A 57,671-nucleotide genomic window follows, 5' to 3' on the forward strand; every position below is an offset into this window, starting at 1 on the left:
ATTACCCAAGAAAGCCTATACCTTGCAATTAAAATGGTAAAACCAGGCGTACGCTTAGGTGATATCGGTGCTGCAATTCAAAAATACGCTGAAGGCTTTAACTACTCAATCGTTCGCGAATACTGTGGTCACGGCATTGGCGCTGAATTCCACGAAGAGCCGCAAGTGATGCACTATGGCAAAGCAGGTACTGGCGAAGTATTAAAAGCAGGCATGTGTTTAACAATCGAGCCTATGGTTAATGCCGGTAAACGCCAATGTAAGCTACTAAAAGATAACTGGACTGTAGTAACAAAAGACCGTTCATTGTCTGCACAGTGGGAACATACACTGTTAGTGACTGAAAATGGTGTTGAAATTTTAACGCTCCGATCAGATGATACTATCGACAGGATCATCGAACACTAGGAGCCAGCCCCTGTGGCATTACCCAATAAAGTAAAAAAGTTGCTCAGCCAAGCTGAGCAACTTAGCGATTATCGCGACTGTTCTAGTTATTTTTATAAATGGCTACAGAACGAATTCTCAAAACAACCCGTTAGCAACTTAATTAATGCCCGTGCTGAGTTTATCGACCGCTTATTAATTAAACTGTTTCACGATTACAACCTTGCTCACGAAAGTGACCTAGCCCTCATTGCTGTGGGAGGTTATGGTCGAGGCGAACTGCACCCCTACTCCGATATCGACTTTATGCTGCTAGTTAGCGAGCAACCAAGTGAAGCTGTGTGTGAAAAAATTGGTCAGTTCGTTACCATGCTATGGGACCTTAATTTAGAGATTGGTCATAGTGTTCGTACGATAGAACAAGCATTAGAACAAAAACGCGAAGATGTGACATTTGCCACCAGCTTACTCGAAAGCCGATTAATCTTCGGTAATCATATCGAATTCGAAAAACTAAAAAAACACCTGCTTGATACGCCTATTTGGCGCTCAGACGAATTCTTTTTGGCAAAAGTTCAAGAGCAAAGTTTACGCCATAAAAAATGCCATGGTACGGCTTATAACCTTGAACCCAATATCAAAGAAAACCCAGGTGGCCTGCGCGACCTACAGACCATTATTTGGGTTGCTAAAAAGCACTTTAGAGCCGAAACATTACAAGAACTTATAAATCACGGCTATCTTACTCACGAAGAATACCAAGAGCTGTCTGAATGTTTAGAAAACCTTTGGAACATTCGTTTTGCGCTGCACATCGCTGCGGGTCGCTCTGAAAACCGTTTGTTGTTCGATCATCAACCTCATGCCGCAGAAATTCTCGGCTTTGGTAGTGATGGTAAAGCCTCGGTCGAGCGCATGATGAAACGCTTATTTAGGATCATGAGCCGCGTACGTGAGCTTAACCAAATGCTGCTTTCATACTTTGAGCAAAGCATTTTACCGGGTGCAGGTGAGTTACCTGTGATTGAACTTGACCGTAACTTTGAGCGCATTGGCCATCAAATTCGTGTTAAAAATCCATCGGTATTCTTCCGCCGTGATCAGCTATTTGTGTTGTTCGAACACATTGCTGATAACCCAGAGATCACCCATATTTACCCAAGTACCATACGCACAATGCGTCAAGTTCGCCGTCGTTTACTAGGTGATTTACAAGATTACGCCGCTTGTCGTGAGGCATTTTTACGCCTAATAAAGCATCCTAACGGTATGGGTCGTGCATTTACCCTAATGCATAAACACGGCATTATTGCCGCCTACTTACCGCAGTGGCGTAATATCTTCGGGCAAATGCAATTTGATTTATTTCATGCCTACACAGTGGATGAGCACACCCATAAACTAATCAACAATATTTATAAGTATTTTGATAAATCAAAAGTCAGCGAATTTCCGTTATGCAGTGAAATTGTCACTCGTATGGATAAGCCTGAGTTACTTTATTTAGCTGGTATTTTCCATGATATTGCGAAAGGTCGTGGTGGCGACCACTCAGAACTGGGCTCGGTTGATGCAATCGCATTTGCTAAGCTACACCGCTTCCCAGCATCAGATGGCAAGCTAATTTCGTGGTTAGTGGCTAATCACTTACTTATGTCGGTTACAGCGCAACGTAAAGACATAAATGACCCAGATGTGATCAAAGACTTTGCGAGTAAAGTAAAAAATGAGCGCCAGCTTGATTACTTATATTGCTTAACTTTAGCTGATATTCGCGCAACCAATGATAATTTGTGGAACGATTGGAAAAACACCCTACTTCGTGAGCTTTATTTACACACCCAGCGCGCGCTTCGTTTAGGGCTTGAAAACCCGATGGACCAACGTGACCAGATACGTGATAAAAAGCAGCAAGCCAAACAGCGCTTATTGAATCATGGCTGTAACGAAGATCAAATCGACTTAATCTGGAGCCGCTTTAAAGCTAACTACTTTACAGCCTTTAGTGAACAGCAAATTTCATGGCATACAGAGCACTTATTGAGCTGTGATGATTTAAGCCAACCAAGCGTTGCAGTTTCAAACACTGCAATGCATGGCGGTACGCAAGTCTTTGCCTACAGCCCTTACTCAGGCGGTTTATTCTCTCGTTTAGTCAGTGTAATTGGTTCGAAAAAAGCGCAAATTCAACATGCACAAGTTTTGACTACGAAAGACGGCTACGTGCTATTTAGCTTTGTTATTTTAGAGGTCAATGGTGACCCTATTGCGAGTAATCGAGCACAAGGTATTAAACGTGCATTAGATCTTGCTATTAGCGACCCGAAAAAGAAAATTCGCTTTAAGAAGAATCGCTCACAGCGCTTCAAAGACTTTAATATCAAACCAAAAATTGTGCTTAGACCACATGCTCGTAAAGATCGCAGTTTAATTGAAATTCAAGCGGTGGATATTCCGGGTCTGTTGACGAAAATAGCTGAAGTTTTTCAAGCACACTTATTACATATTCATGCCGCACGGATCACCACTGTTGGTGAGCGTGCAGAAGATTTCTTCGTGGTATCAAATAACGAATACCAAGCATTAACAGACGAAGAACAAGCTAAAATTCATCAAGCATTGCGTAAAAAACTCAACGCAGAAACCGAATAAGAGGATCTTATGTCAGATTTAAAAACCATGATCGAAAACGCCTGGGACAACCGCGATAGCATCAGCCCGAGTACGGTATCAAGTGAAGTAAAACAAGCTATTATCGATGCGCTTGAATTACTTGATAGCGGCGCTGCTCGTGTTGCTGAAAAAATCAGCGGTGAGTGGGTTGTACACCAATGGTTGAAAAAAGCAGTGCTACTGTCTTTCCGTATTCGTGACAACCAGCCAATGAACGATGGTGTTAATCAGTTTTACGACAAAGTACCACTTAAATTTAGCGACTATACACCAGAACAATTTCAACAAGGCGGTATGCGTGTTGTGCCTAATGCTGTTGCACGTAAAGGCAGTTTTGTAGGTAAAAACGTGGTGCTTATGCCGTCTTATGTCAATATTGGTGCCTACGTTGATGAAGGCACAATGGTTGATACATGGGCAACGGTTGGCTCATGTGCTCAAATTGGTAAAAATGTTCACTTATCGGGCGGTGTAGGTATTGGTGGCGTACTTGAGCCACTTCAAGCAAACCCAACTATCATCGAAGACAACTGCTTTATTGGCGCGCGTTCTGAGATTGTTGAAGGCGTTGTAGTTGAAGAAGGCGCGGTTATCTCAATGGGTGTTTACATCAGCCAAAGCACACGTATCTATGACCGTGAAACTGGCGAAATCCATTACGGCCGAGTACCAGCCGGTGCGGTTGTTGTTCCAGGTTCTTTGCCATCAAAAGATGGTTCACACAGCCTATACGCTGCCATCATAGTGAAAAAAGTTGATCAACAAACTCGTGAAAAAGTAGGTATTAATGCCCTACTTCGCTCGATTGATGAATAACAAGACTGAGCTTTAAATTTTAGAGATAAGAAGCGCGATACTAACTAGTTTCGCGCTTTTTTATTATCTGTAATGCAGTGATTTTTAGCTAGTTTATTGAGATACGCTCAAAAATATGTTTTAGTATAAAAAACAAACAAAATAATAGTGAAAATGTTTAAGTCTTTTCGCAGTTTTACCCACACAGAGTTATTTTATTACACAGGATTATTCTATCTTGTGGCAATCTTGCTGTTTGTATCACGTAGCTACCTATACGAGTTGTTTGTAACAGATACAAATTCACATCGCGTTGAGGTCAAAAAACTTGAAGTTGCTTTAACATCACACGTTCACAAAGAATATGTTTTTGATGCATTACAAACAACCCTAGATAGCCTTGCAACCCCAGATCGAGTTGCTGTTAAAATCCAGTGTTATACAACTTTCTGCGATGTTAGTTTCACTAATCCCTTTATCACCATTAATGACCACAATCACTACAGTGCAGAAGTAAAACGTGTGTTTGAGCAAAACGTTACCAACCTGCTTCGAGAAGATACTGCCGACTAGTTTCAGGCTTTTTAGTTAAAGCTTAGGGCTTAAAACTTAAAGCTCCCCTTGTTAAATTGTTACATCTTATTTCAAATACACATTTTATCGCGTAATTAAGGCCATTCAGCGTTACTTCTGACATACATTTCCTTTACCTCACTGGCACTTTTTTTACATCGCACTACAATGCACACAAACTGATTTTGGAACACACACAATGAATCTGACACGTAGTTCGCTGAAAAACCCTGCGAGTGTTATTGTCATCTTGGTGTTGATTATGTTGTTTGGCATGTTGAGCATTTTTAAGCTGCCAATTCAGCTCACACCAGATATTGAGCAACCGCAGATCACTATTTTTTCTGGCTGGCGCCAAGCTGCGCCTGAAGAGATTGAATCGGTGATCATTGAGCCGCTCGAGAACGCAGTAAAAAACACCCCGGGTGCGCTAGAGGTTAATACTTACATTAACCGTGGTAATGGCTCTATCACGTTGACTTTTGCTGTTGGGCAAAACATGCAGCAGGCAATGCTTGATGTGTTAACTAGCCTTAACCAAGCGCCGCCCCTGCCATTAGATGCATTTGATCCTGTGGTATTTGCTGGCGGTAATAATGGTGAAGCCGCAGCAACGTTACTGGTCACCCCGAAAGACTTTAATAGCGACAGCCTTGATTTAGACATGGCGCAGTTCCAAAAACAAATCGATGAATTTGTTGAGCCCCGTTTGGCACGTATACCTGGAGTTGCCCGTGTTGATTTAGCCAGTGAACGACCAAAAGAATTACGTATTACCTTTGACCCTCACAAAGCCGCCGCACTGGGCGTCAGCCTTGACCAAATCAGTAATGTATTAGCCAGCTCACGCGATACTTCCGGTGGCCTAGCTAATGTTGGCCGTCGTCAATATACAGTACGCTTTACGGGGCAATATGATTTATCGAGCATGGCACAAATGCGCGTTGGCTATTCAGGCGACAGACCCATTTACCTTGGCGATATAGCAAGTGTAGAACGCACTTTTTCTGACCGTTTAGGAATGAGTGGCCGAAACGGTAAACCTGCGTATTACATTCGTATTTCGCGCGCTAACGAAGCCAATACCGTTGCCCTACTTGACGACATTAACCTTGCCATTAAAGAGCTCAACGAAGGGCCGCTGGCCGAAAATGGCTTATCGATTGAATTAAGTTTTGATGCCTCTGTGCATATTCGTAATGCCTTGTCGTTGGTTAAAAGTAACTTAGGCCTAGGTGTTTTGCTGTCGTGTTTAATCTTGTGGCTGTTCTTTAGAGGCTTAAAAGCCACGTTTGTGATTGCAGCGACAATTCCTGTCTCTTTGTTAGTTGCGTTTTTAACGTTGAATATTTTTGATCGCAGCTTAAATGTTATTTCACTGGCGGGCCTTGCCTTTGCTGTAGGCTTAGTACTTGATGCCGCCATCATAGTGCAAGAAAACATCGCAAGACTCAGAAGCGAAGGCTTTGATAGTAAAAAAGCCGCGCTAAAAGGCGCTGCTCAAGTAACAGGCGCTTTATTTGCTTCAACCACCACCAGCGTTGCTATTTTCTTGCCTATTTTATTTATGGCAGGTATTGAAGGGCAGTTATTCTCTGACTTAGCGCTCACTTTATCCATTGCTGTAATTGCCTCTATGATTTGCGCAATTACACTTATTCCGTTGGCTAACCACTTTTGGCCAGACAAAGAGCTCAAAGCAGATCCTTATCGTGAATATTGGCACAAGCTAACTAACTTCATCATGGCGCTTACCAATACCCGCGTGAAACAAATAGTATGGATTGTTTCGTTATTAGGTGGCTCACTCGTCGCGACCATGACCATGCTCCCGAAAACTGATTTTATGCCGCGTGCACCAACCGATGGCTTTTTCTTTAACTTGAATACCCCGCCTGGCGGCAATGTGCAGTTTATGGAAGAAGAGCTACTGATGCGTATCAAAAAGCGCTTAATGCCTTATTACACAGGCGAAAAAGAGCCGGGTATTAAAGACTTTAACTTTTATGCGTTTGGTTCTAATGCTGGCGGCTTTATTTATTCTGCCGATCCACAACGCGTTGAAGAATTAATGAAAGTAGCCCGAGAAGAAATCTTCATTGATTTACCCGACACCCAAGTATTCTTCTTTAGAGGGTCGATGATCCAAGTGGCCAATGGCGGTGATGGTCGTAATATCAATATAGATTTAACAGGCCCTAATATGGATGAGCTCATTGCAGGTGCTAATGTGGCGCTACAAGCTGTCACCGAAGCTATGCCGAACGCCACAGCCAGGCCACAACCACGACTCGATATGGCTGAACCTGAGCTTAGACTCACACCAAATGACCGTCGTATAACTCAAGCTGGGCTAACTCGTCGTGATGTATCTCAAGCAGTGCAAGCCTATACAGGCGGGTTATTTGTTAATGAATACTTTGATGGCAACGAACGCATGAATGTAATTTTGCGCGGTATTCCATGGCAAACACCTGAGGAGCTTAAAGCACTTCCTATTGTGACCCCGCGTTCAGGTATTCAAACCTTAGGCGAGCTTGCCAATATTGAACGCACCGTGGGACCAACCCAACTTAGACGTGTTAATGGCCGCCGTACCGTGAGTATTGTTGTCACACCACCAGCAGATATGAGTTTGCAGCAAGCACAAACCATTCTTTCTGAGCAAGTTATGCCAAAAGTACGTGCAAGTTTGCCCGACAGCTCCGGCGCGATTTTGGCAGGTAATGCACAAAAGATGAATTCAGCCATGCAAGAGATGACAATCAACTTTATCTTGGCTCTGTTTATTTTATTCTTGCTAATGACCGCATTGTTTAAGTCAGCCAAAGATAGCGCGTTAGTTTTACTGGTCATGCCATTGGCAATTGCAGGCGGTGTACTGGCTCTATTTGTGCTTAACTTATTTACCTTCCAATCGCTCGACTTACTGACCATGATTGGCTTTATTATCTTGCTCGGTCTGGTGGTAAATAATGCCATTTTGTTGGTTGACCAAACCCGTGTCGCGATGGCTGCAGGACTCAGCCGAGAAGACGCTGTTCGCCAAGCTGTGCTACTGCGCGCACGACCCGTTTACTTAAGTACCTTAACCAGCTTATTTGGCATGCTGCCACTGATGCTAATGCCGGGGGTAGGATCAGAAATTTACCGTGGCCTTGCCACTGTGATTGTCGGTGGCATGGCCATTAGTGCCCTATTCACCTTGATATTAATGCCAAGTTTATTGCAACTTGGCAGACAACTGCCGCCCGTTAATAACAAACAGCAACCAGAAAAAACGCCTTTAAGCTTGGTATCGAATCAATGAGTATTAAAACAATGAACACACCTTTTCGTAAATTAACCGCTCGCTTTTGTGCGCTAATAAGCCTTATCGCATTTAATGCCTTTGCAGTCGTGCCGGTTACTGTAGAAACTGTCACACAAGCTCCACTGACAAGCGAAATTGAAGTCAGTGGCACTTTGTATGGCAAAGATGATGTAACCCTAACAGCAGGCGTTAGCGGTCGTTTATTATATGTTGTTGAGCCAGGTACTCTGGTTAAAAGTGGCGACACCCTAGTTCGTATGGACACCTTACCGCTTGAACTTGAAAAAGCACGCCAGCAAGAAATGCTCAATCGCGCCAAAATAAACCTACGCTTATATCAACAAGAGCTCGCTCGTTTACAAAAACTCGCCAAAGCCAGCAGTGCTGCAGCAAGCCAAGTCGATGATATGCAAAATAAGCATGACCTTGCGTTATCTGATATCGCACTGGCTAAGGTTGAATTAAAAGTAATAGACGATCAGCTTTCCCGTGCAACCGTTCGCGCCCCATTTGATGGCGTGATCAGCGAGCGTTTTAAACGCGCTGGCCGCGAAATAAATCGTGCTGATGAACTGGTCACCCTTCTCGATATTAATAACTTAGAAGTGCGTTTGTACGTGCCTGTTAAATACTTAAAGTTTTTACACAAAGGCATAGAGTTACCAATTCAAGCCGGCGACTTATCAGCCCCTGATATGACAACAGCTACCGTAACAGCGGTGATCCCATCAACCGATCCGCGTTCACAAACTGTAGAAGTACGCGCCCTACTACCAAGAGACGCCGAGCAAACATGGGCGATTGGCCAACTGGTTGATGTAGCCGTGCCACTAAAAAGCAAAGGGGATGTACTACTGGTGAATCGCGATGCGCTTATCTTACGCAAAAAAGGCACCCATATCGTCAAAATCGACAACGACAACAAAGCCCTGCAAGTTCCCGTAAAAGTAGGTAATGGTAAAGATAAACTTGTTGAAGTCACCCCGACTTCTAACATCGCTTTAAATGCGGGCGATAAAGTTGCAGTGCGCGGCGCTGAGCAACTACAAACCGGGCAAGAAGTCGAAGTTCAGGTAAAACAATAGCAAGTAAGCTATGTAAGAAATAGACTGCCAGCTTTATAGGATATTTTCAGAGCTGGCAGTTTCGACAATATAAATCCCAATACTGTTTTCTTTGAAAAAATACAGCTCATAACGCCAAACACCTTCCCGCTTTATTGCAAACAGCCATACCCTTTTAATGAAATTTCTTGAGTATTCGCGCCGCTTTGGTTTTTATGTTGAATGATCAAACGTGAATCTTGGCTAGTAAAAGTAAAGGTTCCGAGCCAAGGTAGCTGGGCAATTGGTTGCATATGGTAAAAACCATTGGCATCAAAGCATATAAATGAAAACTCATGATGTACCGGGGCAAATACGCCATAATCAGCGGTAAATACAGCAATGTTATCTTGCAGCATAAAGTGTTTCGCTTGCGTGCCCGCTACTAAATACCAAAAGCATATTGCAGTCATTATCACAACTTGTAAGCCGCCGAGTAAAAAGACTGAAAATTTAAGCATACGGGTCGATTTACTGGCTTCCATATAAAGGCGCTTTGCTTTTAATAATAACCAAAGCCCGATGGCAACCATAGTGAGCTTTACAATCATCAGCGCTACGCCTACTTGATACATCAGCTTAGGGCTATGCCATTGAATGCCAAATGTTTGCGGGATGAACAAACTATCAATTAAGGGCAGTAAAATGAGTAGGAATGGCAGAATAAGCGCTTTGTTTTTCATTATTTACTTTTCTAGTGTTCTCGCAAAGATAAGAGCCTAATGTTAATTCTTGGGCTCTAAAAAAGCAAAAAGGCGCAACCTGAGGTTACGCCTTTTATCGTTCTGGGCAGAACTTAAAATTTACAGTGCAGCGAATACATCGTCTGTTTTAGCAGCACAGATAAAATCATTTTTGTGTAACCCTTTGATAGAGTGGCTCCACCAAGTAACGGTTACTTTACCCCACTCGGTTAACAGACCTGGGTGGTGGCCTTCTTCTTCAGCCATATCGCCCACTTTATTAGTGAACTCAAGTGCTTGCTTGAAGTTTTTAAACTTGTAAACACGCTCTAATTGCATAATGCCGTCGCGCACTTCTGGAACCCAGTCTGGGATCATTTTGATCAATTCTGCTAATTCAGCATCAGATACTTTAGGCGCATCCGCACGACACGCTTCACACTTTTGTGTGCTTAATGAAGACATTATAAATCCTTAACTTGCTAATTTTTCTTTAGGAGGAAACTTTGGCTCATGTAGCCCTAATTCTTTTGCTTTACTCACCAGCGACATAATATCCATTTGTGAAATATCAAATAAGTCATTGATTGAGTTAATGGTGTAGTACACAGGCTGCATAATATCAATACGATAAGGTGTACGTAATACATCAAGCACGTTCATCGCATTGATTTCTGGCTTATCTGAGTACACATATTGTGTTTCACCTGGACTTGATAAAATACCACCACCATAAATACGCAGACCTTGTTCGGTTTGCATCAAACCAAACTCAACAGTAAACCAGTAAAGGCGTGCTAAATAAACACGATCTTTCTTTTCAGCGGCATAACCTAACTGACCATATTTGTGCGTAAACTCAGCAAATGCTGGGTTGGTAAGCATGGCACAATGACCAAAAATCTCGTGGAAGATATCTGGCTCTTGTAAGTAGTCAAACTCTTCACGGCTGCGAATAAAAGTCGCTACTGGGAACTGCTTGTTTGCTAATAATCGAAAGAACTCATCAAAATCGATCAGTGCCGGAACAGGCGCAACTTGCCAGCCCGTTGTTTCGAGTAGCACTTCGTTGAGTTCACTAAGTTGTGGAATACGATCTGTTGGTAAATTAATTTTCTTAAGACCTGCTAAATATTCATCACAGGCTTTACCTTCAATGCAAGCGAGTTGGCGAGCAACTAGCTCTGACCATATTTTATTTTCTTCTTCGCTCCAATGGATAACCCCATTTTCATCAGGTTGCTTGGAGGTGTAATTACTTGCTTTAGCCATAATAACCTTCTTCGTTAAATCTTGATCAGCATTGATCAGAATCTCATTAACTTGTTAAGTCGATACTATGTAAAAGTAAGCGAAATTTTAATAGTTAAGGCTGTTTCCGAGGTTTGCAGAAACAGCCTTAACGTAAACATTAAATTACAGCAAAGGATCCAAAAGTTTACACACCCCATATTCAAAGGGATTAAAGAAGGTATTGTCGTAAACTTATAATTACAACCTATCCGATGAATGTAAATGCAGTTTTAAGATCGTTAATAATATCGTTAACATCTTCTAGACCAACAGATAATCGAATTAGGCCATCACTGATCCCAGCAGCCGCTCTTTCTTCAGGTGTATAAGGCGAATGTGTCATCGATGCCGGGTGTTGAATAAGGGTTTCAGCATCCCCTAAACTAACCGCAAGCGTGCAAAGCTGGGTGTTATTTATAAATGTTTCGCCATCTTCGAGGCTGCCCTTAATTTCAAAGGCTATAACACCACCAGCAGCTTTCATCTGTGAGCCAATAAATTTGTGACCCGGGTGTGATTTAAGCCCCGGGTAATAAACTTGGCTTACTAGCGGGTGTTGCTCTAAATATTCAGCCACAACTTGAGCACTCGCGCAGTGGCGCTCCATGCGCACAGCTAGGGTTTTTAAACCACGATTAATTAACCATGCATCATGCGGGCTAATCGTTGCACCAATATCTTTTAGCACCGTCATTTTTATCAAATTGATATGCTCTTCTGTACCGCAAACTAGCCCTGCCACCACATCACCGTGGCCATTTAGGTATTTAGTTGCGCTATGTACCACAATATCAATGCCAAACGAGGTCGGTTGCTGTAGCAATGGAGTTAGGAATGTATTGTCGATAACGCTTATCAGTTGATGCTGCTTGGCAACATCGGCAATTAAACTTAGATCAAGCACCGCCATGGTCGGATTAATTGGTGTTTCTGCAAAAATCATTTTTGAGTTTGCTTTTACCGCCCCGCGAAGTTCAGCTTCGTTGGTCATATCAACAAAAGTGACTTCAATACCAAAGCGCGGCAGCATGTGAGCAAAAAATGCAAAGGTACAGCCGTATAACGCGCTTGATGCCACTAAGTGGTCACCTTGTTGTAAAAAGCTAAGTACAGACGCAGACACTGCTCCCATACCTGTAGCCGTTGCAGCAGCCGCTTCACAGTTTTCTAACTGAGCCACTTTCTGTTCTAGCTCTTGGGTTGTCGGATTACCTAAACGGGTATAAATAAAGCCCTGCTCTTCACCAGCAAATCGGGCTGCACCTTGGGCGGCATTAGCAAAAGAGAAGGTAGAGGTTTGGTAAAGTGGCGCACTCAGTGCGCCATGTGGGTCATTTGGTTTTTCTGGACCATGAATACATTGTGTATGTAAGTGATGCTTAGTCATTGTGTGTTCTCGTTTTTATTATCAGTACTTCATACTCATAAATAAAACGTAGATACCCAAGATGCACAAGCATGCCGGATGCTCAGATGGCTAAATATCACTCAGCAGTTTTTATTAACTGTACACAAAAGTTGTCATTTTGTATTTTCGGTCTCTTTATCGCTCGTGCGTGAGGCAATTTTACGGGCAATACTATTGGCAGTTTCTTTTAGCAAGCTACGCTTATGCTCTAAGCGAGGTAACGGGCGGCTAAGCTCCATTGCTTTATAACCTATACGCGCGGTAAAAATACCTGCACTTAGCCCTTGTGCTGCACGCCCCGACAATTTTCCCAATAATTCAGCGCTCAGTGCCGTTGCCGCTAAATCTGAGACTAACTCTGCACTACCAACAAACAGCACTTGTTTCACTAATAAACGATACAACTTAATACGGCTTGCGTAACCAAAACCAATACCGTAGATCCGGCCAATTTGTTCAATTAACTTAGTGCCTCGCCATAAAACTGCCATCATATCGACTAAAGCCAGCGGGCTTAGCGCAACCAATAAACCGGACTCAGTAGCAAAACGGTTAATCAGTTTTTTCGCTTGTTGATCTTGGCTCACCAATAAACTATCAGCGTATAATGTCATGATTTCTTTATCTGTATGATGACTTGCTATTTGCTGCTTAAACTCTTCAAACCCAGTCATTTCCTGATGTTTATTAAGCTTTTCAAGCCATGGTAGTGCTTCACCTACTTGCTCACTGTTAAGTAAGCGGTCAGCCTCGGTTCGATGCAATTGGTTGCGCTTTAAACTTCTCAACATGCGGTACTCGCGCCAAATAACACGGGCAATCAGTAGCACACCACTGAGAACAGCTGTTAAATAGACGGAACCTAAAATAATCGATTGTTGGAACGTCACAAATAATGACATTGCAAACTCAAGTAACACTAAAGCTAAAAAGCTAACAACAAACACCCCTTTTAAGGTTTGCCACTTTGACTTTTTATACACAGGCTCAAGTTCGATGCTATCTTGCAGTTCGTCCTCTGTGTCGATAAATTCTGCGTTTTCTATGACTTTTGCAACGGTTAACTCCTTTGTAGGAGCCTCATTGCTTGCTGAGCTTGAAATACGACGACCAGCCTGAAAATTCATCTCCTTAGGTTGCTCACTCATGTTAGTTTATCTCCTATCAGGTACTGCATGACATGATCTAAACGAATATGCTTTAACCGTTTATCAGGGCATGGCAGTGGCGAAAACGATAAGAACTCAAAGCCCTGTTTTGGCCACTCTTGTTTGTTGAGAAGGCGTGACGGTGGCTGCGGCGGTAAATATGTTAGCCATTCTTGCTCGCCTAAAGGCTTGCCATAAATACAAGCTAACTGCTGGCCTTTTTCAGCCACTTGGCGCGGCTCTGTTGCGCAGATAGATGACATTGCCATGGTTTCGATTTGCACACCTTCGAACTTTAAGTGATTCGTTTGGTCATGCACGATTGAATCAAGCAACAGTGCTAAATCTTTGTGATACTGAGCACTAATATGATCTGACTTATTGGCCGCAAACAGTAGCTTGTCGATGTTTGGTTTAAACAAACGTTTAAAGAAGCTTGCTTCACCATAATTAAAGTGCGCCAGTAATTGGTTAATAACACGGCTTTGCTCATGCAGCGTTTCGCTACCTTCATTCAAGGCACTGAGCACATCCACCAGCACAATTTGTCGGTCAAAATGACGAAAATGCTGCTCGTAAAAAGGTTTTACAACCTCTTTTACATAGGCTTTATAGCGCTTTTTAAGATGCGCTAAATTTGACCCCTCGGTTATATCGTCAGGCACACTCGCAACCGGGAAGAACTGCAGTAACGGTGCTCCTTTTAGCTCACCGGGCATTAGCATGCGCCCAGGTTGTAGCATAGCAAGTTTGGTATCTTGTTTAAGGCTGACCAATAACTGCTGGTAAAGCGCAGCGACATCAGCAAGCTTGCTCTCATCAACGCTGGCTGATAAATCAAGTTCAGCGAGGGCTGCTAAAAATGGCTTAGCCTTTTCGTTACGCGCTGTTTGCTGCAACAGTGAATATTGTAATTCACACCAATCAGCAAAGGATTGCTCTAGCATTGGCAAATCAAGTAACCACTCACCTGGATAATCAATAATATCTAAATAAAGTGTTGATTGCGGAGCAAAGTGACCACGCAGCCCCGAGTTACTTTGGTATTTAATTGCCAAACGTAAAGTATTTATACGCTCAGTGGATGCAGGCCATGCAGGCTCACCTTCAGCAGGTAATAACGCTGACAATGCATTGGTATATTCAAATGTAGGAATTGTCAGTGCTTGCTGCGGCACTATTTTTGTAGCGATATGGCGTTTTTCACGCATCACATTAAAAAAAGGTAAGTTTTTATCGTCAGCTTGGCTGGTTAAGTGTTTAACCAAGGCGGTAATAAACGCGGTTTTACCGCTGCCACTTAACCCTGTGACGGCTAACTTCACGTGTTGATCTAAACTACGATGAAGGGCTTTTTCCGCTTTATTTTTTAACGAATTAAAGGTGTTTTTTGCAAATGATTGGCTCATAAAGTGTCTAGCACCTTATTTGCGCTTGGTATCAGGATGCAAACAAGGTGCGTATATGTCCTTTAAAGTTTGTTGATTTCACGGCTAACCGTAAATTCTGTTGATGTGACATAGCGTTCCATCTCTTGTAAACGGCCATCAACTCGAGCAAGACGATCTTTTAAGTCTTGCAATGCACGGCGAGGTGGTTCCCCTTTTTGCCATACTTTAAACTTTACTTCAAGCGGGTCTTGATGGATGCTGTCTGTGCTTTTCTCTGTTTTTTCTACTGGTTTTTTATCTAAAATAAACCAAGCAGCAATGTAAGCAACAACAATAAATGGACCACCTGATAATAGCACTGCTGTCACGACTAAAATACGTACCAGCCAAAGCTCCATGTTAAAGTAGTCGCTGATACCTGCGCACACGCCAGCTATTTTACCGCGCTCTGCGTCTCTAAATAATTCGCGTTTGGTACTCATACTTTACGTCTCCACTGCGGAGCCTCTTGATCTAGTAAGGCTTCTAATGTTTCAACACGCTCTGCCATTTTATCTGCTTTTTGTGCAAGCTCTAACAGCTGGCGATGTTCGTGTTCACTTAAACCTTGGCTCACTTGCTTTTTACTACGGTAATGTAAAATTAGCCAAAGTGGGGCAACAACCACCATAAAAACAATAATGGGTGCCATCAAAACTTCTGCGTCGAACATGGTACTCTCCTGTCAATCCGTTATGTGTTTAAGCATTGGGGGACATGCCCCCATTTATTATTTTTTATCTGCTAGTTTTTTCTTAAGCTCAGCTAGCTCATCATCAATCTTTTCGTCTTGCTGAAGACCAGCAATTTCGTCAGCTAATGATTTTTTACCAAGATCATAAGACTCTATTTGTGATTCTAGACCATCGATCTTAGTTTCGTAACGTTCGAAGCGGTTTAAAGCGTCTTCAACTTTAGAACTGTCGAGTGCTTTTTTAACTTCAAGACGCGATTCAGCAGAACGCTGACGTAAGATGATTGCTTTTTGACGCGCTTTTGCATCAGCTAGCTTCTCTTGTAGCGTGCTTACTTCTTGCTGTAGCTTCTCGATATGAGATTCTACATGTTCAAGCTCAGTTTCAACTGCAGCTACTGCGTCTGCTGACTTTTGCTTTTCAATCAGTGCTGCGCGTGCTAAATCATCACGGTCTTTACTTAGTGCTAATTCAGCTTTTTCTTGCCAGTCTGCAACTTGAACTTTCAAAGTTTCAACGCGACGTACTAGCTCTTTTTTCTCAGCAAGTGTTTTTGCTGATGTAGAGCGAACTTCTACTAATGTATCTTCCATCTCTTGGATGATCAGGCGAACCATTTTTTCTGGATCTTCTGCTTTATCTAAGATGGCATTGATATTAGAATTAACGATGTCTGCAAAACGTGAAAAAATTCCCATAACATTTACCTCTTTGGTGTTTTAACTTAATCAGTTGGTATATCTAGTATCAATATGCTTGCCAACTTTTATAAAGCTAGAATAACCCAATATATTCAAACAGTTAAACTAAATTTATAAATTTCTTTAGTTCTCGAAGATAATGAAATACACTAGATCTTAGTAAAAATGACTAAGAGTTAGGGAATATGAGCCAATTTCGCCAACAGGATAATTTACTCGGCCAATCTGACAGTTTCTTAAGTGTACTTGATCAAGTGTCACAACTAGCAAGTTTGGAAAAGCCTGTACTGATTATTGGTGAGCGCGGTACGGGTAAAGAGCTCATTGCTGCGCGTTTGCACTTTTTATCTAAGCGTTGGGAACAAAACTATATAAAGCTTAACTGCGCAGCGCTTAATGAAAATCTACTTGAAAGTGAATTATTTGGCCATGAAAGTGGCGCGTTCACTGGTGCTAGCAAACGCCATGAAGGCCGCTTTGAGCGTGCTAACGGCGGTACTCTATTCCTTGACGAATTAGCCAATACCTCAGCCATGGTGCAAGAAAAGCTACTACGCGTTATTGAATACGGCGAATTTGAACGTGTCGGTGGTAAGCAAACCGTTAAAGTCGATACCCGCCTCGTTTGTGCAACCAATGAAGATTTACCGACGCTTGCTGAGCAAGGCGAATTTAGAAGCGACTTACTCGACCGTCTCGCCTTTGATGTTATTACCCTGCCCCCGCTGCGTGAACGCCAAGAAGATATCATGTTACTAGCAGAACAATTTGCAATTAACATGGCTCGCGATCTTGAGTGGGAGCTATTTAGTGGCTTTACGCGTAGCGCCATCGAAACCCTTCAGTCTTATGAATGGCCTGGTAATATCCGTGAATTAAAAAATGTGGTTGAACGTAGTTTATATCGCCATGGCAACGAACATATTCCCGTTCACCAGATTGTTTTAGACCCTTTTGCGAGTAAGTATAGACCTAAACAGCGCGTTAAAGCGGCAGTGAGCAGTGTCCCAGTTGCAAGTGTAGAAGCTGCGCCTATTACAACAACACAAAATCAAGAGGCGGTGACACTGAGTAAGCCTGAAATTCAATTTCCTTGCAATTTAAAGCAACTGTCTAATGACTTTGAAATTGATGTGATTAAAAAAGCGCTTGAACATAGTCAATTTAACCAAAAGAAAACTGCAGAACACTTAGAATTAACGTATCATCAATTACGTGGCTATTTGAAAAAATACAATTTATTAGATCAGCAGCAATAGTTAGAGGCTAATCAGGTGTTTAAACCGTTACTTGCTTTGTCTTTGGTGTGCTTAGTAGGCTGCCTAGATAGCGAAGAAAAAACCACAGAACAAAAAAACCAGGGCTTGGTCTATTGCGCTGAAGCAAACCCTGTGTCGTTTAATCCTCAAGTGACGACGACTGGTTCAACTATCGATATTATCGCTAACCAGCTTTATGACCGACTACTGAGTATTGATCCGGTGTCTGCTGAATTTCAGGCAGAATTAGCAACCGATTGGAAAATTAGCCCAGACGGCAAAGCAATCACCTTTACCCTACGTAAAGGAGTTAAATTTCATACCACTAAATACTTCACCCCAAGTCGTGATTTTAACGCAGATGATGTAATTTTTACCTTTAGCCGCTTATTCGACGTCTACAACCCCTATCACTTTGTTGGCGAAGCCAGCTACCCATATTTTCAAAGTGTTGGTATTGACCAGCTCATTCGTCGCATTGTTCGTGTTTCTGATTACCAAGTACGGTTTGAGCTTTATAATGCTGAAAGCAGCTTTTTAGCAAACCTTGCAACAGACTTTGCTGTGGTGTTATCTGAAGAATACGCCATGCAACTTAAAGCGCGAAATCAAGAAAACTTATTTGACCAATACCCTGTGGGTACTGGCCCTTATGTATATAAAGAGTATCGTCGCGATCGTTTAATTCGCTATTACCGTAACCCTGACTACTGGAAACACCCTGTAGTACTTGAGCAACTGGTGTATGACATTACGCCAAACGGGACAACCCGGGTTGCCAAGATGCTCACTAAAGAGTGTGATGTTACTGCGCACCCAAGCAGTGCGCAGCTTAGTATTTTATCGCAACGTGAAGACATTAAAGTTCAAAAAGAACAAAACTTAAACATTGGTTATTGGGCCTTTAACACTGAGCGCCCGCCTTTTGATGATGTACGTGTACGCCAAGCACTCGCAAGCGCCATTGATATCGATAAAATCATGCAAGCGGTATATTACGGTAACGGTATTAAGGCTCAGTCTTTACTTCCTCCAGCTTCTTGGGCTTTTGAAGCACAAAAGGCTATGCCTGAATTTAACCCTGCCCTTGCCAAAACATTGCTCGCTGAAGCTGGCTACAAAAATGGCTTTGATATGAACATTTGGGCCATGCCCGTAAGTCGTATTTATAACCCTAATGCCCGAAAAATGGCTGAGCTGATGCAAAGCGATTTACGCAAAATTGGTGTGAACGTTAATATCGTCGAATACGAGTGGAATACCTTTTTACAACGGGTTGGCGAGCATCGCCACGATAGCGTATTGTTAGGTTGGGCTGCCGATACGCCGGATCCTGATAACTTTATGAGTCCATTATTAAGCTGTACTGCTACCTTTAGTGGTAAAAATCCGTCTAATTGGTGTAACCCTGAATTTGATTTGTTACTCACACAAGCTCTCGACACAACCGATCTTGAAAAACGTAAAGAATATTATAATCAGGCACAGCGGATTATAGTACAAGAGCTCCCTATCTTACCTATTGCCCATGGCATGCGCTTTCAGGCAGCAAGTAGTGATGTAAAAGGCATCAGTTTGAGCCCTTTCGGTGGTATTTCATTAGCTAACGCGAGGAAAGAATAATGATCCTAGATTATATTCTTCGCCGCCTGGCGCTCTTAATGTTTATGATGTTAACTCTGAGCATCTTTACATTCTCATTAAGCTTTTTGTTTCCTGGTGATGCGCTTACTAACTTAAGCGGTATTACCAATAGTACCTTTTCGCAAACCAGTGCACTTGAAGAAAGATTTCATTTTACCGAAAACTACATAGTGCAATATTTTGCCTTTTTAGAGCGCATTATTCAGGGTGATTGGGGGGTCTCTTTTGCATCTGGCGAGAGTGTATTTCAGCATATTAAAGACTTGTTTCCTGCAACGCTCGAATTAAGCCTTTATGCGTTGTTTGTCTCTGTTGCTGTTGGCGTACCAGGGGGTATCTTAGCTTCAGCTTACTACAAACGTTGGCCAGACAAATTTATTAACTCAGGCACACTTATCGGCTACTCAATGCCGGTTTTTTGGCTAGCTCTTTTGTTAATTATGGTTTTTTCACTGCAACTAGGCTGGTTTCCTATGTCGGGTCGTATGGGCCTACTTTACGAGATTGAGCCTGTTACTGGCTTTATTTTAATTGATATAATGCTAGGTAACTTTCCATATGATGGTATGGCGTTTTTAGATGCTTTACACCATTTAACCCTGCCAACTATAGTGCTTGCTATGTATCCAACCACTGTTCTAGTGCGCTTTACCCGAGACTCAATGTTGAAAGTACTCGATCAAAGCTATATTAAAACGGCGCGGGCAAAGGGCTTAAACCGTGCACAGCTGATTATTCATCACGCACTACGTAATGCGCTGCTACCGGTTATTAAACAAATCGGTTTACAGTTTAGTACCTTGATCACCCTTGCGATGATCACCGAGGTTATTTTCTCGTGGCCAGGCATTGGTCGTTGGCTTATCGATAGTATTTATCAACGCGACTACCCAGCTATTCAAGGCGGCTTACTCGCTGTATCTATGTTTGTCATTTTAGCTACAATTATTGCTGAGCTCACTTACACCTTATTCGACCCACTATCGCGGAACCAAGCTCATGGCAAAGTTTAATTTATTCTCTGAAGAGTCGAATAAATCGCCACTAGCGCGATTTTGGAAAAAGTTTAAGACTAATCACCCAGCCCTTGTTGGCTTATGGTTGTTTATCGCTTTAGTATTACTGGCAGTATCTGCACCACTGCTTGCACCCTATGGTGTAAATCAACAACACAGCGATGCTTTATTGTTACCGCCATCTTGGCATGACGCTGGTGATGTGCGCTTTTTATTAGGCACCGACGATTTAGGTCGTGATGTGTTATCGCGTTTAATGAATGGTGCAACTTATACTTTTGGTTTGTCGGTCGTGGCAGCTTTAATAACCACCGTGATTGGGGTATTAGTGGGTACTTTTGCTGGTATTAGCCACGGTATTCGCTCAAGTTTTTTAAATCACTTACTCGATATTACGTTATCTATTCCATCGCTGTTACTGGCAATTATTATTATCGCGATTCTTGGCCCGGGCTTAATGAATACAGTATGGGCGATTATTTTAGCTTTATTGCCACAGTTTATTCACTCGGTACGTAACTTAATTGTTGAAGAGCTTAATAAGGATTACATCACAGCATTCAAACTTGATGGCGCATCCAACTGGCATATTCTCGCCCGTGGTATCTTTCCAAATATTTACGAGCATATTGTGGTTATTTTTACCATGGCGCTTTCTACCGCTATTTTGGATATCTCGGCACTTGGCTTTTTAAAACTTGGCGCCCAGCCCCCAACCACAGAATGGGGCGCTATTTTGGCTGAAAATCTCGGTTTAATTTACCTTGCCCCTTGGACTGTTGGCTTACCGGGCGTATTATTATTTTTAGCAGTACTGTCTACCAATTTAGTAGGTGACGGTTTACGCCAAGTGCTTAAAGAACGTAAGGCCGACTAATATGCAATTACTCGATATTCGCAATCTCACGATAGAGTTGCGCACCTCAGAAACCGTAATTCGTGCGGTTGATAGGGTCAGCATGACCTTAAAAGAAGGTGAAGTGCATGCTTTGGTTGGCGAGTCTGGCTCTGGTAAAAGCTTAATTGCAAAAGCCATTGTTGGGGTTTTGAACAAACGCTGGCATATCACCGCAGATCGCATGCACTGGCGTGGTGTTGATTTGATGCGCTTATCTAACGAGCAGCGCCGTAAACTGGTGGGTCAAGACATTGCTATGATCTACCAAGACCCAAGCCGCTGCCTAGACCCTACTGCAAAAATATTTGATCAAATTGCCGAAACCCTACCCGCTGAGGCCATCAGCGGCTTTTTCTTAAAGCGTAATAAACAGCGTAAAGATAGAGTAAAAGCGTTAATTCATAAAGTGGGTATTAAAGATCATAAAAAAGTGCTCGACAGCTACCCCCATGAACTCTCTGAAGGTATATGTCAAAAAGTGATGATTGCGATGGCAATTGCCCGTACTCCTAAGCTATTAATTGCCGATGAGCCAACAACTGCACTTGAAAGTACCACTCGCGCACAAGTATTTAGGCTATTAAAAAGCTTGAATCAGCTAAAGAATATGTCAATTTTAATGATCTCTCACGAGCTTGAAGAAATCATCGACTGGTCTCATGGCATGCATGTACTTTATTGCGGACAAATGGTTGAAGCAGGTCCAACTAATCGTATCTTTAGTCAGCCATACCATCCATATACTCAAGCACTTTTGAAAAGTTTGCCTGACTATGAGCAAGGTCTAGCACACAAAGAACCGTTTTATGCATTAAAAGGCACCATTCCAACCTTACAGCATTTACCAATAGGTTGCCGATTAGGCCCACGATGCCCGCAAGCGCAAAAAGAATGTGTGGTTACACCTAAGTTAACCAAGCATCATAGCCATAGTTATGCCTGTCATTTCCCATTGATTAAGGCGATGAAATAATGCAACCACTGCTCAAAGTTCAAGCGTTATCAAAGAGTTTCAACCTACGTGCTGGCTTATTTTCACGTAAGCGCTTCTCTGTTTTAAAAGATATTTCGTTTTGTTTAGGTCAAGGCGAAACCATTGCGATTATCGGGGAAACAGGCTCAGGCAAAAGTACCTTAGCTAAATTGCTCTCTGGAGCCGATAACGCCGATAAAGGACAAATTCTACTCGATGGTAATATCATCGAAAATGATGGCTTACGTGATAATGACTGTCGCCACATCCGTATGATATTCCAAGATTCTGAGGCGTCGTTGAATCCGGGTTTAACCATTGGTGACATGCTTAACGACTGCTTACAGTACAACACTGACTTAAACAAAGAAGAGCGTGAAGATAAAATAAAGCAAACCCTCGCAAAAGTTGGATTGCTATTAGATCATCAATACTATTACCCGCATATGTTTAGTAGTGGCCAATTGCAACGTATAGCGCTTGCAAGAGCTTTAATTTTAGATCCTAAAGTGGTAGTGCTCGATGAAGCATTATCGTCTCTAGACCCATCTGTGCGCGCACAAACGGTAAACTTATTACTGCGTCTACAAAAAGATACCGGGCTTAGCTATGTGCTAATTACTCATCATCTAAGTCTGGTGCGCCACATAAGCGACCAACTCGTAGTACTTGATCACGGTGAGATTGTTGAATACGGCCAAACCGAAGCGATTTTTCAAAACCCGCAATCAAGCGTAACGCAGAAATTGTTGAATTGCTGACAGTGAGCTGTCAGTTTGATTCGGCGTTAAAAACGCCTCCTACGCGAGCATGTTAATATCTCTATTAACTCTACTCTTTTACCTTACAGCTTTTACACTTCTTCTCTGTCACCATGACTTGGTGGTGTAGATGTAACGATAAAATGCAGTGGTTCAGTACCTTGATTACTTAGCTGATGAACTTGTCCAGCACTTACATGCAAACCTTGTTGTGCAGTGAGTTTGTGTATTTGGCCATCAAGTTCAATGGTGGCACAGCCACTAAGTACGAAGAAAAATTGTTCGGCATGCTTATGATAGTGTTTTACTTCAGCCTCACCTACTGGGACATGCTCTTGAATAACACTCAGCGCATTAGACTTTACCAAATGCCAACCGTCGCAATTGTTACCCCACGTATAATGATCTGCGCTTTGTTTGTCTATGATACTCAAAACTTTTTATACATCCCTTGGCTTTGTGGTGCGACAAACTTGTAGCCAAGCTTTTCATAAAAGCCTGGTTTGTCAGCCACCATAGTGACATAACTACCTTCAAAGGCGGCAGATTCAATGTAACGGTCAATATGTTCCATAATGACACGTCCTAACCCTTGGCCTTGATATTCTGGTGCGACTGCAATATCAACCACTTCAAAATTACAGCCACCATCACCAATTACACGGCCCATGCCAATCAACTCATCGTTTTTACGAATACAAATAGCATAAAGAGAGTTTGGCAATCCCGCCTTTGCAGCCGCTAATGAACGTGCTGATAAGCCAGCTTTAAGGCGCATATCACAGTATTCTTCAGCGCTTGGTAGCTGCTCTATTTGACTGTACTCCATAAATGCTCCTTTTGATACCAATTCACGAGTTGAAATGACCTACAAAGGTAACAAAAAAGGCGCCAGTAGGCGCCTTTTATTTAACTCATTTTGCTAACTATTCAGCAGCTTGAGTCGCTTGTGGTACTTGCACTTCAGCTTGTGCTTTTAGTGCTGCAATAAATACCATGTAGTTTTTATTCACTTGAGCCATCGTGATGTTTTGCTTTTGTTGCTCGTTAATTTCAACGTCAGCCGCTGGATTAACTGCTTTTAGCGCAACAATTGCCGCATCGCCATTGTTTAGGTCAACAACTTCAACCTCTGGTGCACCTTGTGGGTGAGCCATTTTGAAAGCTTGTTGAACAATCGCTGGTGACACAGTGTAAGCTTGACGACCCAGAGCAGCTTCTTGGCGTACTGTTAAGCCTTCAGCTTGTGCAACCTCGTTTAAGCTCTTACCTGCTTCAATATCAGCGTAAAGTGTGCGCGCTTTTTCTTTAGCAAGCTCAGATGCTTTTTGTGCAACCAAAGTCGATTTAATTTGCTCAGATACATCTGCTAGAGCTTTCGTTGTCGCTGCTTTGTGATCATTTACACGAACAACAACAGCATGCTCATCACCTACTTCAATTACTTCTGAGTTCATGCGATCTTCTAGCACCTCAGGTGAGAAAATAGCAGCCACAACTTGTGGGTTGTTAAGCGGCTCAGGTAACGCATTACGAGTTACTAGTTCTGTTTTCTGTACTTCAACGCCTGCAGCTTCTGCTGCATCAATTAAGGTATCTGAAATCTCGAACGCTAGCTCACCCATTTGAGTTTGCTTTTCATAAAACGCATTAATTTTCTTAGTACGCTCAAGTTCAGCACGAAGCTCATCTTTAACGTCAGCATATGGTTTAACTTGCTGCGTTTGAATATCAGTAAGCTTGATAATGTGATAACCAAACTCAGATTCTACAACGTCAGAAATATCACCTTTGTTTTCAAGTGCATAAGTTGCATCTTCAAACGCAGGGTCCATCATGTCACGTTCAATCCAATCAAGGTCACCGCCCATTTCAGCACTAACTACGTCATCAGAAGATGTCTCAGCTAGCTCAGCAAAATCAGCGCCGTTTTGTAGCTGCGCTAGTAGCTCTTCAGCTTTCGCTTTTGCGGCATCATCGTCTTCACTGTTATCAATTAAGATATGTGATACACGACGTTTTTCAGGCTCAACATATTGTGCGCTGTTTTGGTCGTAGTAAGCTTTGATGTCTTCTTCTGAAACACTTGAATCAAGTGTTAAGGTGGCAGCATTTAAATCGATATAGCTTACAGATACTTGCTCTGGCGCTAAGAATTGCGGTTGATTTAATTCATAGTAATCAGCAATTTCTTGCTCTGTTACTGCAATGCCTTCTTGTAATGATTCTTTTGTCACAACAAGATAGTCGATGCTACGTGTTTGCTGTTGTAGAGCTACGCTATTGTTTAATTCGTTTTCTAAGATGAAATCAGTACCAGCAACCGCACCAACTAATTGGCTACGTGTCATGTCTTCGCGTAAATATTCACGGAAAGCATCTGGTTGGAAATTCATTTGACGAATAACTTGTAAGTAGCGGTCGTTGCTGAACTGGCCGCCTACTTGGAAGTAAGGCATTTCTAAAATTGCTTTACGAACACTTTCATCACTTACACGAAGACCTAATTCTGCCGCTAGTTGAGTTTGCAATTCTTGTTGTACTAAACGGTCGATTACACCTTGGCGAATTTGTGCCATGTAATTTGGATCAGCAGCGATCTGTGCGAAGTATTCACCAAATTGTTGTTCTAAACGGTTACGTTCGTTTTGATATGCACGGCTGAATTCGGTTTGGCTAATTTTAACTCCATTTACTTCTGCAACGGGTTGCTCTGTGGTTTGTCCTAAATAACCACCGATCCCAGCTAAAGCAAAAGATAAAATCACCGCGCCTAAAATAATTTTGGCTGCAGGTCCCTGCGAACCTTCTCTGATTTTCTCAAGCATTTATCTATCTCTATTCTGATCAGGTACAAATTAACCCTGCTCATGTAAAAAAAGCGTATCTTACCAGATACGCTTTTTCACTTGAAGTAACTGGTGATAAGTTACCTAAATTCAATTTAAGTGCGATTAGGTATCTCTCACCAACTAATCTTTAATGATTAGTTTACTGCGTCTTTCAGCGCTTTACCTGCTTTGAAAGAAGGAATGTTTGCTGCAGCAATCTGGATAGTCTCACCAGTTTGCGGGTTGCGACCTGAACGCGCTGCACGCTCACGTACAGAGAAAGTACCAAAGCCAACTAGCGCTACAGAATCGCCATCTTTTAGAGCGCCTGAAACAGCCTCGATGAATGAATCTAGTGCACGACCTGCAGCCGCTTTAGAAATGTCAGCGTCAGCTGCGATTTGATCGATTAATTGAGATTTATTCACAATATCATCCTCTTTCATTGTTATTATCAAGAGCGATTGTTTTTATTAAAAAATAACATCACTGTTTTGAAAATTGATGAGCAAATTAAGTTTATGCTCAGTTTATTATATTTTTCTCAACCCTAGGCCACATAAGGCCTAGGCTTGAAAACTAGTGCTTAACTTATCATACCCTTTGTATTTGAAAAGCCCCTAAATGCACTTTTTTGCGGTTTTTTACTGGTTTTTTTCTGTTTCGACAGAAAAACTCTCAACTGGATGCTTCAACGCCAGATTTAAAACGTCATCAATCCATGTAACTGGGTGAATTTCAAGGCCCTCTAATACGTTATCAGGGATCTCTTTTAAGTCACGTTCGTTAATTTTTGGAATAATAACGGTTTTAATACCACCGCGATGTGCTGCCAGAAGTTTTTCTTTTAAGCCACCAATTGGTAATACTTCACCACGTAAAGTGATTTCACCAGTCATAGCCACATCTGAGCGAACCGGGTTACCAGTTAGGCTAGATACCAAACCGGTTACCATGGCAATACCAGCACTTGGGCCATCTTTTGGTGTTGCACCTTCTGGCACGTGAACATGAATGTCACGTTTTTCATAAAAATCGCTATTAATGCGTAGCTTTTCAGCACGATTACGAACTACCGTCATCGCTGCCTGAATTGACTCTTGCATTACATCACCAAGCGAACCGGTGTAAGTTAGCTTGCCTTTACCTGGAACCGCAGCTGATTCGATAGTAAGTAAATCACCACCTACTTCAGTCCACGCAAGGCCCGTTACTTGACCAATACGGTCGCCGTCTTCTGCTTTACCATAGTCAAAACGCTGTACACCCAAGAACTCTTCAAGGTTGCTATCGTTGATAAGTACTTTTTTAGTGTCTTTATCAAGCAGGATGTTTTTAACTGCTTTACGGCATAGTTTTGACACTTCACGTTCTAAGTTACGAACGCCCGCTTCACGTGTGTAGTAGCGGATAATGCCAATGATTGCACTGTCGGCAATCTCAACTTCATGCTCTTTTAAGCCATTGCGCTTAACTTGTTTTGGAATTAAGTGCTGTTTTGCAATGTTTAGCTTCTCGTCTTCGGTATAACCAGATAAACGAATAACTTCCATACGGTCTAATAATGGACCCGGAATATTAAAGCTATTTGAAGTTGCCACGAACATCACATCAGATAGATCGTAATCAACTTCTAAGTAGTGATCGGCAAAATGGCTGTTTTGCTCTGGGTCAAGTACTTCAAGTAATGCTGATGCTGGGTCGCCACGCATATCTGATGACATCTTATCGATTTCATCTAATAAGAATAATGGATTCTTCACACCGACTTTAGTCATATTCTGGATTAATTTACCAGGCATAGAACCAATGTAAGTACGGCGGTGACCACGGATTTCCGCTTCATCACGAACGCCACCTAATGCCATACGCACATATTTACGACCCGTAGAACGTGCGATTGATTGACCAAGTGAGGTTTTACCGACACCAGGAGGACCTACTAAACATAAAATTGGGCCTTTTAGCTTATTAGTGCGTTGCTGCACCGCTAGATACTCAATAATACGTTCTTTAACTTTATCTAAGCCGTAATGGTCACTATCTAAAATCTTTTGTGCGCCAGCTAAGTCTTTTTTCACCTTAGAGCGTTTTTTCCAAGGTACATTGATAAGCGTATCAATGTAAGAACGCACAACGGTTGCTTCAGCCGACATCGGCGACATCATTTTTAATTTAGTTAACTCAGCGTTCGCTTTTTCTTGAGCTTCTTTAGGCATACCTGACTCTTCGATGCGTTTTTTAATTGCTTCGAATTCATCGGGTACATCATCAAGTTCGCCAAGCTCTTTTTGAATCGCTTTCATTTGCTCATTGAGGTAATACTCACGCTGCGATTTTTCCATCTGCTTTTTCACGCGAGTACGGATTTTCTTCTCAACTTGCAGTAAGTCAATCTCGCCTTCCATCAGCGCCATTAAGTACTCAAGACGCTCAGTAACATCGGCAATCTCAAGTACTTTTTGCTTTTCAGGTACCTTAAGTGGCATGTGTGCTGCCATGGTATCAGCAAGACGTGCGGCTTCATCGATACCTGACACAGAAGTAAGTACTTCAGGTGGGATCTTCTTATTAAGCTTTACATAGCCTTCAAATTGGCTAATTGCGCTGCGAATAAAGATATCTTGCTCTTGCTCGTCGATATGGCTTGATTCAATGAACTGTGCTTCAGCAACAAAGAAATCATCGTTATCTAAAAACTTTTCAACGCTCGCACGTTGTGTGCCTTCAACAAGCACTTTAACGGTGCCATCAGGTAACTTTAATAACTGAAGTACTGTGGCAATGGTGCCAACACGGTAGATATCATCTTGCTGCGGATCATCAACAGAGGCGTCTTTTTGCGCCACTAGGAAAATTTGTTTGTCCTTGTCCATCGCCGCTTCTAGGCATTTTATTGATTTTTCACGACCAACAAATAGCGGGATCACCATGTGTGGGTAAACCACTACATCGCGCAGTGCCAACACGGGGATTTCGACTCGATCTGTTCTCTCAAGCGTCATTATATTCTCTTCGCACTTCATTTATTTTAAAGATTACTCAAGTATATGGGGATATGTAAGGGAAAGTTCAACATATTTGTAAAAAAAGGAGCCTTTGGCTCCTTTTTCGTGTTTAACTGCTCAACTTTTAAACTATTACAGCTTTATTCTGATGCAGCTTTGTCTTGGTTACCGCTTTGGTAAATCAAAATTGGGTCTGATTCACCTTTAATAACGGTTTCATCAATAACCACTTTGCTAACATCATCCATTGAAGGTAGCTCATACATAGTATCTAGTAATACACCTTCAACAATTGAACGTAAGCCACGAGCACCCGTTTTACGTTCCATTGCTTTATGAGCAATAGCACTTAGTGCATCTTCACGAAACTCAAGCTCAACATCTTCCATAGCAAACAATGCAGAGAATTGTTTAGTTAATGCATTTTTTGGTTCGCTAAGAATTTGAATAAGTGCAGCTTCGTCTAGCTCAGTTAATGTCGCAACAACCGGAAGACGACCAATGAACTCTGGAATTAAACCGTATTTCACTAGATCTTCTGGTTCAACATCTTTAAATGTTTCGCTTAGGCTGCGGCTACCTGATGATTGCTTAACTTCAGCGCCAAAACCAATACCAGTATTCTTATGGCTACGTTGCTCAATCACTTTATCTAGGCCAGCAAATGCACCGCCACAAATAAACAGAATCTTAGATGTATCTACTTGTAAAAATTCTTGCTGTGGATGTTTACGACCGCCTTGCGGTGGCACAGACGCAACAGTACCTTCAATTAGCTTAAGTAAGGCTTGTTGCACACCTTCACCTGATACATCACGAGTAATTGATGGGTTATCAGACTTTCGAGAAATCTTGTCAATTTCATCAATGTAAACAATACCGCGCTGTGCTTTTTCTACATCGTAATCACATTTTTGCAGTAGCTTTTGAATAATGTTTTCAACGTCTTCACCTACATAACCAGCTTCAGTTAATGTAGTTGCATCAGCCATAGTAAATGGAACGTCAAGTAAGCGTGCCATAGTTTCAGCAAGTAATGTTTTACCACTACCTGTAGGACCGATTAATAGGATATTACTCTTACCAAGCTCAATGTCCGCATTGATTGTTTGATTGCGCAAACGTTTATAATGATTGTATACCGCCACCGACAGCACTTTTTTCGCGTGGTCTTGGCCAATCACGTAATCATCTAGGTGATCACGAATCTCTTTCGGCACAGGCAGTTTATCAGACGCATTATGCTTCGGCGCAATGTCTTTGATTTCTTCCCTGATAATATCGTTACACAGCTCAACACATTCATCACAAATGTATACTGAAGGGCCAGCAATTAATTTGCGAACTTCGTGCTGGCTTTTGCCGCAAAAAGAGCAATATAACAATTTATTACTTTTGTCGCCGTCTGTAGGAGTGTCAGACATTCAGCTACCTCATTTATTACGTTGGCAGTAGCATAAGGCTACTGCTAATTCACTATGTTTAACTATATCAAAGAATATCAGTTTTCGCATAGTAAAGGGTGATAGCTAACAATACGTTATTATTAGCTATTCAGATTACTTCGATTCGCGGCTTGAAAATACTGAATCAACTAGGCCGTATTCAACTGCTTCACTAGCAGTCATAAAATTATCACGGTCAGTATCACGAGAAACAACTTCTAGTGGCTGGCCAGTATGTTCAGCCATTAATCGGTTTAATTTATCTTTGATTGATAAGATTTCACGTGCATGGATCTCAAAATCAGATGCCTGACCTTGGAAGCCACCTAATGGTTGGTGGATCATCACGCGTGAGTTAGGTAAACAGAAACGCTTACCTTTAGCACCCCCTGACAGTAAAAATGCACCCATGCTTGCCGCTTGGCCAACACAAATAGTGCTTACATCAGGTTTAATAAAATTCATAGTATCGTAAATCGCCATACCCGCAGTCACAGAACCGCCTGGCGAATTAATATAAAGATAAATATCTTTTTCTGGGTTTTCTGATTCTAAAAACAGCATTTGCGCAAGAATCAAATTTGCCATGTTATCTTCAACTTGGCCAGTTAAGAAAATAATGCGTTCTTTTAAAAGACGTGAGTAAATATCATATGAGCGCTCGCCTTTAGCTGTTTGTTCAACAACCATAGGGACTAGTGCGTTTAGAGGGTCTGTCATACCGCTATTCATTCTTATTTAATTCCTTATCCGCTGCGACTCATCCTTACTATAAGGAAAGCACATTTATAATAATGTTAATTAAGCTGCCTATTCAATCTTTATAACTATATAGGAACTTATCAGAATAATTTCAATCCTAGCCGAAAAAAGTTCTGAAATAACATCAGTATTGTTGGTTTTTTTGAAACTGATACCACAAACTAAAATGGCCCGAGTACGCTGTATAAATACAGGGTAACACGAGCCATTTAATCGCTAGCGAGAGCTTAAGTCAATGACTTATTAAGCACCTTGCTGTGGATTCATGATGTCGTCGAATGCTTTTTCAACGTCAGTCACGTTTGCTTTAGCTAGGATTGCTTCAACTGCTTGCTCTTCCATAGCTACGTTGCGCATTTGCTGCATAAGCTGATCGTTTGCTTTGTAGTACTCTACTACTTCAGTTGGATCTTCGTATGCAGAAGCTACAGTTGCAATTAACTCTTCAACTTTAGCGTCGTCAACTTTAAGCTCGTTCGCTTTAATTACTTCACCTAGTAATAGGCCAGTTTTAACGCGAGTTACAGCTTGCTCGTGGAATAATTCAGCCGGAAGCTCAGGCATGTTTTTAGCGTCGCCACCGAAACGTTGTGCTGCTTGCTGACGTAGTGCATCAATTTCTTGATCTACTAGCGCTTTTGGCACTTCGATTTCGTTGTTAGCTAAAAGACCTTTGATAGCTTGGTCTTTAACGTTAGCTTTAACCGCTTGGTCAAGCTCACGTGTCATGTTCTTTTTAACTTCTTCTTTAAGAGCGTCAACACCGCCTTCAGCTACACCGAATTTAGTTGCGAACTCGTCATTAAGCTCAGGAAGCTCTTGAGTTTCAACTTTCTTAACAGTGATTGCGAAAGTAGCAGCTTTACCTTTAAGGTTTTCAGCATGGTACTCTTCAGGGAATGTTACTTCAGCAACAACTTCTTCGCCCGCTTTTTTGCCAACGATGTTGTCTTCGAAACCTGGGATCATACGACCTTGACCAAGTTCTAGTGGGAAGTCTTCAGCTTTACCGCCTTCGAACTCTTCGCCTTCGATAGAACCAACGAAGTCGATAGTTACACGATCGTTCTCGCCTGCAGCTGCGTCAACTTCAGCCCAAGAAGCGTGTTGCTTACGTAAAGTTTCTAGCATGTTAGCTAGGTCTTCGTCAGTTACAGATACAGCTGGTTTTTCAACAGCGATTTTATCTAAACCTTGAATTTCAACTTCTGGGTAAACTTCGAAAGTTGCATCGAATTCTAAATCTTTACCAGCTTCTAACGCTTTAGGAGCGAAAGTAGGTGAACCAGCTGGGTTAATTTTTTCAGAAACGATAGCTTCGATGTAGTTGCGTTGCATTAATTCGCCAGCAACTTCTTGACGTACTGCAGCACCGTAACGCTTGTTGATGATAGACGCTGGTACTTTACCAGGACGGAAACCATCGATACGCTGGGTTTTAGACAGTTGTTGTAAGCGTTTTTTTACTTCAGTCTCAACGTTCTCTGCAGGAACGGTGATGGTCAGACGGCGCTCAAGGCCTTGAGTCGTCTCAACAGAAACTTGCATGATTTACCTCAATCTTCAATTTTGGCGACTTTTCGCCTTCCTTACAAACAAGGTGATCTCCATGAGTGATAGCAAGTTTTAACGCTGAATATTTCAACTTAAAACGGCGCATTGTAACCATGAGATACCATTGCTGCTTTGCCTCTATGGGCACTATGTTAAACAATAGACGCGGCATTATAACCTAATATTTATGATAGTCGAGTCTGGGGGGCAATTATTTGGCGTATATAGCAGCAAACAGCGTTTAAGTGCGTAAAAAACGAACGCAAAAAACAACAAAAGAGAATTAAGCTGATTTAAAAGGTATTGAAAAGAATTAAGTAGCTTCGGCTAGAGGGAGTAAAGCTTAAATTTTAAAAGAGGTCGGTAATTCAGCATTTGAACCTGCGACTGAATTGGAGGTACCCAAACCAATCGTTCTATAACCTTAAACTCTTTAAAAGTGGTCGGCGATGCAGGATTTGAACCTGCGACCCCTTGGACCCAAACCAAGTGCGCTACCAAACTGCGCTAATCGCCGATACTGAGAGAAGTTTTGAAAATTAAGACCACTTAAAAAGTGGTCGGCGATGCAGGATTTGAACCTGCGACCCCTTGGACCCAAACCAAGTGCGCTACCAAACTGCGCTAATCGCCGATATCTTAGAGTAAATTGGGGTGACTGATGGGGCTCGAACCCACGACAACCGGAATCACAATCCGGGGCTCTACCAACTGAGCTACAATCACCACGGCATTTACATATTTTCAAATGGCGCACCCGGAAGGATTCGAACCTTCGACCAACGCCTTAGAAGGGCGTTGCTCTATCCAGCTGAGCTACGGGCGCATCGAAAACTTCATAAGTTTGCCTGTAAGCACCATTTACAAAAAGTAAAGTGGTCGGCGATGCAGGATTTGAACCTGCGACCCCTTGGACCCAAACCAAGTGCGCTACCAAACTGCGCTAATCGCCGATGCTTACTATTGTTTGCGAGTGACCTCGTTAACAACGGGGTGCATAATAGTGATTTGACCGAGTTAGGTCAAACATTTTTTTAAGAAAATAATTCAATCGGTCACTTTTAGTTCATAATGGTTAAATATTGCAAATATAAGCTAAAATTTGAACTCTTTTTTATAAAGTAGCGCTTTATATAAGATTGCATCTTGGCGCTATGATGCTTTTCTGCGAAAATACGCAACATAAATAAATATGATTTGTGTATCCACGCCCCCTTCATTGGATAATCATATTTAGATGTATCAGTATCAAGTTAACTAACCCCAATTAAAGGTCACCCATGACGGCAAACATCATCGATGGTAAGGCAATAGCTAAACAAGTACGCAGCAATGTAGCAGAGCGAGTTGCAGAGCGTGTAGCGAATGGATTACGCGCTCCAGGACTAGCAGTTGTGTTAGTTGGTCAAGATCCGGCTAGCCAAGTGTATGTTGGTTCTAAACGTAAAGCATGTGAAGAAGTCGGCTTTATATCTAAGTCTTACGATTTACCTGGCGACACGACTGAGCAAGACTTACTTGCATTAATAGATCAACTAAACGAAGACAAAGAAGTAGACGGTATATTAGTACAATTGCCTTTACCGCAAGGTCTTGATGCTGAAAAAATTCTTGAGCGCATCACACCACATAAAGATGTTGATGGGTTTCACCCTTATAACATTGGTCGCTTAGCTCAGCGTATGCCGGCACTTCGTCCATGTACTCCAAAGGGGATTATTACCCTACTCGACTCTACGGGTGTTCGCTACAAAGGTATGCATGCAGTCGTTGTTGGTGCGTCTAACATTGTTGGTCGCCCTATGTCACTTGAGCTATTACTTGCTGGCTGTACAACCACGGTATGTCATAAGTTTACTCAAGATTTAGAAACGCATGTTCGCCGCGCTGATTTATTAGTTGTTGCGGTTGGTAAACCTGAGTTCATTCCGGGTGATTGGATTAAAGAAGGTGCTATCGTAATCGATGTGGGCATTAACCGTCTTGAATCTGGCAAGCTTGTTGGTGATGTTGAATACGATATTGCTGAACAAAAAGCACATTTCATTACACCAGTACCTGGTGGTGTTGGCCCGATGACAGTGGCAAGCTTAATCGAAAACACGCTTGAAGCTTGTGAAAATTATCACAGCTAAGAAAAATTACTTTAGTAAAAGGGCTGCCAATTGGCAGCCCTTTTTTATTAGCTTGTTTGTTGCTTTAACAATCTTAGCTTTAACATCTGAGGTAGCACTGAAAATATGATCATCAAAAACATCAGTAGGTATTGCCAGTCTTGATACTGTTCGTTTATGAGCACAACAGCACACACTATTCCCGCTATTGGGTTGGCAATGGTGCCAAATGAAAACTCAGCTACACTCATGCGACCTAATAACCAAACATACAGAGTATAGGCAATGGCTGTATTGGGAACGATTAACCAAAATAGCGCAGTATATTGAAGCGCTGAAATAGGCTCAAATACTACTTGGTATTGCTCTGGGTTTAGCACGCTTCCATCAATAAAAGCAGCAAGCAATAATAGGCTGCCTCCAATGATTAATTGCCAAGTAAGTACGACCCACCAATGTATATGCACAGACAAGCTTTGTACTAAGGTACTACCAATTACAATAGTAAGTAAGGCACCAAATAAAGCCGCAACTCCTAATACATTCAATGCCACATAAGCGGGGTCAAATAATAGCCATGCAAGCACGACCAATGCCATAGCGCAGAATGCTTGAACTTTTGCTGGGCGCTGCCCTTTGGCAAGCCATGCATATAATAAAGCGACAACAGGCACTGAAACCATTCCCACACCTGCAATTGCTGCTGGAAGGTTGACTGCCATAATAAAAATAAAGGCAAAAAACAGCGCTATATTCACAGCACCTAAAGTCAGTAAACTGGGCCACTGCGAACGAGTCGGCAAACTAGGCTTAAGCAATAAAAGTAATAATCCTGCAGGTAAAGCACGCAATGCGCCTAATAAAAGTGGCGGCCAATCAGGTGTGGCATATTTGGTCACTGCATAGGTGGTGCCCCATAAGAAGGCGGGGATCATGGCAAGTATAATATTCAAAGTCTGTCCTTGTTAATACGAAGAGATGCCAATGTAAAACCTCAAGCAAAGTTGAGGTCAATAGCTATACCATCTAAAAACAAAAAAGGTTGCCACGTTGGCAACCTTTTGATGGGTAATGTCTCAATTGAGGCTTATGCTTTACGCCATGTTGTTTTACCAGCAGAATCTTCTAGTACAACACCCAGCGCATTAAGAGCATCGCGCGCTTCATCAGCAGCCGCCCAATCCTTGCTAGCACGGGCTTCATTACGTTTTGCAATTAACGCTTCGATGTGTGCAACTTCGTCATCAGCTTGACCACCTTGTAAAAAGGCTTCTGGATCTTGTTGTGCCACACCTAGTACCTCTGCAACACTGCGCAATACATAAGCAAGTTTTCCTGCTTGCTCTGCATCGCTATCTTTCACACGATTTAGCTCTTTTGCTAATTCAAATAACACTGGTAGCGCTTCTGGTGTGTTAAAGTCATCATCCATCGCTTTTCTGAATTTAGCCACATATTCATTGCTGGCTAAATCACACTCAATTGGTGCTACGCCACGCAGTGCAGTGTAAATTCGCTCAAGAGAAGAGCGCGCTTGCTCAAGGTTTTCTTGTGAATAGTTAAGCTGACTACGGTAGTGGCCTGAAATTAAGAAGTAACGAACTGACTCAGCATCGTACTCTTTTAATACGTCACGTACGGTAAAGAAGTTGTTTAATGACTTAGACATCTTCTCTTTATTAACCTGAACCATACCTGTGTGGATCCACGTATTTACGTACTTGCCGTTATTTGCACAGCATGACTGAGCAATTTCGTTTTCATGGTGCGGGAACTGTAAATCTGAACCTCCACCATGAATATCAAAGTGTTCGCCTAAGTGCTTAGAGCTCATTGCCGAGCACTCAATATGCCAACCAGGACGACCCTCACCCCAAGGAGATGACCATGAAGGCTCACCTGGCTTAGCTTTTTTCCAAAGCACGAAATCAAGTGGGTCTTGCTTATCTTGAGCAACTTCAACACGTGACCCTGCTTGTAGCATAGTTAGGTCTTGTTGTGACAAAGCACCATATTGCTCAAATGTAGAAACATCAAACAATACATCACCATCTGCAGCAACATAGGCATGGCCTTTAGCAATTAAACGCTCAACCATAGCGATGATTTCATCCATATGGTTTGTCACTGTTGGCTCAACATCAGGACGCAGCATATTTAAGCTGTCGAAGTCTTCATGCATCGCTTTGGTCATACGAGTCGTTAAATCATTAATTGACTCGCCATTTTCGTTAGCACGCTTAATGATTTTATCGTCAACATCGGTGATGTTACGTACATATTTTAAATCGTAGCCAATGTGACGTAGGTAACGCACAATCACGTCAAAACCTACAAAAGTGCGAGCATGACCGATGTGACAGTAATCATAAATAGTGATACCACACACGTACATGTCGATTTTGCCATCAACAAGGGGTTTAAACTGCTCTTTTTGTCGCGTAAGTGTGTTGTAAATTTGTACCATTTATAAAATGTCCTTAACGGTGTTTCGAGATTCTCTATGGTAACACTTGCAAAGCCGCCGCTCTAGCGCTTTATCAACTGAAATAAGCACTTTGTTAATCCTTCTCAATAAGCACTTTGTTAATCCAAGGCAACTACTATAAAATAGCCCCATTATTAAACCAGATATAGGAAACCTCATGGTTGTACTACACACAAACTTTGGTGACATCACTATCAAGATGCACGAAAGCGACGCACCAAACACAGTTAAAAACTTCTTAGAGTATGCAAACTCTGGCTTTTACAACGGTACTATCTTCCACCGTGTAATTGATGGTTTCATGGTACAAGGCGGTGGTTTTGAGCCAGGTATGGTGCAAAAAGAAGTGAACAACCCTATCGAAAATGAAGCAAATAATGGCCTTGCTAATAAAGTAGGTACATTAGCAATGGCACGTACGCCGGATCCACATTCAGCGACTGCGCAGTTCTTCATTAACGTTAACGACAACGACTTCTTAAACTTCAGCAGTGAAACATCACAAGGCTGGGGCTACTGCGTGTTTGCAGAAGTTGTTGAAGGTATGGACGTGGTTAACAAAATTAAAGGTGTTGCTACAGGTAGCGCTGGTTTCCACCAAGACGTACCTCTTGAAGATGTAATCATCGAAAAAGTAACGGTTAGCTAATTTAATCGTTTAGTCATTTTAAGCGGGCCATTGCCCGCTTTTTTGCGAGTAACCATGAAACAAAGTTATTTTATTGCCGATCTCCATTTAACAGAAAACCGCCCAGACATTACTGCGGCATTTTTTAATTTTCTTGATAGTAAGATTATTAATGATGACGTTGATGCGCTGTATATTTTGGGTGACTTTTTTGAAGTATGGGTCGGTGATGACTATCAAACTGAGCTTTCAAAGAGTGTTGCCGCACGTTTACGCCAAGTAAGCAAAAGTGGTACTGAGGTGTTTTTTATTCATGGCAACCGCGATTTCATAATGCGCGAAGACTATGCAAAAAGCGCGAGTATGACTTTATTACCTGAGCAGGTTGTTATTGATCTATACGGGACGCCCACAGTTATCCTGCACGGTGATGAAATGTGTACTCAAGATGTTGAGTACCAAAAGTTTCGTAAAAAAAGTCGTGTTTGGTGGTGGCCAAAATTAATGCTCGCTATGCCGCTTTGGTATCGCAAGAAAATTGCCCGCAACGCCCGAGAAAAATCAAAACAAAGCCAAGCTGGCAAAGCGTTAGAAATTCTAGATGTTACTGAGGATGCGGTATTAGCCATGTTCGAAAAACATCAAGTTACGAATATGATCCACGGTCATACCCACCGCCCAAATGTGCACCATTATAATCTAGCCGATAAAACTTTGACGCGCACCGTCTTAGGTGACTGGTATGAGCAAGGTTCATATTTAAGAGTTACGCCCGAGCAACAAAAACTAGTCCACACTCCCTTTAAATCGCTGACATTTTAACTATGCTTTAACTATTATTGTAAAAAACGCATTATCTATGATTAGTCGGTTGAGCCTTTTTTTTTGCTGTTTACTATTTAGTTTTTCAATCAATTGTCAAACTTGGCAATTGGTAACAGAGCCTTATCCTCCTTATTTTATTGATAACTCAAGTAAGCCTGGCTGGCTTCACGAAGTTATAATTGCAGCGCTTAAAACCCAAAAACAAAAAGCCACCATTGAACACACCCATTGGGCTCGGGCATTAAAACTCGCAAAGCGCCATAAACGAGTAGCGGTGCTGGGGGCATTTTATACCGAGCAACGTGCAAGAAATTTTACATATTCGCAATCCTTGGCAACTGCACATACCGTGTTATTCAAGCGTGTTGATAACAAAGTAACCTACACAGGTTCACTATATTCATTAAAGCCTTATACAATTAGTAAAGGTGAAGACTATGTAGTTAGTGAAGAGTTTGAACATCACCCAGAATTGAGTGTGACAACAACAGGAAGCTTAATTGAAAGCTTATTATTATTGAAGCATGGTCGTGTTGATTTAGTAGCAGGCACTAAAGAAGTTGCCTTGTATTGGCTCGAGAATAGCGAACGCTTAAAGCAAGCAAAGCCAACAGAGTTAGAAATAATCACTCCTTACCTTGCAACTCAACAATTGCATGTAATCACCGAAAAAAAACACCCTCAAGGGGAGCTTTTTCAACAAAGTTTATATTTAGGCCTAAAAGCGATTATGGCGTCTGGTAAACTTTTAGAGATACTGGAGCGATATGAGCTGAATGAAAGTGAAATGAGTCATATTACGCAACTATACGAGCAAGCCTACTCTAACTAACCGTGCTCTTCTGCACGATTGGCAAAGTGATTTTAAACTTCGTTGCTATACCCTCAGGTAAGTCAGTATTTGCAACTAGCTGGATTTTTCCGTTTAGAACACTCGTAACCCACTCATGTACAAGGTACAAACCTAACCCTGTATGGCCATGCTTTCGAGATGTTGTAACAAAGGGATCAAATAAGTTGCTACGTAATGAGTCATCAATACCACAGCCATTATCAGAAATAGTAATACAAACGTCACCTTGTTGATTTAAATAAACATGTAATTGAATCAGTTTGTCATCAAGCTCGTTAAAAGCGTGAGAAACTGCATTAACGATTAAACTCTCGATAACCTGCGAGATAACTCCAGGACGACTCGTGATATCTTTTTTGACATCGATGTAAGTTTCTATTGTTACTTGTGAGGCTTTAAAGCGAGACTTTAAACCAAGTAATAGATCACTGATGACTTTTTCGATATTAAAACTAACGAGCTGATCATTTGAGCGGTCATGTGCCATTTCCTTAAAGCTTTTAACATGAGAGATAGCTTTATCTAAATTAACCCTTGATATCAATAGGTTGTCGTCAATTTTTTCAACGCTAGACTCTAAGAACTGCTTAGTGAAGCCTTCATCTATTTTATCTTTGAGTTGTTGATTAATTAATTGCGCATTCGATAATGAAATTGCAGCACCACCGAGTGGCGTATTCATTTCATGAGCTACACCTGCCACCATTAAACCAAGTGATGACAACCTTTGCGCTTCAATAAGCTCACCTTGTAATTGATGTTGCTGCTTTATATAACGTTGTAATTTGGTATTGGCAGCTAACAGTTCTTGCTGCTCTTGCTCTAGGTGTGATCTGGCTTTTATAATTTTACGCTGATCTCGATAACTACGTTTCAGATACAAACCAGAAATTGATATTAAGGTAACAGCACAAGCTAACGCTATAATAAAAGATCGTAAAATAATCTCGTTTTGCACCGAATCATCAGCCTCTACTAGGACAACAATATCGTTTGTGCCAGCTGCGTTTTTATTGCCTAAATTCATTTTTAAAAAGCTAGTTGCATGACTATGTGATGCAATAAGCTCCTGAGATTTAGGCAGCTGGGTAATTGCTTGCCATAATTGGCTATCTTCATTACCTAATGTCAGCATTGATTTTTCTCGCATGAACCCCCACTCTTTTTCTTTCTGAGGGTGTAATAACCAATAACCTTCACCATTAATTAATTGTATTTGTGCTTGTAAGGTACTGAGTGACTTTATTTGCTGTAAGGTTTTCGATAAGTCAAAGTTGACAACCACTAGCCCATCTAATACAAAGTTATCGCTTGTGGTTCGATAAGATGCTCGCAATGTCGGCTCATGGGGTGTAACAACAGCCCCGCGCTCTACATTTAAATCTATTGGGGAGATATAAACTTCACCCTGACTGTGCTCCATTCCCTCGGTAAAATAATAACGGCTACTTTTATTTTGTAACTGTTGTTTTGGTACTAGCTCTGCTTGTCCTGTTTTAAAGTTAACCCGAACCTTTTCTTGGCCTTTTCTATCTAACCAACGTATTTGCGAAATGTTTTCTGCTGCTAAACCAAAGTTCACAAAATGGATTTGTATCTGTTCCTCAAGTAATGCGATTTCATCACTTTGCTTTAATATGTCATCGGCTACCAGCAACTGAACCACTTTACGTACATCACCAAGCTCACGGCTTAAGGTGTTGTGAGCGGCAAGTAAGGTGTTATCTTGCAAAAGCGTGACACTACTTTTTTGTATTTGATATTGAATTACATAAACCATCAAGCTTAATAATAAGCTAACAGCAGCCATGACCATAAATTTAAAAAGTAGACTTTTTTTCAGTGACTTATATTGGCTTGTTACTTCTACCATACTAGTTATTTAGACCTGCCCTTTAGCCATTGCAATGCATCATCATAAAACATGGGTTTTGCATAATAGTAGCCCTGCCCTATGTTACACCCAGCTTCAATAAGCCAGTTATGCTCGGCTTCTGTTTCAATGCCCTCTGCCGTTACTTCAAAGCCAAATTTATCTGCCAGCAACATAATCATTTCGATAATGTGTTGGTTAGATTTTGACTCTTGGATGTTAGTCACAAAACAGCGATCTATTTTTATTATCTGCGCAGGTATTTCACTAATATGGGCAAGCGACGAATAGCCAGTACCAAAATCATCAATACTAATTTTTATACCTAAACCCGCAAAACGACATAAGCATGCGTTAATTTTTTCATAGTCAAAAATCGCTTGAGTCTCTGTTACTTCAAGCTCTAATAACGAAGGCGATATATCATACTCTTCAATACGTGCGGCAATCTCAACAAAGTAATCATCGGCTAACAAATCAAACGTAGATGCATTAAACGCAATTGGCAAGCTAATGCCCTGCTCTGCAAATTGCTTAATCGTTTGCATTATCTTATCGAAAATAAGCTTATCCAACTCACTAATAAGTCCCGCAGTTTCGGCAAGTTCGATAAACTCATCGGGCCTAACAAATGTTCCATCGTCTCTTTGCCATCGCGCCAGTGCTTCAAAACCAACCACTTCATTTGTGGTTAAATTAACCTTGGGTTGTAGCGCTACTTGGAGCTCTTTGTTACGAATTGCGGTGCGCAACTCTTGCATCAATTCATAGCGCCGTGTAATAGCTTTAGTATTGTCTAATGTATAATAAAGAAGTTCAGCTCTCTGTGTGTTTTCTTCGTTGAGGGTCGACTCTGCAAGGTTAAAAATTTGCTCAGCATTATGTTGTTCAAATGCGATTAATTGCATAACTAATATACGCACATCTAAAAACTGTTTTACTCCATCAATTTCAAAAGATTGACGTTTTAAAGAGTCAACAATACTCTCATCTTCAAATGCATGACTTGAAACTAAAACACCTAAACTATCACTTTTAAATACGGCAATACGAGGGTGATACGGCGCCAATGCTTGCAAAATATTCTCGCGCATTTTGAGATGTGTTTTTTTACAAAATTCATGACCAAACCGAAAAGACTTTTCGTCAAACTGAAGTATCTCAAATACCACTAGCTGAGTTTCAGACTGTTCGTATTTGTTCATATTATCGATTTCGCGCTGTAACCAGTTTCTATTGGGTATATTTAGCGTTATGTCGGTATATGCAAGCTCAGTAAGGCGGTTCATCAGTGCGATATTCGAAAAGCCCGTACTGACATTTTCACTAAAAACTTTGAGTAAAAATACATTATGCTCATCAATTGGCGTATCTGATTTTACAATCGTGATGTAGAAGCTAATATCAACATCACTGGTATCAAAGTAAAAAACACTATAATGCTCAGAGAAAACGTGTTCTTTTTTTTCTCTGGCTAAAATATAGGATTGTTGTGCTTCTTCACTGAGCAAATCTGTGCTGAGGTCTTTACCATCAAGCCCCCTAAAGCAGCCGATACTAGTAAGAACTTTAGGATGTTTATCAAAGTGCTTTTCATTACCAACACATAACACGCCGCCTCCCTTAGATAGGTGCAAAATTTTACCTATCTCATCTAGCACCGCATGGGAAAACGCACGTATATCGTGTTTACTATTAATGCTTCTTGCTGCATCGAGTACTAGCTGAAGCCCTTGTTTAGCATTTGAGATTTGCGAAATGTATTGATAAGTACGAAGGTGGCTACTAACGATAGATTTAAGCTTATCTACCGTCATGTCTGACTTATTCCAATACTCGTCGATATCAAGCGATTGCATGACTTGTGGTTCAGGGGCAAAGCTTGGCTGCCCTGTTAATAGCACTATGCGTATATCGTTGTTACCTAATACGTGGCGAATGGTATTCACAAGCCGTAGGCCTGAATCATCTTCTTCCATCACCACATCAAGAAATACAATAGCGATGTCTTTATGTCGGGATAATACAGATGATGCCTCTGACACTGAATTCGCGGTCAGTACCTCCAGTGACTGGTTTTCATCGAAAGATATAGCATTAAAACTATTTAATAATGCTTGTTGATAGTTTAGGTCGTCTTCAACCGTTAATATTTTCCATTTTTTTTGAGTATGCGTTTGTTCAGAAGCACTCTCTTTAAACTCGAAAAACTCATTAGAATCACGCATAACGTCTCCTTTTGACAACTTATGATTCTATTTTACGAACATTAATAGATATCTAGGTCAAACGTAGTACAAAATATTTAAAGGCACAAATATTTCCCTGAAGATAAAAATAAGTAAGTCTCGGAAAAGTAATAAAAATTATAAACTACGACAAGGATAAGGCTTAATTATTAAGAAAACGGATTGTATAAGGTAGGATGAAGCAAAAGAGCGCCAAGCAAGCGCTCTTGGTTATTTTTACGCAGGCACACCGCTATGGAACTTAAAATCTTCATCTGGGGTTGAAATAAGATCGGCTTCAAGCTGACCAAAAAATTCAACACGCTCTGTAATATCAAATTCACTGATTTCTTGAGCAAGGGTTAAATAGTCTTGGTAGTGGCGGGCTTCAGAGCGCAGTAGTGAAATATAAAAATCACCTAAACGCTTATCTACATGTGGCGCTAATTTAGCAAAGCGCTCACATGAGCGGGCTTCGATATAGGCACCGATAATTAACTTATCAACTAAAGCATCTGGCTCGTAAGTTTTTACATGGCGCAGCATACCTTTTGCATAACGACATGGGGTAATACTTTTATATTCAACACCGTACTCATCCATGATCTCAAGTACTTGATAAAAGTGATGCAGCTCTTCTTTAATCAACATAACCATTTTATCGATGAGGTCTTGCCCATAAGGTGAGTTCGATTTTGGAATCATTGATTTAGTTAGCTTGTTTTTATCTGCAAGCTCACGCCAATCCCCTTCTCGCTTATAAATAAGCGTCTCAAATGGTTTTAGCCACTCAAGTAAAGCGTCACTACTTTGCTTATCAACCGCGTACTTACGAATTAAAAACATCGCACTTTGCGCGGCCTTCAATTCACAAATTAAGTGGTCAATTAGAACTATATCTAAGTTTTCTTTTTTAGTTGCCGCAGCAATCCACTCATCGGGGGTTTCACACTTTAGAAAAGAATGAATGGGTGCTAACAAATCAGAATAAGGCACAGAATAACTTCTCATCAAAAATCTTGGTTTGATTTTACCACATAAATAAGTCCGCATTCCATGACCCACATCAGTGCAAAGTAATTTTCTATATGCACTAAAGAGTTACATTTAATCGACTATTTCGTCTATTTCAGCTTCTTGACAAGACTTAATTACTGAACCATAACTTAATCAAAGCTGTACAAAAATAAAACAGCTCATATTCCTTTTTTACAGGGGCAATAATTATGATTCTAAACCACTTATGGGGCTTGTACGCTCACCCACTCGAAGAATGGCAGACAATTGATAACCGTCACGAAAGCTTGCGCTATAGCTTATCGCATATATTATTAATTGCCTGTATCCCTTCTATTATGGGCTACTATTCATCAGTTTATTTGGGCTGGAGTATCGGTTCAGGTGAGGCAGTATACCTCACCCATGATAGTGCATTACTTATCGCAGTTGCGATGTACTTTGCACTGATTGCGGGCGTTTTTGCTCTTGCTTATTTAGCACATTGGATGGCTGTGACCTTTGGTGCAAAACCTACGTTTACGCAAACTCTAGAGCTTGCAGCTTACACAGCAACGCCGGTGTTTATGTCTTCATTTGCCGCATTTTTACCTGAGCTATGGTTTGTGGTATGTGTTGGTCTTGTTGCTTTAGCTTACTCTGTTTACTTGCTTTACACTGGAGTGCCAATATTAATGCACATTCCTGAAGAGCGAGGCTTTATTTATGCCAGTTCAGTAGTCACTTGTGGGCTAATATTACTGGTAATTATTCTAGCTGCGACGGCTATTTTATGGACTAACGGAATTGTCCACCCTATGTTTACTTAGTTTCATTGTTACTATTCATTCTTTCGATAACAAAAAAGCGGCTGAGCCGCTTTTTTTATTTTTGGCTGTTGCGTCTCGTTAACGCTATCTCGCCATCGATATGAATATCTCTCTGAGGGAAAGCAATGGTAATGTTATTTTCTGCAAATAGTTTATAAATGCTAAAACGCAGCTCACTTCGCACTTGGCGAAGCGGCGCTTCTGATTCAGCACACACCCAGAAAATAGCGCTAAAGGTTAGAGAACTATCGGCAAAGTCATCAAATAACACTGACGATGCTGGCGTTTTTAAAATAGCTGGATGCTCATCAAGAATTTGTTTCATTAGCTTCTCAACCAACACAACATCTGAGCCATAAGCAACACCAACGTTCACAAAAGAACGTGCATTACGGTCAATCAATGTCCAGTTTGTCACCGTGTTCTCTAATAAGTGACTATTTGGTACAAGCATATGCACGCCATCATTACGGCGGATACGGGTTGAACGAGTATTAATTGTCTCGACGACTCCTTTTGCATTGCCCACTTCTAAAAAGTCGCCAATACGGATTGGTCGTTCCCACATTAGTATCCAACCACTGATAAAATTGTTGATAATGTTTTGCGCACCAAATCCGACGCCTATTGCAATTGCACCAGAAACAAATGCAAAAGCTGTTAGAGGAATATTAAGTACTTCCAGCGAAGTAAAAACGAGAACGGCTATGGTAACGACCAGGTAAATGCGGGTGAATAGATGAACCGTGTCAGGACCTAAGTTTTTTGCCAGTAACGCTTTTTTAATTAATCGACCAATCCAGGTGACCACAAACCACATTAAAAACAGCGCCAAAGGGACTTGAATTACTTTAAGCACAGTAATTTGCACATCATTGTAGGTGAACAAAACAAACGATAGTGCAGATTGCAGATCAGCAAGGGTCATAAATTAACATTCCTAGTAAAAATCAGTTTGGTTCAGTTGTGACTAAGTTTAGCACGGCATAATAGGTGAAAACTTGGTAAATACTAAGTTCTTTATGCGCAATATGCGCTAATTATTAACTATTTTAGTCTACAGCTGCTATATACATAGAGAGAGCTTGAGGTTTCACAGGCTTTGAATAGCACGAGGAGAGCACAATGTCACAAATGACACTCACACAAAAACTTGCCACTTTACAACCTTTGGTTGATCTAAACTTATTCGAATCAAGTTTAGAGTACCGTAACCGCATCTTAAACTTACTTGCTGAGCAAGAGCACTCACTGAATTTAATAAACAAAGAGTTTGGCAACGCCATGCCAGAAAGCTTTGGCTCAGAGAAAAAGTTTGTGTTGGGTTACAACTAACCTATGGTGATGTATTACCAACAAGATTTAAACTGGCAGCTAGTGCCACTTTTTACTTAAGTGAGCCATTAATAAACAATTGATGGCTTTTTACACACCTTTATCCCTTCATTGTCATTATTTGCGTTCAAATTCCCCAATAAAACGACAAACTTGATTGTTTCTAGCCAAAAATTTGATAAGTTAGAAAAGATTTATCCACATTTTTGGAGCTCTCATGCGTAAGACCTTAGTAGCAACTACAATTGCTAGTGTGTTTTTATTATCTGCTTGTAGTTCACAGCAAGCTGACACTCAAACTCAAGTTGAAACTGCCGCTGAAACACAAACAGCCAATGTTGAAAACGTTCTTTTCAAGCCAAGCCCTTTACAATACATGGCCCCTGAGTTTGATAAAATTTCAACCAAAGATTACGAGCCAGCGTTTGAAGCAGGCATCGCACAGCAAAAAGCTGAAATTGCAAAGATTGCAAACAACCCAGAACCAGCAACATTTGAAAATACCCTTGTTGCAATGGAGTTCTCTGGTGAGCTATTAGACCGCACATCTGCGGCATTTTTTAACTTATCAGGTTTAATCTCTGACAGTGAGTACCAACGTATCGCCGCGAAAATGGCGCCGATTATGTCAGCTCACACTGATGACATTTACTTAAACAAAGCTTTATTTGCTCGCGTACAAAGCATTTACGACAACAAAGCATCTTTAAATGCTGAAGATCAACGCCTTGTTGATTACTACTACAAAAAGTTCGTTAACGCGGGTGCAAAACTAACTGAAGCTGAAAAAGCCAAAATGCGTGAAATCAACGCAGAGCTTGCCAAGCTTTCAACCGAGTTTTCGCAAAACATCTTAAAATCATTCAAAGAAGATGTAATTTTAGTTAAAGATAAAAGTGAATTAGTAGGTTTATCTGAAGGTGAAATCGCAAGCCTAGCTGCCGCTGCCAAAAAAGCAGGTAAAGAAGGTTACATGATCACCCTTGTGAACACGACTCGCCAACCTATCTTACAAAGCCTTGAAAACCGTAAGTTACGTGAAAAGATTTGGACTACCTCTTCAACGCGCGCCCAAGCAACAAACGGCCCTATCATCATTAAAGAAACTAAGCTACGTGCGGAAAAAGCCGCATTACTTGGTTATAAAGATTGGGCTTCGTATGTAATGACTAATCGTATGGCGCAAACAACTGAAAATGTTTACGGCATTCTTGATGACTTAGCACCGAAAGCGGTTGCTAAAGCAGAAGCAGAAGCAGAGCAAATCCAACAAGTTATCAAAAAGTCAGGTGAAACTTTTGCACTACAGCCTTGGGACTGGGCGTTTTACGCTGAAAAAGTTCGCCAAGAGAAGTACGACTTAGACCCAGCTTTAGTTAAGCCTTACTTTGAAATGCAGTCAGTGATCCACGACGGCCTATTTTTTGCGATGAATAAACTTTACGGTATTACCTTTAAAGAGCGTAAAGACCTACCTGTTTATCACGAAGACGTAATGGTGTTTGAAGTATTTAACGAAGATGGCAGCGCTATCGGCCTATTCTACATGGACCCTTATGCACGTGAAGGTAAACGTGGTGGTGCGTGGATGAGTGCCTATGTTAGCCAAAGCGGTCTAAAAGACACCATGCCTGTGATCTACAATGCGCAGAATATTCCTAAGCCAGCTGAAGGTCAGCCAACATTGATGACTTTCTCTGAAGTAACTACGATGTTCCATGAGTTTGGTCATGCTGCACATGGTCTATTCTCTAATGTAAAATACCCAAGTTTAGCGGGCACAGCAACAGCACGCGATTTCGTTGAATTCCCTTCACAAGCAAATGAAGACTGGAATATTGAACCTACAGTACTTGCAAACTATGCCAAGCACTACAAAACAGGTGAACCGATTCCAAAAGCGTTACTTGCAAAAGTACTAGAATCACAAAAGTTCAACCAAGGCTTCGATACAACTGAATATTTAGCCGCGGCACTACTTGATATGGAATGGCACTCATTTGGTGTTGATGCTGACATTACAGACGTACAAAAGTTTGAACATGATGCGTTAGACAAGCACGGTATTGCTTACTACCCGGTACCACCTCGTTATAAGTCTTGCTACTTTAGCCACACATTTGCCGGCGGTTACTCTGCAGGGTACTACGCTTATCTTTGGACTGAAGTGTTCGCAGCTGATGCGTTTGCACACATGACTGAAGAAGGTGGTTTAACACGTGAAAACGGTGATAATTTCCGTAAAGAGATTTTATCAAAAGGTAACAGCCGCGACTTAATGCAAAGCTACATTGAGTTCCGTGGTCAAAAACCAACAACAGATGCGTTATTAAAGCGTCGAGGTTTGGTTGAATAACCTAAAATTATTCGCAAAATGATGAAAGCCCGCAATTAATGCGGGCTTTTTGTTATAGTGCAATTTTTAAAATTACAAATTAATCAAACATGACCTACTTATTTGCTGTTACCCTGCTTTGGGCCTTTTCGTTTAGTCTTATTGGCGTTTATTTAGCAGGCCAAGTGGATGCATGGTTTAGTGTGTTAATGCGAATTGGCTTGGCAACTTGCGTATTTTTACCATTTTTACAATGGCGTAAGACCCCTAAGGCCCTAGCACTCAAGCTCATGGCGATAGGTGCGGTACAGCTTGGCGTGATGTACAGCTTCTATTACCATTCATTTTTGTACCTCAGTGTGCCCGAAGTACTGCTATTTACGGTAATGACACCGCTTTACATCACCTTGTTAAATGATTTGCTTGAAAAGCGTTTTAATGCCAAGTTTTTATTCGCCGCAATGCTAGCTATTTTGGGCGCCGTCGCTATTCGTTACGAAGGGGTTGATGAGAACTACCTCATTGGTATGTTAATGGTGCAGGCAGCCAATATTTGCTTTGCTACCGGGCAAGTAACCTACAAACGTTTAATGCAAGATGAGCAATTACCTCACTCTCGAGTGTTTGCTTGGTTCTTTATTGGCGCGTTAATTGTCGCACTGATTTGTTACGGTTTATTTGGCAATACTAGTAAGCTACCCACCACAACGACGCAATGGGGCGTGTTAATTTACTTAGGCACGATTGCTTCAGGGCTCGGTTATTTCGCTTGGAATAAGGGGGCAACCATAGTCAATGTAGGTGCCCTGGCAGTAATGAATAACTTACTAATTCCAGCTGGGATAATCGTTAACATTGTTATTTGGAACCGTGATGCCGATATCATCAAGCTTGCCATCGGCGCAGCGATTATCTTATTAGCACTTATTATAAATCAGAAACTTAATAAAACTGCCACGCAGACATGATAGGCTAAACTCTATTCGATTAGAGGAATGCTGATATGCGCGCACTGGTTTTATGTTGTTTAGTTTTCGTTATTCAAGGCTGTAAAAACCTGCCTGTGGAGCAGGCAGTGCAAGTGGGTGCTAGGCCTTACTATTTAATCGACAAGATGACTGATGGGCCGTTAAAGCAGCAACTTGCTGAATGCGGTAATGGCCCTTTTTACAAAACTGACTTTGTAATTGGTCATCGCGGCGCACCCATGCAGTTTCCTGAGCATAGTAAAGAGTCATATTTAGCCGCTGCGAGAATGGGCGCTGGCGTACTTGAATGTGACGTTGCCTTTACTAAAGACAAACAACTCGTGTGCCGTCATTCACAGTGTGATTTACACACCACTACCAACATTTTAGCGATTCCTGAGCTGGCAGCAAAATGCAGCCAACCTTTTACCCCGGCCAAAGACGGCCAACCAGCTCAGGCTAAATGCTGCACCAGCGATATCACTGAAGCTGAATTTTTAACCTTAAAAGCTAAAATGGATGGCTCCAACCCAAATGCCAAAACGGTCGCAGAGTATTTGCAAGGAACACCAAACTGGCGCACTGATTTATACGCAAACAGTGGTACCGTAATGACCCACCAGCAAAGTATTGAGTTATTCAAATCACTGGGTGTAAAAATGACACCCGAGCTAAAAAGCCCAGAAGTCAGCATGCCATTTAACGGTTTTAGCCAGCAAGATTATGCACAAAAAATGCTTGATGAGTATCAGGCCTTAGGGGTGAATAGCCAAGATGTTTATCCACAATCATTTAACCTTGAAGATGTGAAGTATTGGCTAAACAATCATCCAGAATTTGCAAACAACAGTATTTACCTTGATGGCCGAGATGAGCAAGCACACTTTGATGCCATGGATGAAACAACTTGGCAGCCTTCAATGCAGACTCTATATAACGACGGAATACGCATTATCGCACCACCAATGTGGATGCTTTTGAGCCTTGATGAATCAGGTAAAATCGTGCCCTCGCTTTATGCAATTAAAGCTAAACAAGCCGGGCTGAACATTATTACATGGAGTTTGGAGCGCTCTGGGCCATTAAATAATGGCGGTGGTTATTATTATCAGTCGATTGCCAGCGTAATTAAACAAGATGGGCAAATGATGAATGTGATAGATGTTCTTGCTAAGCAAGTGGGTGTGATGGCTATTTTCTCAGACTGGCCTGCTACTCTCACTTATTACGCAAGCTGTATGCAGTACCCTGCTAGCTGAGCATCAATAAATTTCAAGGGCTTTTGCTCGTCCAAAAGGTGGGGCTGAGGTATTATTAACTAAACCGTTTTTTACAAGGATTAACATGATTATTCAGCACCATAGCCACGACATAGCGACTAAAACAGGCGCAATGCGCACCAGTATTTATTGCCCTGTAGAAGAAGGTAAATACCCGTGTGTTATTTTCTATTCTGAGATTTTCCAAGAAACAGCACCGATTGCGCGCTCTGCGGCAATACTTGCTGGTCATGGTTTTGTTGTGTTAGTGCCAGAAGTTTTTCATGAGTTAAATCCTATTGGGACGGTACTCGCCTATGATGATGCAGGTAAAGATAAAGGCAACGCCGACAAATGGGATAAGCCTCTTGAGAGTCATGACTCAGATACTGAAGCTTTAATTGCATTTGCGGCTCAGCAAGATTACTGCACGGGAAATGTTGGTGCTATGGGCGTATGTATTGGTGGTCACCTTGCGTACCGTGCTGCTTTAAACCCAAATATCAAGGCCGCTTTTTGTTTATATGCGACAGATATACACAGCGATACCTTACCAGCACAAAAGGGGAATAACTCATTTGAGCGCATGGCAGATATCCAAGGTGAGATTCACTTTATTTGGGGCAAGCAAGACCCACATGTACCAAAGGAAGGCCGCCTTAAAATTTACCAACAAGCTGTTGCAACAGGAATTAATTACCAGTGGCAAGAAGTTAACGCACAACATGCCTTTATGCGTGATGAAGGTGAGCGATACGATCCAGCTCTTGCAATAACTATGTATCAACAAGCCGTTGCTTTATTTAATCGAACGCTTATTTAAACCGTCAGTGTGGCAACTTGATTAGTAAAATAATCCTTTAGGTAATCTAATAACACACGCAATTTTTTGCTTCCCGCTGCTCCTGGCGGGAACACCCCATAAAGCTCAATATCAGCAGTCTTATAATCATCTAATATTGTGCGTAGTAATCCCGCTTTGATCCTTGGCAATGCATCATAAACAGGGATCTTCGCTAAACCATGCCCAGCTTCAACAAAGGCAGTTCGCGCAGCAGCGTTATTTGTTCTTATGCCACCACTAACAGCCACCTCAAAGCGGCGTTTATCTTTTTCGAGCGTGACAACAGCACTACTTGGTTGATACACCACCCATGTATGCTCTGCTAAATCGGCAATGCTCTTTGGTATAGGGTATTTTGTAAAGTAATCGGCTGAGCCGCATAAGCAGGTCGCCATACTTGCTAGTTTAGTCGCTTGTAAATTTGAGCTTTCAAGGGCTACGCCTCTAATCGCTAAGTCATAGCCCTCTTTGATGATATCAACCACATCATCACTGAGCTGTAAATCGATATCAATTTTCGGATACAAACGCCTAAACTGAGCAAGTGCAGGTACCACAAGCTGCAAACCAACATTTACCGGACAACTTAGCTTAATAACCCCAACCGGTTTACTCTTTAAGTTCTCAAGATGTAAGTTAGCAGCCTCAGCGTGCTCGGTGATAGCCTGACAACGTTCATAATAAGCTATACCCGCTTCGGTAAGGGTCATGGTACGCGTTGAGCGATTAAGTAACGTAAGCTTTAGTTGTTGCTCTAATTTCTTTAAGTGGTAGCTGACAACAGCCCTTGATAAACCTAGTTGTTGAGCTGCTTTAGTTAAGCTGCCTTGCTGCACAATATGGGCAAACACCACCATGCTTTTTAATTGCTCGAACGATACTTTCATACAGACTCCTAATCTAACCTGAATTATTGTATCAATTATTAAACCAATGAAGTCAAATTTATCTGCGTTGTTTAACTCTATTTTCGCCCCTATAGTGTTATTAACGATATTTAATAAGCAAAAAGGGATTCACTATGTCAGCTAAGAAAATTTTAATGGTACTTACTTCTCATGATGAGCTTGGCGATACCGGCCATAAAACGGGCTTTTGGGTGGAAGAGTTTGCAGCCCCCTACTACGCCTTTATTGATGCCGGGGCAGAGGTAACTTTAGCATCTGTGAAAGGTGGCCAACCACCAGTTGATCCAAATAGCGCAGCGCCTGATGCTGCAACTGATGCGACTAAACGCTTTGAACAAGACAGCGCAGCTCAAACCTTAATGGCAAATACTAAACCATTAAATGAAGTAAAAGCCGGTGATTTTGATGCCGTTTTCTACCCAGGTGGTCACGGCCCTTTATGGGATTTAGTTGATAACCAAGATTCGATTAACTTAATTGAGCAATTTCTTAACTCAGACAAGCCAGTGGGTGCCGTGTGTCACGCCAGTGCAGTACTGCTTAATGCGAAAAATTCAGCTGGTAAATCTGTAGTATTTGATAAAAAAGTCACAGGTTTTAGTAACTCTGAAGAAGATGCCGTACAGCTTACCAATGTCGTACCATTATTGGTTGAAGATGAGCTCAAAAAGCAAGGCGGGCAATATCAAAAAACCGATGATTGGGGTGTACTAGCCATTGAAGATGGCCTTTTAATCACAGGACAAAACCCAGCAAGTTCTGAGCTTGCTGCGAAAAAACTGCTTACCAAATTAGGTTAGCCCTAAACCTTAGGTAAATACCTTGTACGTCAAGGTGTTTACCTTCACTTTTAATAAGTTATACTCATTCGGTCAAATTGATTTAAGAGCTTCTCATCATGACTGAAAAAAAAGCTGCCAAACTTCCTCCTATCAGTAGTAAACGATTCGCAATTTTAGGCATTATGCTTGTGTGCCTTGTACTGCAAATAATTAATAGCCTACCCGGCATACACTTAAACGGTTTAGGTATTTTGCCACGACAAATGTCAGGCCTATCAGGGGTGTTTTTTGCGCCATTTTTACATGGTGGCTGGGCGCACCTTTTTAGTAACCTAGTGCCATTTGCTATTCTCGGGTGGCTAGTTTGCCAATTTAGCGTTAAACGTTTCTGGCTGGTGTTTGCCGGTACAGCAATTATTGGCGGTTTATTAGTTTGGCTATTTGGCCGCAGCAATATTCATGTAGGGCTAAGTGGTGTTATCTACGGTTTATGGGGCTACTTAATTTGCTATGGCATTATGCACCGCTCATTCAAAGCCATTTTAATTAGTATTGCGGTTGTAGTGTTATACAGCGGCCTGATTTGGGGTGTCTTCCCGCAGCGCATTCATATTTCATTCGAAAGCCATTTATTCGGCGCAATTAGCGGCGCATTCATCGGTTATATTATGGCAAAGCGTGATAAACAAAAGTACCCTAAGCTTTAAACTGAAAGCTGAGAGCTTCTAGTCTCGCAACTTCATTGTCACCATCACGACACCATGATCCGTACTCTGATCATCATAGGCAAACTGGGGGTTGATTAAATGCTGATCATAGGTGTGATAATCAACTACCTCAAAAAAGCTGCCCTGAAATCCGGCATCAAACTCACGGGATAACAGAATATAATCAAATACTGAGCTGCTACTGCCAAAATAGTGGGTGGCTTCTCTATCGTTCTCGGTGACAACATGGCGCTGATAGAGTTGCCAACTATCTTGTAGTTTAAACTCTGAACGAGATGGGCTATTTTGCCTATGACCGCTAAAGCGAAGATGGTCAGCGATTAAATGGTTAAGCACGCCATCGTGTAACTCATTATTAAAATCCCCCATTACAATCACAGGGTTATTGGTGTGCGCCCTGCGTTTAATGATTTCAACGAGTATCAGTGCTGCTTCACTGCCACGCTGTATGCTCGATGCCCAGCGTCCAAGAGCTTGTGATTTTAAATGCATTACTAAGTTTTGCTGTTCGCTGCGGCTTTCATCATCTTGGTGCTGGAGCATGCTACGCTTTGATTTAAAGTGCACCACATAGCAATCGACCTGTCCTAAGTGAGGTACCTCAAGTGTTGCGCGAATAATGCTGCGGCTAAAGTTAAAACGAGCACTCAAGCCCATAGCTAAAACATCGTCTTGTTCTGCCTCAACCTGACTTACATCAACAATTTTATACCGCGAGGCAATGGCAACGACCGGATCGCGATAAATAAAGTCATCAATCACAGTCGGTTCTTCAACTACCGCAAAATAAGGGTAACCCTGCGCGTTAACTTGCTGTTTAAGTTCATTAATACTGAACACTTCTTGAAAGCCAATAATATCTGGCTGCTGGTTTTTAAGGTAATCGGCCAACCAGCGCTGCTTTTTAGCCCATTGCTCAGCGCTATAAATTCGCTGAAAATCATAAAATGCGTCAGGTGGCGCTAAATAATTATATAAATTAAACGTCGCGACCTTTAATTGATAGTTTTCTATCACTCAATTCCTTATTCGTCTAACCACTGTGTGGCAATAATTGGATCTTCAAAATATTTCACTTCGCCACTAATAAACCAGTTGCCCACTTTACTTGCCACTTGTTGCCAGTTTTTGTTGCCAAGCACTGCAATACGGCAAAATTCTTTGTTGTGTTTAAGCCCCAATTTGAAGTCATCCCAAGCGGCTTGCAACTCCCAGCCTTCTAGTTCAGTAATATCAACATAGGCTCTTATTTTTGCACCTGGGACTGCGGCTACTGCATTATCAATGAGAGGGGTGAGGGTTTTGTAATCGTCGTGCGTTAACTTACCCACCACTTTAATAGTGAGATAAAAAGTCGTACCTGTTCGCTCAAGCCCTATAGCTAAACCATGCTTTTTCATGTCATCCTCCTTATTATTCATAATTAATAACTGTACTTCCCTTGATCTATCTGATCAACTAGGATGGTAGTCTCGTAATGACATTCATTAAAGCACAATTTAGGAGTTTCAATGAGTAATACCGACAGTTATACGCCACCTAAAGTGTGGCAATGGGATGCAGAAAACGGTGGTGAATGGGCGAAGACGAATCGTCCGGTCTCAGGTGCGACCCACGAGCAAGACTTGCCCGTTGGTAAACATGATCTTCAACTCTACTCTCTTGCGACACCGAATGGCCAAAAAGTGACTATCATGCTCGAAGAGCTATTAGAGCTTGGTATTGATGAAGCCGACTACGATGCATTTTTAATTAAAATTGGCGATGGTGATCAATTCTCTTCAGGGTTTGTGAGTGTTAACCCTAATTCAAAAATTCCAGCCTTAATGGATCACAGTACTACACCCGTTACGCGCGTGTTTGAGTCAGGCGCAATTTTACAATACCTGGCAGAAAAGTTTGATTCTCTAATACCAAGCGATCATGCCAGTAAAACAGAATGTCGTAATTGGTTATTTTGGCAAATGGGTTCTGCCCCCTATTTAGGCGGTGGCTTCGGTCACTTTTATAGTTACGCGCCTTTCAAAATGCAGTACCCGATAGATCGCTTTACTATGGAAGTTAAACGCCAGTTAGATGTACTAAACCGTCATTTGAGCGACCATGACTACATGGCAGGTAGCGAATATTCGATTGCTGATATAGCGATTTGGCCTTGGTATGGCAATTTAGTGCTTGGTAACCTATATGATGCAGCTGAGTTCTTAGATGTTGAGTCATACAGCCATGTTCTTCGCTGGGCGAAACAAATTGAGCGTCGCCCTGCGGTAAAACGTGGTCGCAGAGTCAATAAAACATGGGGTGATGAAACTGAGCAACTAGCTGAGCGTCACTCTAAGGATGATTTTTAAGGGCTTTACTAGCCCTTTTTTATAACTTTAAACCACATGAATAAACTCAGCAAAGAAGACATTTACCAACGCCTCAGTAACACTGAAGATGCCCGTGCTTGTAAGGCAATTGATGAAGCAGCTTGTAAGGTAGTACCCGGCAATTTTATTACCTTATTAGTTAGCCAGCTATTCAGTAAATTTGCCGATGCTCTATTAAACCCAAAAGTAACCCTGCCTTGGCTTTTACAAAGCATTAATGTACCAACTAGTTTTATAGCATGGCTTGTGCCTATCCGTGAGTCTGGTTCAATGCTGCCACAACTGGCAATTGCAAGTTTAATTCGTCAGCTATCGGTCAGAAAGTGGGTGTGGGTGATTGGTGCGATTGTGCAAGCTTTATGTATTGTTGGCATGCTAGTTTGTGCTTTGACCTTACAAGGCGCAAGTGCTGGTTTTGCTATCATTGCTATTTTGATTGTCTTTAGCCTCGCTCGCGGCTTTAACTCGATTGCCGCAAAAGATGTACTGGGCAAGGTTATTCCTAAACAACAACGCGGCAGCATTAGCGGTCTTGCTGCCAGTTTTGCCGGGTTTGCGACGCTCACCTTTGGTCTTGGCCTGTGGTACCTACAAAGCCTTGGCTATGAAAATGGGGTTTATGTCGCATTAATGTTGGCTGCTTTGATGTGGTTGTTTGCAGCACTCAGTTATAGTCGTATTCAAGAATACAAAGGCGCAACCGAAGGCGCTGAAAACGGCTTATTACATGCCTTATCAAAATTAAAACTGCTTTATCAAGATAAGCAATTTGCACATTTTATTGTCACGCGAGCATTGTTGTTATGCTCTGCTTTGAGTGCACCTTTTTATATTGTCCTTGCCAGTGAACAAGCTTTCGACTTTTCATTGCTTGCTACATTTATGGCACTTTCTGGGCTTGCCAGTTTAGTCTCTGCGCCTATTTGGGGTCGACTAAGTGATTTATCGAGCC

The 57,671-nt window shown here is 41.7% G+C and carries 52 protein-coding genes and 5 tRNA genes (2 of these 57 running past the window's edge); 26 read left to right on the forward strand and 31 right to left on the reverse strand.

From position 1 onward, the window contains the following. The 6 genes from map to J3455_RS12855 form a co-directional block, all read left to right on the forward strand. Nucleotides 1-408, forward strand: partial view of a type I methionyl aminopeptidase gene (gene map, locus J3455_RS12830; RefSeq protein ID WP_256854704.1) — the 3' portion only. It extends 402 nt beyond the left edge of the window; 408 of the gene's 810 nt are visible here — the last part of the coding sequence; its start codon lies beyond the left edge, outside the window; the stop codon is at nt 406-408. Nucleotides 409-420: 12 nt separating this feature from the next. Next, the gene (gene glnD, locus J3455_RS12835; RefSeq protein WP_130051012.1) at nt 421-3,039 is read left to right on the forward strand and encodes a [protein-PII] uridylyltransferase; all 2,619 of its coding nucleotides are present in this window, start codon (nt 421-423) and stop codon (nt 3,037-3,039) included. A gap of 9 nt (nt 3,040-3,048) precedes the next feature. Then, a complete protein-coding gene (gene dapD, locus J3455_RS12840; RefSeq protein WP_167658377.1) occupies nt 3,049-3,876 on the forward strand; it encodes a 2,3,4,5-tetrahydropyridine-2,6-dicarboxylate N-succinyltransferase in 828 nt (275 codons plus the stop codon). Nucleotides 3,877-4,029: 153 nt separating this feature from the next. Beyond that, nucleotides 4,030-4,428 carry a hypothetical protein gene (locus tag J3455_RS12845; protein WP_130051010.1) on the forward strand — a complete coding sequence of 133 codons (399 nt, stop codon included), beginning with the start codon at nt 4,030-4,032 and terminating at the stop codon, nt 4,426-4,428. Between the two features lie 199 nt (nt 4,429-4,627). After that, nucleotides 4,628-7,738, forward strand: coding sequence for an efflux RND transporter permease subunit (locus tag J3455_RS12850; protein ID WP_250661070.1), 3,111 nt, complete (start codon nt 4,628-4,630; stop codon nt 7,736-7,738). Nucleotides 7,739-7,749: 11 nt separating this feature from the next. Next, nucleotides 7,750-8,826 (forward strand): efflux RND transporter periplasmic adaptor subunit, encoded by a 1,077-nt coding sequence (locus J3455_RS12855; protein ID WP_130052260.1) that lies wholly within the window; start codon nt 7,750-7,752, stop codon nt 8,824-8,826. Between the two features lie 131 nt (nt 8,827-8,957). Here the strand turns inward: J3455_RS12855 and J3455_RS12860 are convergent, their stop codons facing one another. From J3455_RS12860 to pspA, 9 genes are all read right to left on the reverse strand, one after another. Continuing rightward, nucleotides 8,958-9,527, reverse strand: coding sequence for a hypothetical protein (locus J3455_RS12860; protein ID WP_297331126.1), 570 nt, complete (start codon nt 9,525-9,527; stop codon nt 8,958-8,960). A 120-nt stretch (nt 9,528-9,647) separates the two neighbouring features. After that, complete coding sequence (locus J3455_RS12865) at nt 9,648-9,992, reverse strand: 4a-hydroxytetrahydrobiopterin dehydratase (RefSeq protein WP_036969771.1); 345 nt, start codon at nt 9,990-9,992, stop codon at nt 9,648-9,650. A 9-nt stretch (nt 9,993-10,001) separates the two neighbouring features. Further along, a complete protein-coding gene (gene phhA, locus J3455_RS12870) occupies nt 10,002-10,799 on the reverse strand; it encodes a phenylalanine 4-monooxygenase (RefSeq protein WP_054553132.1) in 798 nt (265 codons plus the stop codon). 226 nt (nt 10,800-11,025) lie between these two features. Further along, nucleotides 11,026-12,207: a methionine gamma-lyase gene (megL, locus tag J3455_RS12875; protein ID WP_130051006.1), complete on the reverse strand. Its 1,182-nt coding sequence runs from the start codon at nt 12,205-12,207 to the stop codon at nt 11,026-11,028. A 134-nt stretch (nt 12,208-12,341) separates the two neighbouring features. Then, nucleotides 12,342-13,376, reverse strand: a complete 1,035-nt coding sequence (locus J3455_RS12880) for a TIGR01620 family protein (protein WP_349561873.1) — start codon at nt 13,374-13,376, stop codon at nt 12,342-12,344. Next, the gene (locus tag J3455_RS12885) at nt 13,373-14,785 is read right to left on the reverse strand and encodes a YcjX family GTP-binding protein (RefSeq protein ID WP_349561874.1); all 1,413 of its coding nucleotides are present in this window, start codon (nt 14,783-14,785) and stop codon (nt 13,373-13,375) included. Before J3455_RS12885 ends, J3455_RS12880 begins: the two co-directional genes overlap by 4 nt. A 62-nt stretch (nt 14,786-14,847) precedes the next feature. Beyond that, nucleotides 14,848-15,249: an envelope stress response membrane protein PspC gene (gene pspC, locus J3455_RS12890; RefSeq protein ID WP_130051003.1), complete on the reverse strand. Its 402-nt coding sequence runs from the start codon at nt 15,247-15,249 to the stop codon at nt 14,848-14,850. After that, a complete protein-coding gene (pspB, locus tag J3455_RS12895) occupies nt 15,246-15,479 on the reverse strand; it encodes an envelope stress response membrane protein PspB (RefSeq protein WP_036969793.1) in 234 nt (77 codons plus the stop codon). The genes pspC and pspB overlap by 4 nt, the downstream gene beginning before the upstream one ends. A gap of 57 nt (nt 15,480-15,536) precedes the next feature. Continuing rightward, complete coding sequence (pspA, locus tag J3455_RS12900) at nt 15,537-16,199, reverse strand: phage shock protein PspA (RefSeq protein WP_054553137.1); 663 nt, start codon at nt 16,197-16,199, stop codon at nt 15,537-15,539. A gap of 188 nt (nt 16,200-16,387) precedes the next feature. Between pspA and pspF the strand changes: the two genes are divergently transcribed. The 6 genes from pspF to J3455_RS12930 are packed head-to-tail and all read left to right on the forward strand — an operon-like array spanning nt 16,388 to nt 22,753. Beyond that, the gene (gene pspF, locus J3455_RS12905; RefSeq protein WP_130051002.1) at nt 16,388-17,461 is read left to right on the forward strand and encodes a phage shock protein operon transcriptional activator; all 1,074 of its coding nucleotides are present in this window, start codon (nt 16,388-16,390) and stop codon (nt 17,459-17,461) included. Between the two features lie 15 nt (nt 17,462-17,476). Beyond that, entirely contained in the window at nt 17,477-19,084 is a 1,608-nt protein-coding gene (locus J3455_RS12910; RefSeq protein ID WP_130051001.1) for an ABC transporter substrate-binding protein, read from the forward strand. Further along, nucleotides 19,084-20,118, forward strand: coding sequence for an ABC transporter permease (locus tag J3455_RS12915; protein ID WP_130051000.1), 1,035 nt, complete (start codon nt 19,084-19,086; stop codon nt 20,116-20,118). Before J3455_RS12910 ends, J3455_RS12915 begins: the two co-directional genes overlap by 1 nt. After that, nucleotides 20,105-20,998 (forward strand): ABC transporter permease subunit, encoded by an 894-nt coding sequence (locus J3455_RS12920; RefSeq protein WP_130050999.1) that lies wholly within the window; start codon nt 20,105-20,107, stop codon nt 20,996-20,998. The genes J3455_RS12915 and J3455_RS12920 overlap by 14 nt, the downstream gene beginning before the upstream one ends. A gap of 1 nt (nt 20,999) precedes the next feature. Then, nucleotides 21,000-21,992 (forward strand): peptide ABC transporter ATP-binding protein, encoded by a 993-nt coding sequence (locus tag J3455_RS12925; RefSeq protein WP_130050998.1) that lies wholly within the window; start codon nt 21,000-21,002, stop codon nt 21,990-21,992. Then, on the forward strand, nt 21,992-22,753 hold the full coding sequence (locus J3455_RS12930) for an ATP-binding cassette domain-containing protein (RefSeq protein ID WP_130050997.1): 762 nt from the start codon (nt 21,992-21,994) through the stop codon (nt 22,751-22,753). The genes J3455_RS12925 and J3455_RS12930 overlap by 1 nt, the downstream gene beginning before the upstream one ends. Before the next feature lie 92 nt (nt 22,754-22,845). Here the strand turns inward: J3455_RS12930 and J3455_RS12935 are convergent, their stop codons facing one another. The 13 genes from J3455_RS12935 to J3455_RS12995 form a co-directional block, all read right to left on the reverse strand. Beyond that, nucleotides 22,846-23,187: a cupin domain-containing protein gene (locus tag J3455_RS12935; protein ID WP_130050996.1), complete on the reverse strand. Its 342-nt coding sequence runs from the start codon at nt 23,185-23,187 to the stop codon at nt 22,846-22,848. Beyond that, nucleotides 23,184-23,582, reverse strand: a complete 399-nt coding sequence (locus J3455_RS12940) for a GNAT family N-acetyltransferase (RefSeq protein ID WP_130050995.1) — start codon at nt 23,580-23,582, stop codon at nt 23,184-23,186. The genes J3455_RS12935 and J3455_RS12940 overlap by 4 nt, the downstream gene beginning before the upstream one ends. Nucleotides 23,583-23,679: 97 nt before the next feature. Beyond that, complete coding sequence (ppiD, locus tag J3455_RS12945; protein ID WP_130050994.1) at nt 23,680-25,581, reverse strand: peptidylprolyl isomerase; 1,902 nt, start codon at nt 25,579-25,581, stop codon at nt 23,680-23,682. Between the two features lie 158 nt (nt 25,582-25,739). Continuing rightward, nucleotides 25,740-26,030 carry an HU family DNA-binding protein gene (locus tag J3455_RS12950; protein WP_175580427.1) on the reverse strand — a complete coding sequence of 97 codons (291 nt, stop codon included), beginning with the start codon at nt 26,028-26,030 and terminating at the stop codon, nt 25,740-25,742. Between the two features lie 198 nt (nt 26,031-26,228). Then, nucleotides 26,229-28,589 (reverse strand): endopeptidase La, encoded by a 2,361-nt coding sequence (gene lon / locus J3455_RS12955; protein ID WP_130050993.1) that lies wholly within the window; start codon nt 28,587-28,589, stop codon nt 26,229-26,231. Between the two features lie 143 nt (nt 28,590-28,732). After that, on the reverse strand, nt 28,733-30,016 hold the full coding sequence (gene clpX, locus J3455_RS12960) for an ATP-dependent protease ATP-binding subunit ClpX (RefSeq protein ID WP_054562074.1): 1,284 nt from the start codon (nt 30,014-30,016) through the stop codon (nt 28,733-28,735). Between the two features lie 135 nt (nt 30,017-30,151). Further along, nucleotides 30,152-30,769 (reverse strand): ATP-dependent Clp endopeptidase proteolytic subunit ClpP, encoded by a 618-nt coding sequence (gene clpP, locus J3455_RS12965; RefSeq protein WP_130050992.1) that lies wholly within the window; start codon nt 30,767-30,769, stop codon nt 30,152-30,154. 273 nt (nt 30,770-31,042) lie between these two features. Then, nucleotides 31,043-32,347 carry a trigger factor gene (gene tig, locus J3455_RS12970; protein ID WP_054553149.1) on the reverse strand — a complete coding sequence of 435 codons (1,305 nt, stop codon included), beginning with the start codon at nt 32,345-32,347 and terminating at the stop codon, nt 31,043-31,045. A 446-nt stretch (nt 32,348-32,793) separates the two neighbouring features. Then, nucleotides 32,794-32,870 (reverse strand) — tRNA-Pro (locus J3455_RS12975). A 40-nt stretch (nt 32,871-32,910) separates the two neighbouring features. Then, a tRNA-Pro gene (locus J3455_RS12980) sits at nt 32,911-32,987 on the reverse strand. 16 nt (nt 32,988-33,003) lie between these two features. Beyond that, nucleotides 33,004-33,079, reverse strand: a tRNA-His gene (locus tag J3455_RS12985). 23 nt (nt 33,080-33,102) lie between these two features. Next, nucleotides 33,103-33,179: transfer RNA gene (locus tag J3455_RS12990), tRNA-Arg, on the reverse strand. A 50-nt stretch (nt 33,180-33,229) separates the two neighbouring features. Continuing rightward, nucleotides 33,230-33,306, reverse strand: a tRNA-Pro gene (locus tag J3455_RS12995). Between the two features lie 327 nt (nt 33,307-33,633). On the opposite strand from J3455_RS12995, the gene folD reads away from it, so the two are divergent. Continuing rightward, nucleotides 33,634-34,488, forward strand: coding sequence for a bifunctional methylenetetrahydrofolate dehydrogenase/methenyltetrahydrofolate cyclohydrolase FolD (gene folD, locus J3455_RS13000; RefSeq protein ID WP_130050991.1), 855 nt, complete (start codon nt 33,634-33,636; stop codon nt 34,486-34,488). 47 nt (nt 34,489-34,535) lie between these two features. Here the strand turns inward: folD and J3455_RS13005 are convergent, their stop codons facing one another. Further along, complete coding sequence (locus J3455_RS13005) at nt 34,536-35,420, reverse strand: DMT family transporter (protein WP_167657985.1); 885 nt, start codon at nt 35,418-35,420, stop codon at nt 34,536-34,538. A 134-nt stretch (nt 35,421-35,554) separates the two neighbouring features. After that, on the reverse strand, nt 35,555-36,934 hold the full coding sequence (cysS, locus tag J3455_RS13010; RefSeq protein WP_167657986.1) for a cysteine--tRNA ligase: 1,380 nt from the start codon (nt 36,932-36,934) through the stop codon (nt 35,555-35,557). Nucleotides 36,935-37,112: 178 nt separating this feature from the next. Between cysS and J3455_RS13015 the strand changes: the two genes are divergently transcribed. Genes J3455_RS13015 through J3455_RS13025 form a run of 3 tightly spaced genes read left to right on the forward strand, consistent with a single transcriptional unit; the run spans nt 37,113 to nt 39,240 of the window. After that, on the forward strand, nt 37,113-37,604 hold the full coding sequence (locus J3455_RS13015) for a peptidylprolyl isomerase (RefSeq protein WP_062569843.1): 492 nt from the start codon (nt 37,113-37,115) through the stop codon (nt 37,602-37,604). Between the two features lie 54 nt (nt 37,605-37,658). Next, nucleotides 37,659-38,405, forward strand: coding sequence for a UDP-2,3-diacylglucosamine diphosphatase (locus J3455_RS13020; protein WP_349561876.1), 747 nt, complete (start codon nt 37,659-37,661; stop codon nt 38,403-38,405). Nucleotides 38,406-38,454: 49 nt separating this feature from the next. Further along, nucleotides 38,455-39,240: a substrate-binding periplasmic protein gene (locus J3455_RS13025; RefSeq protein ID WP_167657988.1), complete on the forward strand. Its 786-nt coding sequence runs from the start codon at nt 38,455-38,457 to the stop codon at nt 39,238-39,240. Here J3455_RS13025 and J3455_RS13030 read toward each other — a convergent pair. The 3 genes from J3455_RS13030 to miaE all read right to left on the reverse strand — a co-directional run bounded on the left by J3455_RS13030 (nt 39,233) and on the right by miaE (nt 44,358). Then, nucleotides 39,233-41,134, reverse strand: a complete 1,902-nt coding sequence (locus tag J3455_RS13030; protein WP_250661078.1) for a sensor histidine kinase — start codon at nt 41,132-41,134, stop codon at nt 39,233-39,235. The two genes, J3455_RS13025 and J3455_RS13030, sit on opposite strands and share 8 nt — an antisense overlap. Before the next feature lie 5 nt (nt 41,135-41,139). Continuing rightward, entirely contained in the window at nt 41,140-43,362 is a 2,223-nt protein-coding gene (locus J3455_RS13035; RefSeq protein WP_349561877.1) for a GGDEF/EAL domain-containing response regulator, read from the reverse strand. A gap of 237 nt (nt 43,363-43,599) precedes the next feature. After that, the gene (gene miaE / locus J3455_RS13040) at nt 43,600-44,358 is read right to left on the reverse strand and encodes a tRNA isopentenyl-2-thiomethyl-A-37 hydroxylase MiaE (RefSeq protein WP_167658126.1); all 759 of its coding nucleotides are present in this window, start codon (nt 44,356-44,358) and stop codon (nt 43,600-43,602) included. A gap of 230 nt (nt 44,359-44,588) precedes the next feature. On the opposite strand from miaE, the gene J3455_RS13045 reads away from it, so the two are divergent. After that, nucleotides 44,589-45,188 carry a Yip1 family protein gene (locus J3455_RS13045; RefSeq protein ID WP_130050971.1) on the forward strand — a complete coding sequence of 200 codons (600 nt, stop codon included), beginning with the start codon at nt 44,589-44,591 and terminating at the stop codon, nt 45,186-45,188. A gap of 55 nt (nt 45,189-45,243) precedes the next feature. On the opposite strand, the gene J3455_RS13050 is transcribed toward J3455_RS13045, so the two are convergent. Beyond that, nucleotides 45,244-46,116: a mechanosensitive ion channel family protein gene (locus J3455_RS13050; RefSeq protein WP_167657991.1), complete on the reverse strand. Its 873-nt coding sequence runs from the start codon at nt 46,114-46,116 to the stop codon at nt 45,244-45,246. A gap of 197 nt (nt 46,117-46,313) precedes the next feature. On the opposite strand from J3455_RS13050, the gene J3455_RS13055 reads away from it, so the two are divergent. The 5 genes from J3455_RS13055 to J3455_RS13075 all read left to right on the forward strand — a co-directional run bounded on the left by J3455_RS13055 (nt 46,314) and on the right by J3455_RS13075 (nt 51,908). Then, on the forward strand, nt 46,314-46,523 hold the full coding sequence (locus J3455_RS13055) for a hypothetical protein (RefSeq protein WP_054561957.1): 210 nt from the start codon (nt 46,314-46,316) through the stop codon (nt 46,521-46,523). A gap of 217 nt (nt 46,524-46,740) precedes the next feature. Then, nucleotides 46,741-48,879, forward strand: a complete 2,139-nt coding sequence (locus J3455_RS13060; protein WP_349561878.1) for a M3 family metallopeptidase — start codon at nt 46,741-46,743, stop codon at nt 48,877-48,879. 89 nt (nt 48,880-48,968) lie between these two features. Next, nucleotides 48,969-49,826 (forward strand): carboxylate/amino acid/amine transporter, encoded by an 858-nt coding sequence (locus J3455_RS13065; RefSeq protein ID WP_130050968.1) that lies wholly within the window; start codon nt 48,969-48,971, stop codon nt 49,824-49,826. A gap of 35 nt (nt 49,827-49,861) precedes the next feature. Then, complete coding sequence (locus tag J3455_RS13070; RefSeq protein ID WP_239977503.1) at nt 49,862-51,085, forward strand: glycerophosphodiester phosphodiesterase family protein; 1,224 nt, start codon at nt 49,862-49,864, stop codon at nt 51,083-51,085. 85 nt (nt 51,086-51,170) lie between these two features. Continuing rightward, on the forward strand, nt 51,171-51,908 hold the full coding sequence (locus J3455_RS13075; protein WP_256854618.1) for a dienelactone hydrolase family protein: 738 nt from the start codon (nt 51,171-51,173) through the stop codon (nt 51,906-51,908). On the opposite strand, the gene J3455_RS13080 is transcribed toward J3455_RS13075, so the two are convergent. Further along, nucleotides 51,905-52,816: a LysR family transcriptional regulator gene (locus tag J3455_RS13080; RefSeq protein ID WP_286259058.1), complete on the reverse strand. Its 912-nt coding sequence runs from the start codon at nt 52,814-52,816 to the stop codon at nt 51,905-51,907. The genes J3455_RS13075 and J3455_RS13080 overlap by 4 nt on opposite strands. 134 nt (nt 52,817-52,950) lie before the next feature. On the opposite strand from J3455_RS13080, the gene J3455_RS13085 reads away from it, so the two are divergent. Together J3455_RS13085 and J3455_RS13090 are read left to right on the forward strand one after the other, a co-directional pair. Beyond that, complete coding sequence (locus J3455_RS13085; protein ID WP_167657996.1) at nt 52,951-53,637, forward strand: type 1 glutamine amidotransferase domain-containing protein; 687 nt, start codon at nt 52,951-52,953, stop codon at nt 53,635-53,637. 98 nt (nt 53,638-53,735) lie between these two features. Next, a complete protein-coding gene (locus J3455_RS13090; RefSeq protein ID WP_349561881.1) occupies nt 53,736-54,326 on the forward strand; it encodes a rhomboid family intramembrane serine protease in 591 nt (196 codons plus the stop codon). 18 nt (nt 54,327-54,344) lie between these two features. Here J3455_RS13090 and J3455_RS13095 read toward each other — a convergent pair whose 3' ends face one another. Next, the gene (locus J3455_RS13095; protein WP_349561882.1) at nt 54,345-55,364 is read right to left on the reverse strand and encodes an endonuclease/exonuclease/phosphatase family protein; all 1,020 of its coding nucleotides are present in this window, start codon (nt 55,362-55,364) and stop codon (nt 54,345-54,347) included. 8 nt (nt 55,365-55,372) lie between these two features. Next, nucleotides 55,373-55,747, reverse strand: coding sequence for a SpoIIAA family protein (locus J3455_RS13100; protein ID WP_130050961.1), 375 nt, complete (start codon nt 55,745-55,747; stop codon nt 55,373-55,375). Between the two features lie 111 nt (nt 55,748-55,858). Between J3455_RS13100 and yghU the strand changes: the two genes are divergently transcribed. Both yghU and J3455_RS13110 read left to right on the forward strand, forming a co-directional pair. After that, complete coding sequence (yghU, locus tag J3455_RS13105) at nt 55,859-56,698, forward strand: glutathione-dependent disulfide-bond oxidoreductase (RefSeq protein WP_130050960.1); 840 nt, start codon at nt 55,859-55,861, stop codon at nt 56,696-56,698. 36 nt (nt 56,699-56,734) lie between these two features. Continuing rightward, a protein-coding gene (locus J3455_RS13110; protein ID WP_167657999.1) for an MFS transporter crosses the window boundary here: on the forward strand, nt 56,735-57,671 show its 5' portion. It continues 362 nt past the right edge of the window; the window shows 937 of its 1,299 coding nt (coding positions 1-937); its start codon is at nt 56,735-56,737; the stop codon falls past the right edge of the window.

Origin of the sequence: Pseudoalteromonas sp. NFXS39 (genome assembly GCF_040148775.1) — a bacterium.
GTDB lineage: Bacteria > Pseudomonadota > Gammaproteobacteria > Enterobacterales > Alteromonadaceae > Pseudoalteromonas > Pseudoalteromonas apostichopi.

What these genes read in the sequence shown, in the direction of transcription:
- dapD (WP_167658377.1), top strand. Translation starts at nt 3,049, where the DNA reads ATGTCAGATTTAAAAACCATGATCGAAAACGCCTGGGACAACCGCGAT.
- J3455_RS12845 (WP_130051010.1), top strand. Translation starts at nt 4,030, where the DNA reads ATGTTTAAGTCTTTTCGCAGTTTTACCCACACAGAGTTATTTTATTAC.
- J3455_RS12850 (WP_250661070.1), top strand. Translation starts at nt 4,628, where the DNA reads ATGAATCTGACACGTAGTTCGCTGAAAAACCCTGCGAGTGTTATTGTC.
- J3455_RS12855 (WP_130052260.1), top strand. Translation starts at nt 7,750, where the DNA reads ATGAACACACCTTTTCGTAAATTAACCGCTCGCTTTTGTGCGCTAATA.
- J3455_RS12860 (WP_297331126.1), bottom strand. Translation starts at nt 9,527, where the DNA reads ATGAAAAACAAAGCGCTTATTCTGCCATTCCTACTCATTTTACTGCCC.
- J3455_RS12865 (WP_036969771.1), bottom strand. Translation starts at nt 9,992, where the DNA reads ATGTCTTCATTAAGCACACAAAAGTGTGAAGCGTGTCGTGCGGATGCG.
- phhA (WP_054553132.1), bottom strand. Translation starts at nt 10,799, where the DNA reads ATGGCTAAAGCAAGTAATTACACCTCCAAGCAACCTGATGAAAATGGG.
- megL (WP_130051006.1), bottom strand. Translation starts at nt 12,207, where the DNA reads ATGACTAAGCATCACTTACATACACAATGTATTCATGGTCCAGAAAAA.
- J3455_RS12880 (WP_349561873.1), bottom strand. Translation starts at nt 13,376, where the DNA reads ATGAGTGAGCAACCTAAGGAGATGAATTTTCAGGCTGGTCGTCGTATT.
- J3455_RS12885 (WP_349561874.1), bottom strand. Translation starts at nt 14,785, where the DNA reads ATGAGCCAATCATTTGCAAAAAACACCTTTAATTCGTTAAAAAATAAA.
- pspC (WP_130051003.1), bottom strand. Translation starts at nt 15,249, where the DNA reads ATGAGTACCAAACGCGAATTATTTAGAGACGCAGAGCGCGGTAAAATA.
- pspB (WP_036969793.1), bottom strand. Translation starts at nt 15,479, where the DNA reads ATGTTCGACGCAGAAGTTTTGATGGCACCCATTATTGTTTTTATGGTG.
- pspA (WP_054553137.1), bottom strand. Translation starts at nt 16,199, where the DNA reads ATGGGAATTTTTTCACGTTTTGCAGACATCGTTAATTCTAATATCAAT.
- pspF (WP_130051002.1), top strand. Translation starts at nt 16,388, where the DNA reads ATGAGCCAATTTCGCCAACAGGATAATTTACTCGGCCAATCTGACAGT.
- J3455_RS12915 (WP_130051000.1), top strand. Translation starts at nt 19,084, where the DNA reads ATGATCCTAGATTATATTCTTCGCCGCCTGGCGCTCTTAATGTTTATG.
- J3455_RS12920 (WP_130050999.1), top strand. Translation starts at nt 20,105, where the DNA reads ATGGCAAAGTTTAATTTATTCTCTGAAGAGTCGAATAAATCGCCACTA.
- J3455_RS12925 (WP_130050998.1), top strand. Translation starts at nt 21,000, where the DNA reads ATGCAATTACTCGATATTCGCAATCTCACGATAGAGTTGCGCACCTCA.
- J3455_RS12930 (WP_130050997.1), top strand. Translation starts at nt 21,992, where the DNA reads ATGCAACCACTGCTCAAAGTTCAAGCGTTATCAAAGAGTTTCAACCTA.
- J3455_RS12940 (WP_130050995.1), bottom strand. Translation starts at nt 23,582, where the DNA reads ATGGAGTACAGTCAAATAGAGCAGCTACCAAGCGCTGAAGAATACTGT.
- ppiD (WP_130050994.1), bottom strand. Translation starts at nt 25,581, where the DNA reads ATGCTTGAGAAAATCAGAGAAGGTTCGCAGGGACCTGCAGCCAAAATT.
- J3455_RS12950 (WP_175580427.1), bottom strand. Translation starts at nt 26,030, where the DNA reads ATGAAAGAGGATGATATTGTGAATAAATCTCAATTAATCGATCAAATC.
- lon (WP_130050993.1), bottom strand. Translation starts at nt 28,589, where the DNA reads ATGACGCTTGAGAGAACAGATCGAGTCGAAATCCCCGTGTTGGCACTG.
- clpX (WP_054562074.1), bottom strand. Translation starts at nt 30,016, where the DNA reads ATGTCTGACACTCCTACAGACGGCGACAAAAGTAATAAATTGTTATAT.
- clpP (WP_130050992.1), bottom strand. Translation starts at nt 30,769, where the DNA reads ATGAATAGCGGTATGACAGACCCTCTAAACGCACTAGTCCCTATGGTT.
- tig (WP_054553149.1), bottom strand. Translation starts at nt 32,347, where the DNA reads ATGCAAGTTTCTGTTGAGACGACTCAAGGCCTTGAGCGCCGTCTGACC.
- folD (WP_130050991.1), top strand. Translation starts at nt 33,634, where the DNA reads ATGACGGCAAACATCATCGATGGTAAGGCAATAGCTAAACAAGTACGC.
- cysS (WP_167657986.1), bottom strand. Translation starts at nt 36,934, where the DNA reads ATGGTACAAATTTACAACACACTTACGCGACAAAAAGAGCAGTTTAAA.
- J3455_RS13015 (WP_062569843.1), top strand. Translation starts at nt 37,113, where the DNA reads ATGGTTGTACTACACACAAACTTTGGTGACATCACTATCAAGATGCAC.
- J3455_RS13020 (WP_349561876.1), top strand. Translation starts at nt 37,659, where the DNA reads ATGAAACAAAGTTATTTTATTGCCGATCTCCATTTAACAGAAAACCGC.
- J3455_RS13030 (WP_250661078.1), bottom strand. Translation starts at nt 41,134, where the DNA reads ATGGTAGAAGTAACAAGCCAATATAAGTCACTGAAAAAAAGTCTACTT.
- J3455_RS13035 (WP_349561877.1), bottom strand. Translation starts at nt 43,362, where the DNA reads ATGCGTGATTCTAATGAGTTTTTCGAGTTTAAAGAGAGTGCTTCTGAA.
- J3455_RS13045 (WP_130050971.1), top strand. Translation starts at nt 44,589, where the DNA reads ATGATTCTAAACCACTTATGGGGCTTGTACGCTCACCCACTCGAAGAA.
- J3455_RS13050 (WP_167657991.1), bottom strand. Translation starts at nt 46,116, where the DNA reads ATGACCCTTGCTGATCTGCAATCTGCACTATCGTTTGTTTTGTTCACC.
- J3455_RS13055 (WP_054561957.1), top strand. Translation starts at nt 46,314, where the DNA reads ATGTCACAAATGACACTCACACAAAAACTTGCCACTTTACAACCTTTG.
- J3455_RS13060 (WP_349561878.1), top strand. Translation starts at nt 46,741, where the DNA reads ATGCGTAAGACCTTAGTAGCAACTACAATTGCTAGTGTGTTTTTATTA.
- J3455_RS13065 (WP_130050968.1), top strand. Translation starts at nt 48,969, where the DNA reads ATGACCTACTTATTTGCTGTTACCCTGCTTTGGGCCTTTTCGTTTAGT.
- J3455_RS13070 (WP_239977503.1), top strand. Translation starts at nt 49,862, where the DNA reads ATGCGCGCACTGGTTTTATGTTGTTTAGTTTTCGTTATTCAAGGCTGT.
- J3455_RS13075 (WP_256854618.1), top strand. Translation starts at nt 51,171, where the DNA reads ATGATTATTCAGCACCATAGCCACGACATAGCGACTAAAACAGGCGCA.
- J3455_RS13080 (WP_286259058.1), bottom strand. Translation starts at nt 52,816, where the DNA reads ATGAAAGTATCGTTCGAGCAATTAAAAAGCATGGTGGTGTTTGCCCAT.
- J3455_RS13085 (WP_167657996.1), top strand. Translation starts at nt 52,951, where the DNA reads ATGTCAGCTAAGAAAATTTTAATGGTACTTACTTCTCATGATGAGCTT.
- J3455_RS13090 (WP_349561881.1), top strand. Translation starts at nt 53,736, where the DNA reads ATGACTGAAAAAAAAGCTGCCAAACTTCCTCCTATCAGTAGTAAACGA.
- J3455_RS13100 (WP_130050961.1), bottom strand. Translation starts at nt 55,747, where the DNA reads ATGAAAAAGCATGGTTTAGCTATAGGGCTTGAGCGAACAGGTACGACT.
- yghU (WP_130050960.1), top strand. Translation starts at nt 55,859, where the DNA reads ATGAGTAATACCGACAGTTATACGCCACCTAAAGTGTGGCAATGGGAT.